The sequence below is a fragment of the Pseudomonas sp. LAMO17WK12:I5 genome, from assembly GCF_900215165.1.
Taxonomy (GTDB): Bacteria; Pseudomonadota; Gammaproteobacteria; order Pseudomonadales; family Pseudomonadaceae; genus Aquipseudomonas; species Aquipseudomonas putida_A.
Map to the genome: position 1 here is coordinate 341,042 of NZ_OBDS01000003.1, position 45,025 is coordinate 386,066.

Annotated in this window: 42 protein-coding genes; 21 read left to right on the forward strand and 21 right to left on the reverse strand. The window is 61.9% G+C overall.

The features are described from left to right. Positions 1–107: 107 nt before the first annotated feature. From CRO59_RS07045 to CRO59_RS07080, 8 genes are all read right to left on the reverse strand, one after another. A complete protein-coding gene (locus CRO59_RS07045) occupies positions 108–1,391 on the reverse strand; it encodes an FAD-binding oxidoreductase (RefSeq protein ID WP_097090369.1) in 1,284 nt (427 codons plus the stop codon). 147 nt (positions 1,392–1,538) lie between these two features. Next, on the reverse strand, positions 1,539–2,903 hold the full coding sequence (locus tag CRO59_RS07050) for a glutamine synthetase family protein (RefSeq protein WP_097090262.1): 1,365 nt from the start codon (positions 2,901–2,903) through the stop codon (positions 1,539–1,541). A 477-nt stretch (positions 2,904–3,380) separates the two neighbouring features. Continuing rightward, a complete protein-coding gene (chrA, locus tag CRO59_RS07055) occupies positions 3,381–4,724 on the reverse strand; it encodes a chromate efflux transporter (protein WP_097090263.1) in 1,344 nt (447 codons plus the stop codon). Between the two features lie 240 nt (positions 4,725–4,964). Further along, the gene (moaE, locus tag CRO59_RS07060; protein WP_047601716.1) at positions 4,965–5,426 is read right to left on the reverse strand and encodes a molybdopterin synthase catalytic subunit MoaE; all 462 of its coding nucleotides are present in this window, start codon (positions 5,424–5,426) and stop codon (positions 4,965–4,967) included. A gap of 2 nt (positions 5,427–5,428) precedes the next feature. Next, complete coding sequence (locus CRO59_RS07065; RefSeq protein WP_095136553.1) at positions 5,429–5,680, reverse strand: MoaD/ThiS family protein; 252 nt, start codon at positions 5,678–5,680, stop codon at positions 5,429–5,431. Beyond that, entirely contained in the window at positions 5,677–6,162 is a 486-nt protein-coding gene (gene moaC / locus CRO59_RS07070) for a cyclic pyranopterin monophosphate synthase MoaC (RefSeq protein ID WP_027611706.1), read from the reverse strand. Before moaC ends, CRO59_RS07065 begins: the two co-directional genes overlap by 4 nt. Then, positions 6,159–7,004, reverse strand: coding sequence for a formate dehydrogenase accessory sulfurtransferase FdhD (fdhD, locus tag CRO59_RS07075; protein ID WP_097090264.1), 846 nt, complete (start codon positions 7,002–7,004; stop codon positions 6,159–6,161). The genes moaC and fdhD overlap by 4 nt, the downstream gene beginning before the upstream one ends. Positions 7,005–7,248: 244 nt before the next feature. Continuing rightward, positions 7,249–8,148, reverse strand: a complete 900-nt coding sequence (locus tag CRO59_RS07080; RefSeq protein WP_097090265.1) for a LysR family transcriptional regulator — start codon at positions 8,146–8,148, stop codon at positions 7,249–7,251. Positions 8,149–8,433: 285 nt separating this feature from the next. Between CRO59_RS07080 and moaB the strand changes: the two genes are divergently transcribed. Both moaB and glp read left to right on the forward strand, forming a co-directional pair. Then, positions 8,434–8,973: a molybdenum cofactor biosynthesis protein B gene (moaB, locus tag CRO59_RS07085; protein WP_097090266.1), complete on the forward strand. Its 540-nt coding sequence runs from the start codon at positions 8,434–8,436 to the stop codon at positions 8,971–8,973. Then, positions 8,970–10,175 carry a gephyrin-like molybdotransferase Glp gene (gene glp / locus CRO59_RS07090; RefSeq protein ID WP_097090267.1) on the forward strand — a complete coding sequence of 402 codons (1,206 nt, stop codon included), beginning with the start codon at positions 8,970–8,972 and terminating at the stop codon, positions 10,173–10,175. The genes moaB and glp overlap by 4 nt, the downstream gene beginning before the upstream one ends. A 168-nt stretch (positions 10,176–10,343) precedes the next feature. On the opposite strand, the gene CRO59_RS07095 is transcribed toward glp, so the two are convergent. Further along, complete coding sequence (locus tag CRO59_RS07095; protein WP_097090268.1) at positions 10,344–11,243, reverse strand: bestrophin family protein; 900 nt, start codon at positions 11,241–11,243, stop codon at positions 10,344–10,346. 35 nt (positions 11,244–11,278) lie between these two features. Further along, positions 11,279–12,277, reverse strand: coding sequence for a GTP 3',8-cyclase MoaA (moaA, locus tag CRO59_RS07100; protein ID WP_096796449.1), 999 nt, complete (start codon positions 12,275–12,277; stop codon positions 11,279–11,281). A 357-nt stretch (positions 12,278–12,634) separates the two neighbouring features. Between moaA and CRO59_RS07105 the strand changes: the two genes are divergently transcribed. The 5 genes from CRO59_RS07105 to CRO59_RS07125 all read left to right on the forward strand — a co-directional run bounded on the left by CRO59_RS07105 (position 12,635) and on the right by CRO59_RS07125 (position 18,716). Continuing rightward, positions 12,635–14,959 (forward strand): FdhF/YdeP family oxidoreductase, encoded by a 2,325-nt coding sequence (locus tag CRO59_RS07105; RefSeq protein WP_096796448.1) that lies wholly within the window; start codon positions 12,635–12,637, stop codon positions 14,957–14,959. Positions 14,960–15,066: 107 nt separating this feature from the next. Further along, positions 15,067–16,470 (forward strand): cytochrome ubiquinol oxidase subunit I, encoded by a 1,404-nt coding sequence (locus tag CRO59_RS07110; protein ID WP_097090370.1) that lies wholly within the window; start codon positions 15,067–15,069, stop codon positions 16,468–16,470. A 3-nt stretch (positions 16,471–16,473) separates the two neighbouring features. Further along, complete coding sequence (cydB, locus tag CRO59_RS07115) at positions 16,474–17,490, forward strand: cytochrome d ubiquinol oxidase subunit II (RefSeq protein ID WP_097090269.1); 1,017 nt, start codon at positions 16,474–16,476, stop codon at positions 17,488–17,490. Then, positions 17,477–17,632 carry a DUF2474 family protein gene (locus CRO59_RS07120; RefSeq protein ID WP_081730198.1) on the forward strand — a complete coding sequence of 52 codons (156 nt, stop codon included), beginning with the start codon at positions 17,477–17,479 and terminating at the stop codon, positions 17,630–17,632. Before cydB ends, CRO59_RS07120 begins: the two co-directional genes overlap by 14 nt. Positions 17,633–18,257: 625 nt before the next feature. Beyond that, positions 18,258–18,716 (forward strand): transposase, encoded by a 459-nt coding sequence (locus tag CRO59_RS07125; protein ID WP_097090270.1) that lies wholly within the window; start codon positions 18,258–18,260, stop codon positions 18,714–18,716. A 754-nt stretch (positions 18,717–19,470) separates the two neighbouring features. On the opposite strand, the gene CRO59_RS07130 is transcribed toward CRO59_RS07125, so the two are convergent. Next, positions 19,471–20,322, reverse strand: coding sequence for a CAP domain-containing protein (locus CRO59_RS07130; protein ID WP_097090271.1), 852 nt, complete (start codon positions 20,320–20,322; stop codon positions 19,471–19,473). A 199-nt stretch (positions 20,323–20,521) separates the two neighbouring features. Between CRO59_RS07130 and CRO59_RS07135 the strand changes: the two genes are divergently transcribed. Then, entirely contained in the window at positions 20,522–21,142 is a 621-nt protein-coding gene (locus CRO59_RS07135) for a cell wall hydrolase (RefSeq protein ID WP_097090272.1), read from the forward strand. Here CRO59_RS07135 and CRO59_RS07140 read toward each other — a convergent pair. Continuing rightward, positions 21,139–22,026, reverse strand: a complete 888-nt coding sequence (locus CRO59_RS07140) for a LysR family transcriptional regulator (RefSeq protein ID WP_097090273.1) — start codon at positions 22,024–22,026, stop codon at positions 21,139–21,141. The two genes, CRO59_RS07135 and CRO59_RS07140, sit on opposite strands and share 4 nt — an antisense overlap. A 103-nt stretch (positions 22,027–22,129) precedes the next feature. On the opposite strand from CRO59_RS07140, the gene CRO59_RS07145 reads away from it, so the two are divergent. Then, positions 22,130–23,518 (forward strand): MFS transporter, encoded by a 1,389-nt coding sequence (locus CRO59_RS07145; RefSeq protein WP_097090274.1) that lies wholly within the window; start codon positions 22,130–22,132, stop codon positions 23,516–23,518. On the opposite strand, the gene CRO59_RS07150 is transcribed toward CRO59_RS07145, so the two are convergent. Continuing rightward, complete coding sequence (locus CRO59_RS07150) at positions 23,466–24,179, reverse strand: murein L,D-transpeptidase catalytic domain family protein (protein ID WP_097090275.1); 714 nt, start codon at positions 24,177–24,179, stop codon at positions 23,466–23,468. The genes CRO59_RS07145 and CRO59_RS07150 overlap by 53 nt on opposite strands. Before the next feature lie 150 nt (positions 24,180–24,329). On the opposite strand from CRO59_RS07150, the gene CRO59_RS07155 reads away from it, so the two are divergent. The 3 genes from CRO59_RS07155 to CRO59_RS07165 all read left to right on the forward strand — a co-directional run bounded on the left by CRO59_RS07155 (position 24,330) and on the right by CRO59_RS07165 (position 28,744). Next, on the forward strand, positions 24,330–25,946 hold the full coding sequence (locus tag CRO59_RS07155; protein WP_097090276.1) for a murein L,D-transpeptidase: 1,617 nt from the start codon (positions 24,330–24,332) through the stop codon (positions 25,944–25,946). 196 nt (positions 25,947–26,142) lie between these two features. Then, the gene (glsB, locus tag CRO59_RS07160) at positions 26,143–27,051 is read left to right on the forward strand and encodes a glutaminase B (protein WP_003226050.1); all 909 of its coding nucleotides are present in this window, start codon (positions 26,143–26,145) and stop codon (positions 27,049–27,051) included. Between the two features lie 190 nt (positions 27,052–27,241). After that, positions 27,242–28,744 (forward strand): aldehyde dehydrogenase family protein, encoded by a 1,503-nt coding sequence (locus CRO59_RS07165; protein ID WP_097090277.1) that lies wholly within the window; start codon positions 27,242–27,244, stop codon positions 28,742–28,744. Between the two features lie 155 nt (positions 28,745–28,899). On the opposite strand, the gene CRO59_RS07170 is transcribed toward CRO59_RS07165, so the two are convergent. The 3 genes from CRO59_RS07170 to cynS form a co-directional block, all read right to left on the reverse strand. Beyond that, the gene (locus CRO59_RS07170; RefSeq protein ID WP_097090278.1) at positions 28,900–29,559 is read right to left on the reverse strand and encodes a carbonic anhydrase; all 660 of its coding nucleotides are present in this window, start codon (positions 29,557–29,559) and stop codon (positions 28,900–28,902) included. Between the two features lie 12 nt (positions 29,560–29,571). Further along, positions 29,572–29,808: a DUF2790 domain-containing protein gene (locus CRO59_RS07175; protein WP_097090279.1), complete on the reverse strand. Its 237-nt coding sequence runs from the start codon at positions 29,806–29,808 to the stop codon at positions 29,572–29,574. An 83-nt stretch (positions 29,809–29,891) separates the two neighbouring features. Beyond that, positions 29,892–30,359: a cyanase gene (gene cynS, locus CRO59_RS07180; RefSeq protein ID WP_097090280.1), complete on the reverse strand. Its 468-nt coding sequence runs from the start codon at positions 30,357–30,359 to the stop codon at positions 29,892–29,894. A gap of 120 nt (positions 30,360–30,479) precedes the next feature. On the opposite strand from cynS, the gene cynR reads away from it, so the two are divergent. After that, positions 30,480–31,358 (forward strand): transcriptional regulator CynR, encoded by an 879-nt coding sequence (gene cynR / locus CRO59_RS07185; protein WP_097090281.1) that lies wholly within the window; start codon positions 30,480–30,482, stop codon positions 31,356–31,358. Positions 31,359–31,541: 183 nt separating this feature from the next. Here cynR and CRO59_RS07190 read toward each other — a convergent pair whose 3' ends face one another. The 3 genes from CRO59_RS07190 to CRO59_RS07200 form a co-directional block, all read right to left on the reverse strand. Next, positions 31,542–31,871, reverse strand: a complete 330-nt coding sequence (locus tag CRO59_RS07190) for a hypothetical protein (RefSeq protein ID WP_007966852.1) — start codon at positions 31,869–31,871, stop codon at positions 31,542–31,544. A 511-nt stretch (positions 31,872–32,382) separates the two neighbouring features. Next, complete coding sequence (locus tag CRO59_RS07195; RefSeq protein WP_097090282.1) at positions 32,383–32,886, reverse strand: GNAT family N-acetyltransferase; 504 nt, start codon at positions 32,884–32,886, stop codon at positions 32,383–32,385. Positions 32,887–33,004: 118 nt separating this feature from the next. Beyond that, positions 33,005–34,936 carry a DNA topoisomerase III gene (locus CRO59_RS07200; RefSeq protein ID WP_097090283.1) on the reverse strand — a complete coding sequence of 644 codons (1,932 nt, stop codon included), beginning with the start codon at positions 34,934–34,936 and terminating at the stop codon, positions 33,005–33,007. 279 nt (positions 34,937–35,215) lie between these two features. Between CRO59_RS07200 and CRO59_RS07205 the strand changes: the two genes are divergently transcribed. Beyond that, the gene (locus CRO59_RS07205; protein ID WP_097090284.1) at positions 35,216–36,622 is read left to right on the forward strand and encodes a serralysin family metalloprotease; all 1,407 of its coding nucleotides are present in this window, start codon (positions 35,216–35,218) and stop codon (positions 36,620–36,622) included. Between the two features lie 186 nt (positions 36,623–36,808). Next, on the forward strand, positions 36,809–37,177 hold the full coding sequence (locus CRO59_RS07210; RefSeq protein ID WP_027611734.1) for a DUF427 domain-containing protein: 369 nt from the start codon (positions 36,809–36,811) through the stop codon (positions 37,175–37,177). Positions 37,178–37,334: 157 nt separating this feature from the next. Here CRO59_RS07210 and CRO59_RS07215 read toward each other — a convergent pair whose 3' ends face one another. Both CRO59_RS07215 and CRO59_RS07220 read right to left on the reverse strand, forming a co-directional pair. After that, positions 37,335–38,957, reverse strand: a complete 1,623-nt coding sequence (locus tag CRO59_RS07215; RefSeq protein ID WP_097090285.1) for an MFS transporter — start codon at positions 38,955–38,957, stop codon at positions 37,335–37,337. Between the two features lie 136 nt (positions 38,958–39,093). After that, a complete protein-coding gene (locus CRO59_RS07220) occupies positions 39,094–40,746 on the reverse strand; it encodes a GMC family oxidoreductase (protein ID WP_097090286.1) in 1,653 nt (550 codons plus the stop codon). Between the two features lie 133 nt (positions 40,747–40,879). Here CRO59_RS07220 and CRO59_RS07225 point away from each other — a divergent pair, with 133 nt between their 5' ends. The 6 genes from CRO59_RS07225 to CRO59_RS07250 form a co-directional block, all read left to right on the forward strand. Next, positions 40,880–41,764, forward strand: coding sequence for a LysR family transcriptional regulator (locus tag CRO59_RS07225; protein WP_045122518.1), 885 nt, complete (start codon positions 40,880–40,882; stop codon positions 41,762–41,764). A 184-nt stretch (positions 41,765–41,948) separates the two neighbouring features. After that, on the forward strand, positions 41,949–42,296 hold the full coding sequence (locus tag CRO59_RS07230; RefSeq protein WP_097090287.1) for a metalloregulator ArsR/SmtB family transcription factor: 348 nt from the start codon (positions 41,949–41,951) through the stop codon (positions 42,294–42,296). A gap of 25 nt (positions 42,297–42,321) precedes the next feature. Further along, positions 42,322–42,792 (forward strand): arsenate reductase ArsC, encoded by a 471-nt coding sequence (locus CRO59_RS07235; protein ID WP_047597636.1) that lies wholly within the window; start codon positions 42,322–42,324, stop codon positions 42,790–42,792. Positions 42,793–42,804: 12 nt separating this feature from the next. Further along, positions 42,805–43,503: an arsenical resistance protein ArsH gene (gene arsH, locus CRO59_RS07240; protein WP_097090288.1), complete on the forward strand. Its 699-nt coding sequence runs from the start codon at positions 42,805–42,807 to the stop codon at positions 43,501–43,503. A gap of 72 nt (positions 43,504–43,575) precedes the next feature. Further along, complete coding sequence (locus CRO59_RS07245; protein WP_097090289.1) at positions 43,576–44,415, forward strand: AraC family transcriptional regulator; 840 nt, start codon at positions 43,576–43,578, stop codon at positions 44,413–44,415. 68 nt (positions 44,416–44,483) lie between these two features. Then, positions 44,484–45,025: LysE family translocator (locus CRO59_RS07250; protein WP_097093079.1), on the forward strand; the 542-nt coding region annotated here is incomplete at its 3' end.

The following is a 45,025-nucleotide window of genomic DNA, read 5'->3' on the forward strand; positions in this document are numbered from 1 at the left end:
TGAGATTTGTAGTGAGGCTGCTGGCCTCTTCGCGAGCAGGCTCGCTCTCACATTTGGAATGCAGTCAACCTGTGGGAGCGGGCTTGCTCGCGAAGGGGCCAGTCCGGTCAACGCAACTTTTCAAGCATCTGGTAATACCACATCCCCGCCGCCAGCAACGGATTGCCCAGCCAATCCCCCATCGGTACCCGGATGTGTTGGCACTGCGCGAAGGTGTCGAACTGCTCCATCTGCCCGGTGATCGCGCGGCTCATGATTTCACCCATGATGTGCGTGGTCGCGATGCCGTGGCCCGAGTAGCCCTGGCAATACCAGACGTTGTCCGAGAGTTTGCCCAGTTGCGGGATGCGGTTGATCACGATGCCCATCGCGCAGCTCCACTGGTAGTCGATCTGCACCCCTTTGAGCGCCGGGAAGGTCTGCTCGATACATGGGCGCAGTTCGGCGGCGATGTCCCGTGAATCCTTGCCGCTGTAGTTGGCGCCGCCACCGAACAGCAGGCGACCGTCAGCCGTGAGGCGGTAGTAGTCGAGAACGAAACGGCAGTCGTACACCGCGAGGTCTTCGGGGTTGATCTGCCGCGCCAGATCACCCAGCGGCGCGGTGGTGACGATGCCGCCCATGGCCGGGAAAATCTTGCCCTTGAGCTGACCCGGTTCGAGCTTGTGATAGACGTCACCGGCGAGCATCACTTGATTGGCGTCGATCTGGCCGTGGGCGGTGCGCACCCCTGGCGTCTTGCCGTGAATGATTTCCAGCACCTCACTGTTCTCGAAGATCAAGGCACCTAGACTTTCCGCCGCCCGCGCTTCGCCGATGCACAGGTTGAGCGGGTGCAGGTGCATGTTGCGGGTGTTCTTGATCGCGCCGTGGTAGAGGTCGCTTTGCAGCAGGTCGCGCACTTGGCTGCGGTCGAGCAGACTGACTTCATCACCCAGGCCGCGGCGCACGGCTTCGTCGTAATCCTTGCGCAAACCGTCCATGTGGCTTGGCTTGTAGGCGGCGTGCAGATGGCCGTGTTTGAGGTCGCACTGGATGCCGTACTTCTCGACCCGCTGCTGGATAATTTCATGCCCGCGCCAGCGCAGGTGCCAGATGAAATCGTCGACTTCATCGCCGAGCTTCGGGCGCATCTGTTTGCGCATCGCGCCGTCGCCGGAGAGGCTGCCGGTGACTTGTCCGCCATTGCGTCCGGTGGCGCCCCAGCCGATCTTGTGGCTCTCGACGATGGCGACTTTCAGGCCTTTTTCGGCGAGTTCGACGGCGGTGGCAACGCCAGTGAAACCGCCGCCGATGATCACCACATCAACCTGGTGCCGGCCCTGCAGGGTCGGGTAGTCGGTGTCCTGGTTGAGGGTGGCGGTGTAGTAGGAATTGCAGCGTTGGGTCATGTCGGTGTCCACACAAATTCTTCGGTTGTACGCGGTCCCCTGTAGGAGTGAGCCTGCTCGCGATGAGGCCATGTCAGACACATTATTGCTGAATGACACACCGCTATCGCGAGCAGGCTCACTCCTACAGGGGTTAGTGGTGAGGCTTCAAGCTTCGGTCAGATACCAGCGCCAATCCTGCTCACCCACCTCGGCCATGAACTGCCGGTATTCGGCGCGCTTCACCGCCAGGTACACCCCGAGAAACTCCTGGCCCAGGGCATCCCGTGCCCACGCTGAATTTTCCAGCGCCTGCAGCGACGTCAACCAGTCGGTCGGCAGCAGTTCCTTGGCCTGCGCATAGCCGTTGCCCTCGACCGGCGCACCAGGATCGAGGTTCTCGCGAATGCCACGATGGATCCCGGCAAGGATCGCTGCCGCCGCCAGATACGGGTTGGCGTCGGCGCCGCAGATGCGGTGTTCGATATGCCGGGTATTGGCCGGACCGCCCGGCACGCGCAGGCTGACGGTGCGGTTGTCGACGCCCCAGGTCGGCGCCAATGGCGCATAGCTGTTGGCCTGAAAGCGGCGGTAGGAGTTGGCATTGGGGCAGAACAGCAGCAGCGTATCGAGCAGCGAGGCGAGCATGCCGCCAATCGCGGTGCGCAGCAGCGGAGTGCCGGCCGGATCCTCGGCGGCGAACAGATTGCGCCCCTCGCCATCAGCAAGGCTGACGTGCATGTGCATGCCGGTGCCGGCCAGATCATCGAACGGCTTGGCCATGAACGTCGCTTGCATGCCGTGCTTGTGCGCCACCGCTTTGACCAGACGTTTGTAGCGCACCGCCTGATCCATCGCGAGCAACGCGTCGCCATGTTCGAGGGTGATTTCCACCTGGCCTGGCGCATATTCCGAGATCGCCGTGCGCGCCGGAATGCCGTGCAGTTTGCAGGCGCCGTAGAGGTCGGCGAGGAACGGTTCGATCTGCTCCAGTTCACGCAAACCGTAGACCTGAGTGTGTCGCGGTCGGCCCCCGTCGGCGTCCAGCGCCGGTTGCGGACGGCCGTTGTGATCGCGTTTGGCGTCGAGCAGGTAAAACTCCAGCTCGCACGCCATCACCGGGTGATAACCCTCGGCCTTGAGGCCGTCGATCACCTTGATCAGCAGATGCCGCGGGTCGGCGATGCTCGCCGGCAGGCCCTCGGTCGGGTGCATGCTGACCTGCACCGCTGCGGTCGGAATCTGCCGCCACGGCAGGCGCACCAGACTGCCTTCGAGCGGGTAGGCGCGGCAGTCGATGTCGCCGACGTCCCACACCAGACCCGAGTTTGCCACGTCTTCGCCCTGCACGGTCAGGCCCAGGATGGTGCTGGGCAGCGGGCGACCGCTTTCGTATACAGCGAGCAGTTCCTCGCGGTGCAACAGCTTGCCACGCGGCACGCCGTTGGCGTCGAGGATGAACAGCTCGATCATGTCGATATCGGGGTTCTGTTCCAGGAACAGGCGTGCGTCTTCGATGGCTGCGAATTTCATGGTCAATCACTCACGATGGCGCCGGACAGGCGCGCAGATTCGGGCCGGGCGCATTGAAGGCGTCCCGGCAGGGATATCAAATGGAGATCAGTCAGACGGGACACAGAACCTGTGAGGACTGCTGCGCAGTCCATCGGGGATAAATCCCCTCACTACAGTCATGCATCCATCGTTTTTGTTGACTGAGAGAGTCAGCAGGCGATATCCGGCGGGCGTGCGGAGTGACGCAGCTTGGAGCGGCGCAGGGCCATGGGGAGATTGACGATGCGATTCATGCGCGGCCCCTGTGACAGAGGGCGCACACAGCGGAGACGTTCAACCTTTCTGGTTGTTGTGGTGACGTGCTCATAACGCGTGTTTCCGTTGGCGGAAAACGTCGGTGGCGGGATGGCCCCGCCGACCGGTGTGCCCGGATAGTAAGGGGCAATCCGCGGGCGTGTAAACCGCTGATTGCGCCCTTGTACCGTTGGCCGCCGCTCAGCGCAGCAGGTGCAAGCCCAGCCCGGCAAGGGCGCAAACGATCAACACTTCGATCACTCCACGCTTGAAAATGAACAGCGCCAGTGCGGCCAGCAGTGCCAGCCCGATCGAAAACAGATTCGCGTGCCCGGCAAAACCGTTGGGCCAGAACACGTGATAAGCGAAGAAACACGCCAGGTTCAGAATCACCCCGACCACCGCTGCGGTGATCGCAGTCAACGGTGCGGTAAACTTCAGTTCGTTGTGCGTTGATTCCACCAGCGGCCCGCCGGCGAGGATGAACAGGAACGAGGGCAGGAAGGTGAACCAGGTCACCAGCGTCGCCGCCAGTGCGCCCGCGGCGAACGCATGTTCCGCGCCGAACGCCGGTTGCACGTAACCGCCGATGAAACCGACAAACGCCACCACCATGATCAACGGCCCGGGCGTGGTTTCGCCGAGAGCCAGGCCGTCGATCATCTGCGTCGGCGTCAGCCAGCCATAGTGCCCGACCGCGCCCTGATAGACGTATGGCAACACTGCGTAAGCGCCGCCGAAGGTCAGCAACGCGGCCTTGGTGAAGAACCAGCCCATTTGCGTGAACGTGCCGTCCCAGCCGAACAGCGCGGTCAGCAGGCCCATAGGCAAACACCACAGCGCCGCGCCAACCAACAGCAAACGCCAGAGCTTCGGCAAGCTGAATCGCGCATGGTCGGGTGTCGGCGTGTCGTCGTCGATCAGCGCCGGGCCGAAGGATTTGGCACTGCCGCGCTGCCCGCCATTGTCGAAGCGCTGCGGCGCCAGGCGTCCGCCGAAATAGCCGAGCAATGCCGCGCCGAGGACGATCAGCGGGAACGGCAGATTGAAGGCAAATATCGCCACAAATGACGACCCGGCGATCGCCCACAGCCAACTGTTTTTCAGCGCCCGCGAGCCGATGCGATGCGCCGCGTGCAAGATGATCGCGGTCACCGCCGGTTTGATTCCGTAGAAGATCCCGGCGACCACCGGCACATCGCCGAACGCGATGTACAGCCACGACAGCGCAATCAGGATGAACAGCGACGGCAGCACGAACAGCGCCCCGGCAATCACCCCGCCCCAGGTGCGATGCAGCAGCCAGCCAATGTAGGTCGCCAGTTGCTGCGCCTCGGGGCCGGGCAGCAACATGCAGTAGTTGAGCGCGTGCAGAAAGCGCCGCTCGGAGATCCAGCGCCGGCGCTCGACCAGTTCCTGATGCATGATCGCGATCTGTCCGGCCGGACCGCCGAAACCGATGCAGCCAAGCTTGAACCAGAAGCGCCAGGCCTGGCGCAGGGTGACGGGAGCGGGGCGGGGCAGGTTGTTGGGCGCTGTGCTCAAACGAAACTCCGGAGTTTAATCCTGGCGGAGTGGCTATCTAATCAGACTTTCAACCCTCACCCCAGCCCTCTCCCAGAGGGAGAGGGGGCCGACCGAGGTGTCTGGCGTTATCCATCGACCTGAGAGATCGAGTCGATTATGGATTCAGAACCAATCTTTCAATTCGGTGAATTTCTTCAATATCCCCCAATCAGTCCCCTCTCCCTCGGGGAGAGGGCTAGGGTGAGGGGCTCTTGATCTTCAGGCATGCGCCAGACTCCAGCGCAGCGCCGCATTCTGGTCACTCTCCCGCGCCTCGACCCAGTGCGAACCCTGCGCCGTGCTCTCGCGCTTCCAGAACGGCGCGCGGGTCTTGAGCACGTCCATGATAAACGCGCAGGCTTCGAACGCCATGTGCCGGTGCTTGCTGCTGACGCCAACAAACACGATCGGCTCGCTGACCGCCAGTGCGCCGACCCGATGCACAATCTCCACCCCCAGCAGCGGCCAGCGCTCGCGCGCCTCGTCGGCGATCTGTTCGAGGGCCTTTTCGGTCATGCCCGGATAGTGTTCGAGGAACAGCTCGTTCACGCTCTGCCCGATGTTCAGATCGCGCACATAGCCGATGAAATTCACCACCGCGCCGACTCGCGGATTGCGCGCATGCAGGTCGGCGGTCAACTGGCCGACGTCGAAACTCTTGTACTGGACTCGAACCGTCATGCTCAGCCCCCGGTGACCGGTGGGAAAAACGCGATCTCGTCGAAGTCTTCGATCGCCGCGCTCGGTTGGCACAGCTCCTGATTCAACGCACACATCAGGTTGCCGGCGCCAAGCACTTCGCGCCATTCCTCACCACGGGCCATGAGCATCTGCCGCACGTCCTCGATACAGGTCAGATCGTCGCTCAGGGGGATTTTTTCACCGCCCAGATTGAGGCGGTCACGGTAGCTGGCGAAGTAGTTGATCAGGATCATTGCGCGTCCTCCCATTGAAAGTGTCCGGAGCGGCCGCCCTGTTTGCTCAGCAGGCGGATGTCGCCGATGACCATGGCCCGGTCCACGGCTTTGCACATGTCGTAAATGGTCAGCGCCGCGACGCTGGCGGCGGTCAGGGCTTCAAGTTCGACGCCGGTCTGGCCGGTGAGGCGGCAGGTGCTGGTGATCTGCACGCGGTCCGGTTCGCAGGCCTTGAGTTCAACGTGAATCGAGCTGAGCAGCAGCGCATGGCACAGCGGGATCAGTTCGTGGGTGCGTTTGGCCGCCTGGATTCCGGCGATGCGCGCCACGGCGAAAACGTCGCCCTTGGGGTGACCGTTGGCCTGGATCATCTGCAGCGTTTCCGGGCGCATCTGCACCCAGGCCTGCGCCGTGGCTTCGCGGCGAGTCGCGGCTTTGTCGCTGACGTCGACCATGTTGGCGCGGCCCTGATCGTCGAGGTGGGTGAGGGTGTTGCTCATGGCGAAAGCTCCTGGATCGGGCTGTAGATTCGGGGGGCGTTGCGGTGCGGCACATGGATCAGATTGAGCCGATGCTTGAGCGCCCAGCGCACGGTCAACGCGGTGGGGGCGGACAGGCTGACAAGGGTGCCAAGTCGGGCGCGCACGGCTTTGTGGATCAGCTCCAGGCTGCAACGGCTGGTGACCACCACGAAGCCCTGGCGCGCATCGACGTCAGCGATTTGCATCGCGCCGATCAGCTTGTCGAGGGCGTTGTGCCGGCCAATGTCTTCGCGGCACAAAAGCGCCTCACCGCTGGCATCGAAGTACAGCGCCGCGTGCAGGGCGCCGCTGCTGCGGGCCAGTTGCTGAGCCTGTTCGATGCGTTGGCGGATACCGTCAAAATGCGCGGCCGGCGGCAGCGCGCAGGGTTGCAGAATCTGCAGTTGCGGCAACGCCTGCTCCAGCGCCTCGACGCCACAGATGCCGCAGCCGCTGGTGCCGGCCATCTGCCGACGATGATCTTTCAGCGCCCAGAACGCGCGACTGGATATCTGCACCTCGGCCTGACAGGCCTGATCGAAATGGCTCAGGCGGATGTCGTAGATCTCGTCGACGCTGTCGATGATCGCGTTGCTCAGGCTGAAGCCCCGGATGAAATCTTCAAGGTTGCCGGGCGAGACCATCATCACCGCCTGGCTCAGGCCGTTGAAGGTGATCGCCAGGGCGATTTCCGCGGCCAGGGCGACGTGCGAGAGCGGGGCGTGCGGCAGGTATTCGCGAAACGCGACCTGTGACGGTTGCGGTGCGGGGGCGTTGGGTTCGGTGTTTGGTTCGGTGTTGGATTCGACGTGGCAGAGCATCTTGAAAAGTCCCGAAGCGCTGAAGTGGGTTCAGGCTACGGGGGAGTCAAAAGTGCGTCCAATCGCTTGTTCTGATCTGGTGATCGGGCTGGTCGATGACCGATTCACCTCGGGGTTTTGTGTTGGTCGGGCGGGCCTCTTCGCGAGCAAGCCCGCTCCCACCTTTGAAATGCATTCAACCTGTGGGAGCGGGCTTGCTCGCGAAGACGGTCTGACAGCCAGCATCAATGTCTGGAGAGGTCACTCAAGCAACCGGCAACTCAACCCCGAACAACTTGCGCGCCTCGGCAAAACACTTCTCGGCTATCGCCGAGCGCGGCTCGGTCTTGCGCATCACCAGCCCCAGCGGCGCCAGCACGCTGGCATCCGGCAATTGCATGAACGACAGGTGTTCGATCGGCTCTTCCAGCCCGCTGTCCAGTGGCATGATCGAGCAGCAGAAACCCTGGTGAATCGCCTGCAGCAATTGATACGTCGAATCGCTTTCCAGGATCGGCTGCGGATTGAGCCCGCGACTGCGGAAGCTCAGGTCGATGGATTTGCGGTAATGCATGCCGGTGGTGATCATCCCCAGCGGCAGTTCGGCGGCGTCTTCCCAGCTCATTTCCGAGCCTTCGAAATGGTAGTGACGGTTGTCGTAAAGCAGACCGACGCGGGTTTCGCCGATCTCGAAAAAGTCGAAATAGTTCGGGTTGACGTGGTCCAGATAACACACGCCAAGGTCCAGTTGATTGTTGCCCAGGCCAGCGATGATCTCGTCGGAACTCCCCGACGACAGGCTGAATTTCAGCTCGGGGTAGGTCCCGGACAAACTCTGAATGTAATTGACCGGGTTGAAATTGCTCAGCGGCACCAGCCCCAGGCGCAAGCTACCGACCAGTTGCCCGCGGCACGCCGCCGCTTCCGCGAACAGACCGTCATGCGCGGCCAGCAGGGTGCGCGCCCAGGCCAGTACCCGTTCGCCGGCCTGGGTGAAACCCTCGAAGCGCTGACCACGATTGACCAGCACCAGATCCAGCTCATCTTCCAGATTGCGCAGACGCATCGACAGGGTCGGCTGGGTGATGTGGCAGCGGGCGGCGGCCTGGCCGAAGTGTCGGGTTTCGTCCAGTGCGATCAGGAACTTGAGTTGTTTGATGTCCACGCAGGCACCTGCTCGTTGAGAAATTGGATTGAGTATTGACGCAGATGCGCGCAGCGCACGAAAAACGCGAGGTGCGACGATCTCACCTGCCTGTATCTGCGTCCAATCGGAAGAATTGAAAAGCCTATCGATCAGCTCTATCGCCCATGGTTTCAAAGGCGTTGGCCAAGGTCAACGGCACCGATAGAGCAGCTCGATAATGTGGTTGGCCAGAGTGATTAGACAGTACTCATAAGTGGCACTTAGGCTGCTTGGCAATCTGATTGACTACTGCCGGAGATTCCCATGAGTGCGAAAGCGGATGCCCTGTTTGTCCCCCTGAACATAGCCGTACTGACGGTCAGCGATACTCGCGATTACGCGAGCGACACGTCCGGCCAACTGCTGGTCAGCCGTTTGCTGGAGGCCGGTCATACCCTGAGCGAGCGCAACTTGCTCAAGGATGACCTGTACAAGATCCGCGCCCAGGTCGCGCACTGGATTGCCGACGACAGCATTCAGGTGGTGCTGATCACCGGCGGCACCGGCTTCACCGGACGCGACAGCACGCCGGAAGCGGTGGCCTGTCTGCTCGACAAGCAGATCGACGGGTTTGGCGAGTTGTTCCGCGCCATTTCGATTCTCGATATCGGCACCTCCACCGTGCAAAGCCGCGCGCTGGCCGGGCTGTCCAACGGTACGCTGGTGTGCTGCCTGCCGGGTTCGACCGGTGCCTGTCGCACCGCGTGGGAAGGCATCCTCGCCGAGCAACTGGATAACCGCCATCGCCCATGCAACTTCGTACCGCACCTCAAACCAGTCGCCGCCTGCGGGCCGCGCGAATGAGCAAGGCAGCGTTGATGCCGGTCGAGGACGCCCTCGACCAATTGCTGGGTATGGCCAATGAGCAACGTCTGGCCGACAGCGAAACTCTGCCGCTCGACGAGGCACGTGGGCGGGTGCTGGGCAGTGATCTGGTCGCCTCGCTCGACTTGCCGCCATGGCCGAATAGCGCCATGGACGGTTATGCCTTGAATCTGGCCGATCTGCATCGCCAGCCGTTGAAGGTGTCGCAAAAGGTCTACGCCGGCCAGGCGCCGGACGCGCTGCTGCCCGGTACCTGTGCGCGGATCTTTACCGGCGCACCGTTGCCACCTGGCGCTACCTGCGTCGAGATGCAGGAGAACGTCGAAGTGCTGGAGGACGGCCGCGTGCGTTTTTTGCAGCCGTTGAAGGCGGGGCAGAACATCCGCGCGCAAGGACAGGAAAACCGCGTCGGCGACATCCTGCTGCGTGCCGGCAAACGCCTCGGGCCGTTCGAACTGGCGGTCGCCGCCGGGCAGGGGCTGGCACAGGTGCACGTGGTGCGACGCCCGCGCGTGGCGCTGCTGTCGACCGGTGACGAACTGGTCGAGCCGGGCCTGCCGCTGCGTCCCGGCAGCATCTACAACAGCAATCGTGTGCTGCTCGGCCACTGGCTGAAGGAACTGGGCTGCGAGGTGATCGACGCCGGGATCCTGCCGGATCGTCCGGCGCAGACGCGGCTCAAACTTGAGCAACTGCAAGTGGCGGCTGACCTGATCCTGACCACCGGCGGGGTGTCTGCCGGCGATGCCGATTGCCTTGGGCAGGTGCTGCGCGAGGACGGCAAACCGCTGCTGTGGAAGTTGGCGATCAAGCCTGGCAAACCGCTGACCGTGGGCCATTTCGGCACGGTGCCGGTGATTGGCCTGCCGGGCAATCCGACCTCGGCGCTGGTGACCTTCGGCCTGCTGGCGCGGCCGTACCTGCTGCGCATTCAGGGCGTGGAAGAGGTCATGCCGTTGAGCTTCACGGTGAATGCCGGGTTCGCCTGGAACAAGGCTGGCAGTCGTCGCGAGTACTTGCGGGTGCGGCTGGAGGCGGGGCGCGCGGTGTTGTATCCGAACCAGAGTTCCGGCGTTTTGCTCGGAGCGACCTGGGCCGATGGGCTGGTGGAGGTGCCGGAAAACAGCACTCTCGACATTGGCGATCCGCTGCGTTTCATTCCCTTCAGCGAACTGTTCTGACAAATCAAACCCGTGATGTTCATCCATTCTGCAGGTGTACTTCAAACCTGTAGGAGTGAGCCTGCTCGCGATGACGGCGGCACAGTCAACATCTTCACTGACTGGAAGACCGCTATCGCGAGCAGGCTCACTCCTACAGAGGGTATTTGTGTGGTCAGGAGAGCGAGCTCAGCTCAGCACATAGTCCACCGGCAGCAACATCGGCGGCAGGTCGGTTTCGCCCAGTTCGCTGAGAATGTCACGCTCGATGGTGCGCACCAGCGAGTCAGTCGCCAAATCGTTTTCGTCGCGGCCGAACGGGTCTTCCAGTTCATCGGCAATCGCATCCAGACCAAAGAACGTGTAGCTGACAATCGCCGTGAACAGCGGGGTCAGCCAGCCCAGCGGTTCGGCCATGGCGAACGGCAGCAGGATGCAGAACAGGTAGATCGTGCGGTGCAGCAGCAAGGTGTAGGGGAAGGGCAGCGGGGTGTTTTTGATCCGCTCGCACACCGCTTGTGCCTGAGTCAGGCTGGTCAGGTGATTGGCCAGCAGCATGTAGCGCCACTCGCTCAGTTCGCCGCTTTGATGCAGATCCGAACATTGCTGGCCGACCTGCCGCAGAATCCGTCCACTGTAGTCCGGCACCTGCGCATCGTGTTGCGGGGTGATCCACTTGCTGCTGGCCGCCGCTTCGCTTTCCCGGCGCAATCGCGCATTCAGCGCATGAGCAAACCCGCAGAGGTTGAGCAGCAACGGCTTGCGCTGCGCCGATTCGCGGATGACATGGGTTTCGCGAATCACCGAACGGATGTGCACCAGCACATCGCCCCAGGCCTTGCGCGCTTCATACCAGCGGTCGTAGCAGGCGTTGTTGCGAAAATTCATGAAGATCGACAGTGACAGCCCGAGCAGGGTGAACGGCGTGGCGTTGACCTTGGTGAAGTTGCTCGGGTGGAGCATTTCAATCAGCACGATGGCAGAAGCCAGCAGGGTGACCATCAGGGTGCGCAGGGCGATACGTTTGGCGATCGAACCCTTGAGGGTGAAGAGGATGGCGAATTGGTTGACCTTGGGTCTGATGATCATGCTGGGCGATCCCGGTTACGCAGGGTGAGGGCGGCTCAGCCGCCGGTCATGTTCATGAAGCGCACGACCTGAACGTCGTCGTTCACTTCGAAATTGTGCCGATACGGCTTGAGTTTCATCGCTTCGATGATGGCCTTCTCCAGCCGCTCTGGTTGCCCCGGATGAGCGCGCAGCACGGCTTTGAGATCCACCGAATGCTCGTTACCCAGACACAGTAGCAGGCGCCCCTCGACAGTCAGCCGCACCCGGTTGCAAGTACCGCAGAAATTGTGGCTGTGCGGCGAGATAAAGCCCAGACGAATGTCTGGCGCCTCGGCCAGCCGCCAGTAGCGCGACGGGCCCTGGGTCGACTCGGCGGAGTCGATCAGGGTGTAGCGCTCGGCGATTTTTTCGCGCACCTGGGCGCTGGAGAAAAACGACTCGGCGCGGCTGTGTTCGCTGATGATCCCCAGCGGCATTTCCTCGATGAAGGAGACGTCGAGCTGGCGGTCGATGGCAAAGCTCACCAGATCGTTGATCTCCTGATCGTTGCGCCCCTGCATCACCACCACGTTGAGTTTGGTTCGGGTGAAACCGGCCTTGCGTGCCGCATCGATGCCGCTGATCACCTGCGCCAGATCACCGGTACGGGTCATTTGCTTGAAACGATCCGGGTCGAGGCTGTCGAGGCTGATGTTCAGGCGCTTGACCCCGGCGTCGAACAGCGGCGCGGCGAGTTTGCCCAGCTGCGAGCCATTGGTGGTCATGCACAGTTCACGCAGGCCGGGCAGGGCGGCGATCTGCTCGCACAGCTTGACCACGCCCGGACGGATCAGCGGCTCGCCGCCGGTCAGGCGAATCTTGCGCGTGCCCAGCGCCACGAAGCTCTGCGCCAGTTGATAGATCTCCTCCAGCGTCAGCACTTGCTGGCGCGGCAGAAACTGCATGTCCTCGGCCATGCAATACACGCAGCGGAAGTCGCAGCGGTCGGTGACCGACATGCGCAGATAGTCGACGCGGCGGTTGTAACCATCGATCAGGACACGCTCTGACATGACAGCCTCGCAGGAGTGGAAAGTCCGCATTGACGGAACCGGTTAGCGCAGATTATGGGCAACTTCAGATCTCGTCCAATCACTGTTTATGACTGCTTGATTGAGCGCGTCGATGATCAATTATTTTCTCTGGAAAGTTACCGCTTTAGTTTCGCAACGTCCCGTAAGTAAAAGGTTTTTCGCCGTGATAGAGGGTTTCGATAATGTGGTCATAAATAGCGATTAGACAATGTTTTGTAACGGTTCATATCCTTGCTCCGGCAACTGAAACGACCGCTTTATTGCTGTGCAAAGTCGGCCGTCGCTGTTTAACCAAGATCAGGTTCATGCCTGTGTGCATCGTCATGGAGATGTCCCATGTCACAAGTCGACCGTTACAAACCTTACAAGGGCGCCGCTGCCGGTTGGGGGGCTGTGATCAGCCTGACCAAAAGCTGGCTGGGCAGTGAAAACGCCCTGAAAAACATCCGCGCCATGCTCAAGACCAACCAGAACGGCGGTTTCGACTGCCCGGGCTGTGCCTGGGGTGAAGCGCCCGGTGCGAGCATGCTCAAGTTCTGCGAGAACGGCGCCAAAGCGGTGAACTGGGAGGCCACCGGGCGCTTGGTCGATCCGGCGTTCTTCAACAAGTACACGGTATCGAGCCTGGCCGAGCAGAGCGACTACTGGCTGGAATATCAGGGCCGTCTGACCCACCCGATGCGTTACGACGCGCGGGTCGACCGCTATGTGGAAACCACCTGGGAAGACGCGTTCGCGTTGATCGCCGAACACCTCAAAGGTCTGAAATCGCCGCACGAGGCCGAGTTCTATACCTCGGGCCGGGCCAGCAACGAAGCGGCGTTTCTCTATCAGTTGTTCGTCCGCGCCTACGGCACCAACAACTTTCCCGATTGCTCGAACATGTGCCACGAAGCCAGTGCGGTGAGCATGGGCGAGACGCTGGGCGTGGGCAAGGGCACCGTGGTCTACGAGGATCTGCATCATGCCGACGCGATTTTCGTCATCGGCCAGAACCCCGGCACCAACCACCCACGCATGCTCGAACCGCTGCGTGAAGCGGTGAAACGCGGCGCGCAGGTGGTGTGCATCAACCCGCTGAAAGAACGTGGCCTGGAACGTTTCCAGAACCCGCAGAACCCGCTCGAGATGCTCAGCAACGGTTGGGAAGCGACCAACACCGCGTACTTCCGCCCGGCGCTGGGTGGCGACATGGCGATGATTCGCGGCATGGTCAAATTCCTTCTGCAGTGGGAGCGTGAAGCCCAGGCCAGCGGTGGCGAACCGGTGTTCGACCATGCGTTTATCGCCGAGCACACCTCGGGTCTGGACAGCTACCTGGCAGAAGTCGACGCCACGACTTGGGAGCACATCCTCGAGCAGTCCGGCGTGCCGTTGCACGACATCGAACTGGCGGCGCGCATGTATGGCCGCGCCAAAAGCGTGATCATGTGCTGGGCCATGGGCCTGACCCAACATGTGCACTCGGTGCCGACCCTGCAGGAAGTCATCAATCTGCAATTGCTGCGCGGCAACGTTGGCCGTCCGGGCGCCGGTCTGTCGCCGGTGCGCGGGCACAGCAACGTGCAGGGCGACCGCACCATGGGCATCAATGAACTGGCGCCGAAGGAGCTGATGGACGCCCTGGAAAAACGCTTCAACTTCAAAGTGCCGCGCATGCACGGGCACAACACGGTGATGGCGATCGGTGCGATGGAGCGTGGCGAAGCCAAAGTGTTTATCGGTCTGGGCGGCAACTTCGCTCAAGCCACGCCGGACACCCCGCGCACTCACGAAGCGATGCGCAAACTCGACCTGACCGTGCACATTTCGACCAAGCTCAACCGCAGCCATCTGGTCACCGGACGCGACGCATTGATCCTGCCGTGCCTCGGTCGCACCGACATCGACATTCAGGCCGAAGGCCCGCAAGGCGTGACCGTGGAAGACACCTTCAGCATGGTGCATTTGTCGTTCGGTCAGTTGAAACCGAAGTCGGCGCACTTGAAATCCGAGCCGGCAATCATTGCCGGAATCGCCGCCGCCACGTTAGGCAAACATCCAATCGACTGGGAGTGGGTCGTGGGCGACTACGGGCGCATTCGCAACCTGATCGGCGATGTGATTCCGGGCTTCGAGAACTTCAACGAAAAACTGCTGACCCCGGGTGGCTTCCACCTTGGCAACGACGCCTCGGATCGGGTCTGGAACACCGAGTCGGGCAAAGCCCAGTTCACCCCGTGCGTGCTGCCGGAACACCTGATCAGCGAAGGCGTGCGCAACCTGCCGGTCAAGCCGGATCTGATCCTGCAGACCATGCGCTCCCACGACCAGTACAACACCACGCTGTACGGGCTCGACGACCGTTATCGCGGGGTCTATGGCATGCGCGACGTGATCTTCGCCAACGAACAGGATATCCAGCGTCTCGGTTTCGAACCGGGGCAGAAGGTCGATCTGGTGGCGCTGTGGGATGACGAGCGCGAGCGTCGGGTCAGCGGGTTCACCCTGATCGCCTACGACATTCCGCCCGGTCAGGCGGCGGCGTACTACCCGGAAACCAACCCGCTGGTGCCGCTGGAAAGCTATGGCGACCGGACCTACACGCCGACCTCGAAATTCGTCGCGATTCGCCTCGAAGCGGCCAAGGTCAGCAACCTGATCCCGTCATCGCTGGCCTGACCCGCTACCTATAAAAATTCATAGCAATTTGACTGGCTGCAGGCGTTCGCGCCTGGCGGTGGCCCGGCGACGTGCTGCCGCTTTTCAGCCTGGATGAGGACATCATCATGCTCAACATGGAGGCACTGGACCTGGCGCGAATTCAATTCGCGTTCACGGTTTCGTTCCACATTATCTTCCCGGCGATCACCATCGGCCTGGCGAGTTTCCTCGCGGTACTCGAAGGCCTGTGGCTGAAAACCCGTGACGACACCTACCGCGATCTCTACCACTTTTGGTCGAAGATCTTTGCCGTCAACTTCGGCATGGGCGTGGTCTCGGGGCTGGTCATGGCGTACCAGTTCGGCACCAACTGGAGCGGCTTTTCCGACTTCGCCGGGAGCATCACCGGGCCGTTGCTGACCTATGAGGTGCTGACGGCGTTCTTCCTTGAGGCCGGTTTCCTCGGGGTCATGCTGTTCGGCTGGAACCGCGTCGGCCGTGGCTTGCACTTCTTTGCCACGGTGATGGTTGCCATTGGCACGCTGATTTCAACGTTCTGGATTCTCGCCTCCAACAGCTGGATGCAGACGCCGCAGGGCTTTGAAATCGTCGATGGGCGGGTGATGCCGCTGGACTGGCTGGCGATCGTGTTCAACCCGTCGTTTCCGTTCCGTCTGGCGCACATGGCGATCGCCGCGTTCGTCGCCACGGCCTTCTTCGTGGGCTCGTCGGCGGCCTGGCATTTGCTGCGCGGCAACAATACCGCGCCGGTGCGCAGGATGTTTTCCATGGCGTTGTGGATGGCGCTGATCGTGGCGCCGATTCAGGCAGTGGTCGGTGACGCCCATGGTTTGAACACCCTGGAGCATCAACCGGCAAAAATCGCCGCCATCGAAGGCCACTGGGAAAACGCCGACAACGGCCCGACGCCGCTGGTGCTGTTCGGCATCCCCGACATGCAGGCGGAGAAGACCAAATATGCGCTGGAAATCCCGTACCTCGGCAGCCTGATCCTGACCCACAGCCTCGACAAGCAGATCCCGGCGCTCAAGAGCTTCCCGAAAGAGGACCGGCCGAACTCGACCATCATCTTCTGGAGCTTCCGCGTCATGGCCGGGCTGGGCATGTTGATGATCCTCGTCGGTGTGCTCGGTCTGGCCCTGCGCCGTGGCGGCAGGCTCTATCAGCATCGCGGCTTCCAGCGTCTGGTGTTGCTGATGGGGCCGAGCGGGTTGATCGCGTTGCTGGCCGGCTGGATCACTACCGAAGTCGGGCGTCAGCCGTGGGTGGTTTACGGCTTGATGCGCACCCATGACGCCGCGTCGCACCACTCGGTGGCGCAGATGAGCACCTCGCTGTTGCTGTTCGTGGTGATCTACTGCTCGGTGTTCACCGTGGGCATCGGCTACATGATGAAACTGGTGAAGAAGGGCCCGCAGCCCCATCACGAACATCCGCCGGAGGGCGATCAGTTGCAAACCCCGCGCCGGCCTATTTCGGCGGCTACCGCCCCGATGAAGGAGCACTGAGTCATGGGTATTCAAGGTATCGATCTCTCGTTGATCTGGGGTGTGATCATCGCCTTCGGGGTGATGATGTACGTGATCATGGACGGCTTCGATCTGGGCCTGGGCATCCTGTTTCCGCTGATCCCGGATGAGCAGGAGCGCGACGTGATGATGAACACAGTCGCCCCAGTGTGGGACGGCAACGAAACCTGGCTGGTGCTCGGTGGTGCGGCGTTGTATGGCGCCTTTCCACTGGCCTACGGGGTGATTCTGGAGGCGCTGTACCTGCCGCTGATCCTGATGCTCTGCGGGCTGATTTTCCGTGGCGTGGCGTTCGAGTTTCGCTTCAAGTCGTCAGCGCAAAAGCGTCACTGGTGGGACAAGGCGTTCATCGGCGGTTCGCTGCTGGCGACGTTCTCCCAGGGTGTGGCGATCGGCGCCTACGTGTCGGGCATTCCCGTGGTGAATCGGCAGTTTGCCGGTGGCGGCCTGGACTGGCTGGCGCCGTTTCCGCTGGTGTGCGGCGTCGGTCTGGTGGTGGCTTATGCGCTGCTGGGCAGCACCTGGTTGCTGGTCAAGACCGAAGGCATGCTCGAGTCGCGGATGCGTCTGTTCACCCGGCCGCTGGCGTGGTTGCTGACGGCTATGGTGGTGGTGATTGGCACGTGGACACTGAAGTTGCACCCGGAATTGGGCACTCGCTGGTCGACCAGCGGGCACTTGATGGTGTTCGCCGGGTTGGTGGTGCTGGCACTGCTGGCGTTGTTCGGGCTGCTGCGCACCTTGCGTCAGCGTCACACCCACTGGCCGTTCGTGTTCACTCTGGTGTTGATGCTGCTCGGTTACATCGGCCTGGCGTTGAGCATCTGGCCAAACATCATCCCGCCATCGGTGAGCCTGTGGGCGGCGGCGTCTCCGCCTTCGAGCCAGTTGTTCGCCTTGATCGGCGCACTGTTCATCCTGCCGGTGATCCTGATGTACACCTTCTGGAGCTACTACGTATTCCGCGGCAAAGTGAGGATTGGCGATGGCTACCATTGATTCGCGTGAGGTCAAAACCAGCCGCTGGTACAAGCGCCTGGGCTGGTTGTTGCTGATCTGGTTCGGCAGTGTCGTGTCACTCGCCGTGGTGGCGAGTGTACTGAAACTGGCGATGTATGCAGCGGGGATGAGAACCCACTGACAATAAAAAAACCGGAGCCATGACTCCGGTTTTTTTGTGCCCGCAATTCTGAACATCACTGATGTCCCCTGTGGGAGCGGGCTTGCTCGCGAAGGCGTCCGCTCAGTCGACATCGATGCTGAATGTGCCGGCCCCTTCGTGAGCAAGCCCACTCCCACCCTAGATTGCGGCCAGCCCCCAATCCTTCATCCACCACCAATCCCACCCTGGATTTCGGCTAGCCGCAAATTCTTCATCCAGCAGCAATCCCCTGTGGGAGCGGGCTTGCTCGCGAAGGCGTCAGGTCAGCCGACATTGATGCTGAGTGTGCCGGCCTCTTCGTGAGCAAGCCCACTCCCACCCTGGATTGCGGCCAGCCCCGAATTCTTCATCCACCACCAATCCCACCTTGGATTTCGGCCAGCCGCAAATTCTTCATCCAGCAGCAATCCCCTGTGGGAGCGGGCTTGCTCGCGAAAGCGTCAGGTCAGCTGACACTGATGCTGAATGTGCTGGCCTCTTCGTGAGCAAGCCCACTCCCACCCTTTTTCTGGTGCACAGACACATCCTGCCAACAAACATGTTCGGCGCACTGTGATGGCTGATCTAGCCTTTTTTTGAATTCAACCATGAACAAGGCAAAGGAATGCCCAAGCGTTACTCATCACATCGCCTGCGAACCGGCCGTCATTGCGAAGAAAATCAGATCTACCTACTAACCGCCAATACTTTGGGGCGTGAGCCGGTGTTCACGGATTACAGGCTCGGCCGGTTGGTTGTGCATCAGTTCAGGCAGGCGCAGGAAGAGGGATTTGCCGACACATTGGCATGGGTGGTTATGCCCGATCATTTTCATTGGCTGATCCAATTGCAAAAAGGAACACTTGGCCAATTGATGTGCCAGGTCAAATCCCTGAGTACTCGTTCAGTCAACACAGCGAGCGGTAGATCCGGAGGCCTTTGGCAGCAAGGTTTTCATGATCATGCATTACGTCGAGAGGAGGATCTGGTGAAACTGGCCCGCTATGTAGTGGCTAATCCACTGCGGGCCGGACTGGTGGAAAAACTCGGTGACTACCCGCTATGGGACGCGGTCTGGGTTTGAACTCAGGATGCGCATTCACCGCATTACTTCAGAATAAGTGCGATCCCAGTGGGAGCGGGCTTGCTCGCGAAAGCGTCAGGTCAGTCGCCACCGATGCTGAATGTGCCGGCCCCTTCGTGAGCAAGCCCACTCCCACCCTTGATCGCGGCCAGCGCCGAAATCTTCATTCAGCGACAATCCCCTGTGGGAGCGGGCTTGCTCGCGAAGGCGTCCGCTCAGTCGATACCGATGCTGAATGTGCCGGCCCCTTCGTGAGCAAGCCCACTCCCACCCTTGATAGCGGCCAGCCCCGAAATCTTCATTCAGCGACAATCCCCAGTGGGAGCGGGCTTGCTCGCGAAGGCGTCAGGTCAGCCAACATTGATGCTGAATGTGCTGGCCTCTTCGTGAGTAAGCCCACTCCCACCCTTGATCGCGGCCAGCCCCGAAATCTTCATTCAGCGACAATCCCCTGTGGGAGCGGGCTTGCTCGCGAAGGCGTCCGCTCAGTCGACACCGATGCTGAATGTGCCGGCCCCTTCGTGAGCAAGCCCACTCCCACCCTTGATCGCGGCCAGCCGCAAATCCTTCATTCACCGACGATCCCCAGTGGGAGCGGGCTTGCTCGCGAAGGCGTCCGCTCAGTCGACACCGATGTTGAATGTGCCGGCCCCTTCGTGAGCAAGCCCACTCCCACCCTTGATAGCGGCCAGCCCCGAATCCTTCATCCACCACCAATCCCCACATCGGATCTTCGGTGTTTTCTGAAGAGGAGTTACTGCGCCCCAAACATCGCGGTCCAGTAAATCCCGGCGCTGCTCTTTGGGTCGGTCGCGTAGGCGGCGCCGAGTTCTTTGTATTGCGGGTTCATCAGGTTAGCGCAGTGGCCGGGGCTGGCGAGCCAGCCGTCGACGACCTTGCGCACGGTGTCTTGCCCGGCGGCGATGTTTTCGCCGACCAGTTGCCCGCTGTAGCCGGCCAGTTCGGCGCGGTCTCCGGGTGTGCGGCCGTCGCGGTCCTTGTGGTCGAAATAGTTGTTGTTGGCCATGTCGCGGCTGTGATCCTGGGAGATCGTGCCCAGGCTCGCGTTCCAGGCCAGTGGCCCGGCCGCGGCAAAGGCCTGGCCGCCGCATTGGCGCGGCTGGGCGCGAGCGGCGTTGAGTTGTTCGAGCAACTTCTGGCCTTCGCTTTGCGCATCGCCGAGCTTCGCCGACAGTAGAGGTCGCGCCAGCACAATACGCCAGTCACGATCAGCACGGCTGACACCGACATCGACGAACTGCGGATCCAGCACCACCTGGCAGAAACTTTCCTCAATCGCCTTCATCGCCGACGCTGCATCCCGTGGGCCGTTGAGGGTGATCGCCTGCACGTTGACCATCGGGTAGCTGGCGCTGGCCATGGCCTGTTGCAGATCGACCGCACCGGCGGCCGGCAGTCTCAGCCGTGGATCGGCCGACAGCGGTGGCAGTTCACTGGACGCCTGGCTGCCGCAACGCTGCGGTTGGCTGCGGTAGGCATTGATCGACTCGATCAGTTGCGACTCGTCGGCAGCCATGGCCGAGGCGGCAAAGGCCAAGCCCACGGACAGCGCGGCAAAACGCAAGACGGATGGCATGAAGCGCATGGAAATCTCCCTTGAGCTGAGTGCGCTCATGATGCGCGAAAGGCCCCCGGTCAGTGCAATGTCTTTTTCTTCATCGAGCGGTTTTTTCTGCGGAACGTTACGTCGGTATTCGCCGTCTACACTCTCCGAAGGCCCCAGGAACCGGGCGTCTCCCCCACGAAACACCTTGCCCGGAACGGGCGCTGCCGGAAGAACAGACATGGGATTGAAATGGTTGGCTGGCTGTTTCGCATTAACCCTTATGGCCGGCGTTGTGAGCGCCACCGAACAGGCGCCGATCAAGGCCAAGGCCGAAGAGAAAGCCCAGGTGCTGGAAGAGAAGGCCGCCGACAAAGTCAGCGCGGCGCCAGCACCCAAATCCGAAGCGATCACCCCCACTGAAGTGCAGGCGGTTGACCCCGCCGGCACCGCGCCGCTGGACGATCCGATCACCTGCCTGGCGCGCAGTATCTACTGGGAAGCCAAGGGCCGCGACACGCTGGAAATGGAGGCGGTGGCCAACGTGGTGATGAACCGCCTCGGCCATGACGGCTTCCCCGACACCGTGTGTGCAGTCGTCAAGCAAGGTTCGGAAACCAAGAGCTGCCAGTTTTCCTGGTGGTGCGATGGCAAGGCCGATCAGGTCAAGGAAGACGCCGAATACACCCTGGCCAAGGACATCGCCGGCAAGGCCCTCAACCGCCAGTTGCCGGATCGCACCCATGGCGCACTGTACTTCCATGATCGCCAGGTGCATCCGAGCTGGGCCAGGGAGTACAAAAAGACCGCCGCGGTCGGCAAATTCCTGTTCTACAAACCGTCTGGGGGCGATGCGCGTTAAACGCAGACTTCTCGTACACAATTGCGCAACCAGCGGTGCGCCGGGTCGGCGTCCATGCGCGGGTGCCAGAGCATCGATACGCTGATCGGCGGCATCCTGAAGGGCAGGGCGAAGCTGTGCAGGCCCATGCGCAGCTTGCTGGTGTGACGCTCCGGAACCGTGGCGATCAGGTCCGATTCGCGGACCAGCGTCAGCGCCGCCGAAAAGCCGCCGAATGAAGTAACGATATCCCGCCTCAGACCTGCGGCGAGCAGCGCTTCGTCAACCGGGCCGCTGCTGCGCCCGCGCCGTGAGATCAGAATGTGCTGGCCGCCGGCAAAGCGTTTGCTGCTGATCTTGCCCGAGCTCAACGGATGGCCCTCACGAACCACACCGATCCAGTGATCCTCAAACAGAATGCGGCTGTGCAGCGTCGGGTCGGTGCTGTCGTCGACCACGCCGGTCTCCAGATCGACCCGGCCTTCGCGCAGCGGCGTGCTGTCCTTGTCGGCTTTCTGCACAAAGCGCAGGCGCACGCCGGGTGCTTCTTCAGCGATGCGCGCGAGCAGCGCGGCGGCGAAGGTTTCGACAAAACCGTCGGTGTTGCGCAGGGTGAAGGTGCGCTGCAATTGGCCGGGATCGAGCACTTCGGCGGGACGCAACACCGCCTCGGCTTCCTGCACCAGAGCGCTGACCCGCTCACGCAATTCCAGCGCACGCGGGGTCGGCACCAGACCTCGGCCGGCGCGCACCAGCAACGGATCGCCAGTGGTTTCGCGCAGCCGGGCCAGGGCGCGGCTCATCGCTGACGGGCTCAGCCGCAGAATGTGCGCGGCGCGGGCGACGCTGCCTTCGCGCAACAACACGTCGAGGGTGATCAACAGGTTCAGATCCGGTGTGCTCATGACATGGCGTTCCGTGCAGGTATCAAGTGCAAAGCATGCGTCTTGCGCCTTGCCTTGTCGAGACGCAGGCTATGCCGTCTGACCTTTGCACCAGGAGCGCCCGATGCCCGGATCCCCCTTGCCCCCTCAAGCCCGCTGGGCGCTGACCAGTCTGGCGCTGTCGATGTTGATGCCGTCGCTGGACACCAGCATCGCCAATGCCGGATTACCGACCTTGGCTGCAGCGTTCGATGCGACGTTTCAACAGGTGCAGTGGATCGTGCTGGCGTACCTGCTGGCGGTCACCACGTTGATTGTCAGCGTCGGGCGTCTGGGCGATGTGTTCGGGCGGCGGCGCCTGCTGCTGATCGGCATCGGCATTTTCACCAGTGCTTCGTCGTGCTGTGCGCTGGCTCCGGGGTTGGGCTGGTTGATCGGCGCACGCGCAGTGCAAGGCCTTGGCGCGGCGATCATGTTCGCCTTGACGGTGGCGCTGGTGGCGGATGCGGTGCCCAAGGCGCGAGCGGGCAGCGCGATGGGTTTGCTGGCAACCATGTCGGCCACCGGCACCAGCCTCGGGCCATCGCTGGGTGGTCTGCTGATCGCGCATGTCGGCTGGCCGTCGATCTTTGTCCTCAACGTGCCATTGGGCCTGCTCAATGCGTGGCTGGTTTATCGTTATCTACCGGCCGATCGCCCGGCCAAATCGGCAGTCGCGTTTGATTACCTCGGCACCGTGGTGCTGGTATTGACGCTGGCCGCCTACGCGCTGGCGATGACGCTCGATGGCTACACGCTGATGTTGCTGCTGGTCAGCCTGTGCGGGGCAGGGGTGTTTGTTGCGGTCGAGATGAACGCCAGGGCGCCGCTGATTCGCCTGTCATTGTTTGCCGACGCACGTCTGAGCAGCAGCCTGGCGCTAACGTTGCTGGTAACGACGGTGATGATGACCACGCTGGTGGTCGGGCCGTTTTACCTGAGCCGGGGCCTGGGACTGGGCAGCACCGTGGTCGGCCTGGCATTGTCGGTCGGGCCGCTGCTGGCGGCGTGTGGCGGGGTGCCGGCGGGGCGTCTGGTGGATCGCTTCGGTACGCGGCGGGTGGTGCCGGGGGCGTTGTTCGGGTTGGCCGGTGGTTGCAGTTTGTTGGCGTTGTTGCCGATGAGTCTCGGTCTGGCGGCGTATCTGCTGCCGATGGCGGTCATTGCCAGCAATTACGCGTTGTTTCAGGCGGCCAACAATAGCGGGTTGATGGCCATGGTCAGTCAGGATCAGCGCGGCGTGGTGTCGGCCCTGCTCGGGCTGTCACGCAATCTCGGACTGATCACCGGCGCGGCGGTCATGGGCGCGGTGTTCGCCTTCGCTACGGGTGACCCGACGCAAGCCCCGGCCGAGGTCATCGGCAGTGGCTTGCACTACACGTTCGGGGTTGCGGCGGCGCTGATGGTCGTCGCCCTGATCGTCAGCTGGCGTGGGTACTCAAGATGCTCGCCACTTGCTGCGGCTGGCAGTTGAGGTACGGCGAGGACTTCAGCCAGAGCTGGTCCGGGTACCAGGAGAACATGAACTGGCCGTCCTTGAGTTTATCGATCACCTGCTTCGCCACTTGCGGGCGCACCGCCGGGCAACCCTGGCTGCGACCGATACGGCCCTGACGCTTGCTCCACAACGGATTCACGTAGTCGGCGGCGTGGATCACGATGGCGCGGTCGCGGGCCAGGTCATTGAAGCCCGGTTCCAGACCGTCCATGCGCAGCGAATAACCATGGGTCCCCTCGTAACTTTCCTGGGTGCGGAACAGACCGAGGCTGGATTGGTAACTGCCTTCGCGGTTGGAGAACTGGGTAGCGAAATTTTCCCCGGAATTTGAACCGTGGGCGACCAGATCGCGCAGCACCAGTTTCTTTCTGTTCAGATCGAAGATCCACAGCCGGCGGGCGGTGGAGGGCTGCGAATAGTCGATGATCGCCAGGTGGCGTGAGGGTCTCGCGCCATTGTTGACTGCGCATTGCATGGCGCTCAAGGCACCTTTCAGCGCTTGGGGATTGAGTTCCGGCGCGGCGTGGGCGAGGCTGGTGAAGAGAACCGGCGATGGTTTGCCGGCGGCGAAAGCTGGGCTGCTCACGACGACGAGGGTCGCGGTGGTCAGCAGAAGTCGGCGCAAATACGTCAACATTTATAAAGTGTCCTCACTTGCTACTTATTTGGCACTTTGGCTCCTGACTCCCAGTCATACCCGACAGACCCCTGTTTCGAGCCTGACTGTTCAGCGCACCTGATGTAAGGTTGACCGTCATTCAGACGGCCACGGATTGGAGTAAAGCAGTTGTTCAAAAAGTACGCATGCTACTTGAGCATTTGTTTGCTCGCTGCGCCGTTTGTCGCTTGCGCCGATGAGCCGCTGCCACCGTTGCAGACCCTGCCGACGCTGCCGGCGGAAATGCCGGTCGAGCCACAAAGTCCGCTGCAAGCGGTGCTGATCGGTTTGCCCCAGGCGTGCCCGGCGATTGCCGCGCACCTGAGCGGCGCGGCGCTGACGCAATTGCAGGCGTTTTATCAGCAGCAGGACTGGCTGCCGGTGTGGGCCAGCGAGTCCGGGCGATTGCCGGCCTTGCGCGCGCAGTTGCAGCTGTTGGCCGATGATGGCCTCAATCCCAAGCGCTACCCGGTGGCGGCCAATCCGCCGCAGGACGGCGAGTTGTGTGCCGATATCGATATCAGCCGCTCGTATCTGCAAGCGCTGCAGGACCTGCATTACGGTCGTCTGCTGCAATCGCATTTCGAGCCGCTGTGGCATTCCGATGACACCCCGCGTGATCGTCAGGCGGAATTGCTGGCGATCGCCGTGCCCGGTCTGCACGACATCAAGACCGCGTTCGATCTGGCGCGTCCGCGTCTGGCGCAATACCAGAGCCTGCGCCACCTCTACGCCAGCCAGCGGCTGCAGGCCTTGCCGCACTGGCAGTCGGTGGGCAACGGCCCGTTGCTGCGCCCGGCGATGGAAGACAAACGCGTGCCGGAACTGGCCCAACGCCTGTTCAACGAAGGCTATCTGACCCACGCCATCGGCACGCCCGGCAATGCCTATGAGGGCGTGCTGGTGGAAGCGGTGAAGAGCTTTCAGGCCAACCATTCGTTGCAGGCCGACGGGGTAGTCGGGCCGGGGACGATTGCCGAGCTCAACATCAGCCCGCTGACGCGCCGCGAACAATTGCGCGTCAACCTTGAACGTTTCCGCTGGCTGGCGCAGGACATGGAGCCCGACGGTTTGCTGGTCAACGTCGCTGCCGCCGAGTTGACCCTGTATCAGGCCGGCGTGCCGGTCTGGCAGACCCGTACCCAGGTCGGTCGCGCCGAACGGCAGACCCCGCTGCTGAAATCCCGGGTCACGCGCCTGACCCTGAACCCGACCTGGACCGTGCCGCCGACCATCTGGAAAGAAGACAAGCTGCCGGCGATCCGCAAGGATCAGACCTTCCTCAGCCGGCAGAATCTGCAGGTGCTCGACGCCCATGGCCAGCCGTTGGCCGCAGCGGATATCGACTGGGACAACCCCGGCAACATCATGCTGCGCCAGGAGGCCGGGCCGCGTAATCCGCTGGGGCAACTGGTGATCCGCTTCCCCAACCCATTCGCGGTGTACCTGCACGATACGCCGAGCAAGGCCCTGTTCGACAAAGGCCCGCGCGCCTTCAGCTCCGGCTGTGTGCGGGTCGAGCACCCGATGCAACTGCGCGACCTGTTGCTGACCCCGGCGGAACGTACGCGCACCGACACCTTGCTCGCTACCGGCAGCACCCACGAATTCCGTCTGTCGGCACCGGTGCCGATCCTCATGACCTACTGGACGGCGCAGGTCGGCAAGGATGGGCAGGTGCGTTATGCGCCGGATATCTACAGCCGCGACAGCGCACTGCTCGCCGGTCTCGACGGCGCACACTGAATCGCAGTCATACATACAACCCTGTAGGAGTGAGCCTGCTCGCGATAGCGGTGTATCAGAAAGATCAACTTCACAAATACACCGCTATCGCGAGCAGGCTCACTCCTACAAAGGGGTTTGTGTGATTCCGCAAGCTTGCGCAGCGTCTAGCCCCAGTGTCCCCGCAATCCCATGGGGCGAGACTTCGGAACCCGGCATGCAAGCGCTGTTGAACGAGATTCTTGACGCTGTCCGGCCCCTGATCGGGCAGGGCAAAGTGGCTGACTACATTCCCGCCCTCGGCACCGTGCCGGCCAATCAGCTGGGCATCGCCGTGTATGGCAACGACGGCGAAATGTATTGCGCCGGCGACGCCGAGACGCCGTTCTCGGTGCAGAGTATTTCCAAGGTGTTCAGCCTGGTGCAGGCAATCGAGCATTCCGGCGAGGCGATCTGGGAGCGCCTGGGGCACGAGCCGTCCGGCCAGCCGTTCAACTCGCTGGTGCAACTGGAGTTCGAACGCGGGCGTCCGCGCAATCCGTTCATCAACGCCGGGGCGCTGGTGATCTGCGACATCAACCAGTCGCGATTCGCCGCGCCAGCCCTGTCGATGCGCGACTTCGTGCGGCGCCTGTCGGGCAATCCGCAGGTGATCGTCGATGGCAAGGTCGCCGAATCCGAGTACCAGCATCGCGCCCGCAATGCGGCCATGGCGTACCTGATGCAATCGTTCGGCAACTTCCACAACGACGTCGAAGCGGTGCTGCGCAGCTACTTCAGCCACTGCGCGCTGCGCATGAACTGCATCGATCTGGCCCGCGCATTCTGCTTCCTCGCCAACGACGGTTTCTGCAAACACAGCGGCGAACAGATCCTCACTCGGCGCCAGACTCAGCAGGTCAACTCGATCATGGCCACCAGCGGCCTGTACGACGAGGCCGGCAACTTCGCTTATCGCGTCGGCCTGCCGGGCAAGAGCGGGGTAGGCGGCGGGATCGTCGCGGTGGTGCCGGGGCAGTTCACGGTGTGCGTGTGGTCGCCGGAACTCAACGCTGCCGGCAACTCGCTGGCGGGGATGGCGGCGCTGGAGATGCTCAGTTCGCGGATTGGCTGGTCGGTGTTCTGACCCAATCTTCCAAACACTGCAAAACCCGGTGGGAGCGAGCCTGCTCGCGAAAGCGTCGTGCCTGTCGATGCATCTCTCGCTGACCCACCGCATTCGCGAGCAGGCTCGCTCCCACAAGGGTTTTGTGTTGCCTCGGAGAGCGCAGTTCCTATACATTTTCCGGCCGCCCCTCATATGGTGAATCCGCTTCATGTCTCTTGCGCTCGAACGTCTAGTCGCTGGCACGCCGATCCCTTTCGCTGGTAACCGCGTGACCGTGGTCAGCCCCGAACTGGCGGCGCGGTTTCAGCCCGGTGACCACCTGCTGGTCGAGCAGGTGAGTGGCGAGCTGTTGCTGATTCCGGTGGTCGATCAACAAGCGGCTGCGGTGGCAATCGAGCGTGCTGAAGCGGCATTCACTGCATTGTCGGCAGTCTCCGACGAAGCCATCAGCCACTTCTTCGATCTGTTCGCGCAACGCCTGGAAACCGCGGAGTGCTGGAACCTGATCGAAGCCGCCAACCTGGCCGACATCGAACGCGCCAAGGCCCGTGGCCGCTCGACCACCCGACTGTTCGCCGACGAACGCATGCGCCGCGACATGATCGCCGGTCTGCGCGCCTGGCGGGATGCGCCGGCCACGCGCGGCAAGGTCATCAGCAGCGTCGAACACGACGGCTGGAAGGTCGAGCAAGTGGTGTCGCCGCTGGGCATCGTGGCTTTCGTGTTCGAAGGACGGCCGAACGTGTTCGCCGATGCCGCCGGTGTACTGCGCACCGGCAACACCGCGGTGCTGCGCATCGGCAGCGATGCATTGGGCACCGCGCAAGCAATCGTCACTCACGCGCTGAATCCGGCGCTGGCCGATGCCGGTTTGCCGGCGGGTGCGGTGTCGCTGGTGGAAAGTGTCAATCACGCGGCCGGGTGGGCGATGTTCGCCGACCGGCGTCTGTCGCTGGCGGTGGCCCGGGGTTCGGGGCGTGCGGTCAGCCAGTTGGGCAGCATCGCCCAGCAGGCGGGCACGGCCGTCAGCCTGCATGGCACCGGCGGCGCCTGGTTGATTGCCGACCGTGATGCCGATGCCACACGTTTTGCCGCCGTGGTGCGCAATTCGCTGGATCGCAAAGTCTGCAACACCCTGAACGTCTGCCTGATTCACCACGAGCGTGCTGCCGAACTGGTGCCGCTGTTCCTCGATGCGCTAAAGCAGGCCGGCAGCGCACGCGGGCAGGGCTGCAAATTGCACATCGTCGCCGGCAGCGAAAGTTACCTGCCGGCTGAGTGGCAGAACGCGACGGTCGAGGTCTATCGCGCCGAGGGTTATCAGACCGAAGCCCTGGCCGAAGCGCTGGCGGAATCAGAGCTGGGCCGCGAGTGGGAATGGGAAGAAACCCCGGAAGTCAGCCTGATGATTGTCGACGATCTGGATCAGGCGATCGCGCTGTTCAACCGCTACAGCCCACAGTTCACGGTGTCGCTGATCAGCGAGGATGCTGCTGCGCAAGAGCGTTTTTACAACGCGGTGAACGCACCGTTTGTGGGTAACGGGATTACCCGTTGGGTCGATGGCCAGTACGCGCTGAACAAGCCGGAACTGGGGCTTTCGAACTGGGAGAGCGGGCGCTTGTTTGCGCGCAGTGCGATTCTTTCGGGGGATGGGGTGTTTACGGTTCGTAGCCGTATGACCCAGATCGACCTCAGCGTAAAACGCTGAAAACGCCTTATCCCGATTGATGCACACCGGCCCTGTGGCGAGGGGATTTATCCCCGATGGGGCGCGAAGCGGCCCCAAGAGATCGGGCCTGCTGCGCAGTCCATCGGGGATAAATCCCCTCGCCACAAGTTCCTCTTCACCTCAGCGGACTTGTATCAGGCGGCTGCGCTGGCGTTTGCCTGAACGGCGCACGTCGCCGGCTGCTCAGCCAACGGCACAAACGTGCGCCGATCCGCCGCCAGCGCATCGATTGAGCCTGTCTCGATGTCATACACCCAGCCATGCAGGTTCAGCAGGCCCTTCTCCTGGGCCAGACGTACGCTCGGGTGGGTCTGAATATTCGCCAGTTGCGCGATCACATTTTCCCGCACCATCGAACTCAATTTCGCCGCGTCATTGGCATGCGGCCGCGCCTCGTTCACCACTTTCGCCGACTCGGCATGTTGCAGCCAGCCGCTGACGGCGGGCAGGTGATCCATGCATTTGCATTGGGCAATCGCGGTCATCGCGCCGCAATCGGAGTGGCCGCAGATCACGATGTCCGTCACCCCAAGCACCGCCACCGCATATTCCACCGTCGCCGACACCCCGCCCGGATGCGGGCTGTAGGACGGCACGATATTGCCCGCGTTGCGGATCACGAACAGCTCGCCGGGTTCTTGCTGGGTCAGCAGTTCCGGCACCACGCGGCTGTCGGAACAGGTGATGAACAAGGTGCCCGGGGTTTGAGTGGTCGCCAAGTGCTTGAACAGCGCGGTGCGTTGCGGAAACGCCTCGTTCTGGAACTTCAGGAAGCCTTCGATCAGGTTTTTCATGGTGTTGTCCTCTCAGTTCGAACAGCCGGTGCCGAATTCGCTGTATTGAAGAATGTGTTTTGCGCCGTGGCTGTCGAGGTAGGTCATCTCGACCGGTACAACGCCGCAGACGTCGGCGACCGGGGTGATGTTCACGATTTCAGCAATATCCAGAGTCATGCCGTATCGATAGGCAATCGCCTCTTCATCCGCCTGGGCCTGGGCGGCAAGGCCGGCGAGCAGGGTCAGGGTCAACAGAATTTTGTGCATGGGGCAGCCTCCAGGCAGATGTGGTGACGACTTGGCAATTGAGGTTTGGATGGGCCCGCACACGGGGTGCGGGCCGGGGTGGATCAGAACGGACGCAGCGGCAGGAACTTGCCGTCGAGGGTGACCACGGCGCGGGAGCCGCCTTCCGGGTCTTCGACTTTCTTGATGTCGAGCTTGAAGTTGATGGCGCTGATGATGCCGTCGCCGAACTGCTCGTGGACCAGGGCTTTGAGGGTGGTGCCGTAGATCTGGATCATCTCGTGGAAGCGGTAGATGGTCGGGTCGGTCGGCACGCCGCTGAGGCTGCCGCGTAGCGGGATGATCTGCAGGGCGGCAACGGCGTCGGCGTCCAGCTCGAGTTTGTCGCCGACCACTTGCGCGGCGTCTTGCGGCAACGGGTGCTGGCCGAGCAGTGCAGCGGTGACGTAGGCCAGGCTCAGGCCGGTGCCATCGGCCAGATCCTGCCATGACAAATTCTTGCGGGCCTTGATGTCGAGAATGCGGGTGGTCAGGGCCAGGCTGGCATCGTTGTAGGCGTGGGACTGTTGCATGGTGTCACTCCTTTCAAGGTTGGCTTGCGGTGTGGGAGCCATCTTCTGCCGATTGGTCCATAGCGTCCAAGATCGATATACAATGCTTCGCATAAGCCCTGCCTATAGATGGTGAGTTCAATGCTGCTGCGACATTTGCGATATCTGCTGGCCGTGGCCGATCACGGCGGCTTCACCCGGGCGGCGGAGGCGTTGCATGTGTCGCAGCCGACTCTGTCGCAACAGATCCGCCAACTGGAGGAAAGCCTCGGGGTGAACCTGTTCGATCGCACCTCACGCACCGTTAAACCCACCGATGCCGGTGAGGCTTACATTGAGTGTGCGCGGCGCGTGCTGGTGGAACTGGAGGCGGGCAAGCGGGCGTTGCATGACGTTAAGGATCTGTCGCGTGGGCGCTTGCGGCTGGCCATGACGCCGACGTTCATGGCCTATCTGGTCGGGCCGTTGGTTCGCGATTTTGCGGCGCGCTATCCGGGTATCCATCTGCAGATTTTCGAGCTGTCGATGGACGACATCGAGGCGGGGCTGGCGGACGATTCGCTGGACATCGCGATTGCCTTTACCCCGGTGCGCCACCCGGACATCGAGTGCATCCCGGCGTTTACCGAAACCCTGGGAATCATGGTCGGGCGCGAGCATCCGCTGTACGACAGCAGCGCGGTGCTGACATCGAGTGATCTTGCGCAACTGGATTTCGCCTTGCTGGCGCCAGATTTCATCACACGGTTATCGATCGATGAGTATTTCCGTCAGCAGGGGATCACGCCACAGGTGCGGATCGAGGTGAACTCGGTGAGTACGTTGCTGGAGGTGGTGCGGCATTCGCCGATGGCGACGATGTTGCCCGAAGCGATTGCCAGCGAAGACCGGGCGTTGCGTCGCTTGAGCGTCGAGAACGAAGCGCCGCAGCGTGGGGCGGCGTTGTTGCGGCGGCGGAATAATTACCACAGTGCGGCGGCGCTGGCGTTTATGAATCTGGTCCTGCAAACGAAAATCTGACCAACAACACAGCCCCCCTGTGGGAGCGGGCTTGCTCGCGAAAGCGGTTTATCAGTTGAATAGATGTCGACTGACACGGCCCATTCGCGAGCAAGCTCGCTCCCACAGGGTTACATGACTCGCAGATGTAAAAAGGGCCTGCTTCCTTTGGAAGCAGGCCCTTTTATTTATTGAAGTTGTAAATCAGTAGAACCGGTCAATCACCCGAACTTCATTCTTGTTCTGCATCGAATCCCACGCCTGTTTCAGCGTCTGCAGCACATTGCCGATGAAGTCCTTGTCGGCCGCAGCTTTCTTGCCGACATAACCGTGGCCGCGGCGGTACATCTTCAGGCGGGCCAGCAGGTTCTGGTTGCTGCGGTCGAATTCTTCTTCACCAGCGTGGGGCGACAGGCAGTCGATATGCACCTGACCCGACTTGCTGATCCAGAGAATGTGGCTGTCGTGGCTGTCTTTTTGTGCAGCGAACATACGAGCCAGTTCTTCGATAGTAGGTTGATTGTTCAGATTCATGATGTTTGCCCCTTGACCAGTCTGGTGATCTTTCAAAGTTGATTCGCTAATACAGGTAGCCCATCGGTTAGTTGATCCCTGGCACCGAAACCAGGACGTCAGCGGTCGCCCGTGTGAAGTACGGGGTCATGCGTCTGTTGCATGTAGTCGTGTTGAATAACTGCTACGCAATAGCGTCACAACGAGGAGAAGCAGCGAAAACCGGGAGGCTCCTTGACGACGTTTTCAGGGTCGGCCACAAGCGTCTTGAGAATTTTCGCCAGCGCTTCTCGTCCTTGTACTGGACGTTCAGGCCAGGTCAGCTTCTTCAATCTGCCTTGTGGGCAGCGTGTATCCGGAAAAAACAACTCGGCGGTCAGACGAGTTTGCTCAAGCGTGTTACCGATGTTCCCGATCGGGGAACGTCTTCATCATGCAAAAGCAAAACGGTGCCGTCAACGGTTTTGTAGTGATTATTTTTGCTCACTACATATTGTCGGACAAAGCGGTTTTGGAATGAGAAAAGATCCGTTCAGGCAACGGATGCGGGGGCGCGCAGGACGTAGAAGGTGCAGGGGTAACCGTCCACGGCGCGCTGTTGGCGGGTAAATACGCCGCCAGTCAATTCGGGGATCAACCTGGCCCAGAAGCGCTGCGCAGGCAGGTTGGCGTCGATGTGGAAAATCTGCCATTGACCGGGCAGGCGGCTCAAGAGGACAGAGACGACAAACTGCGCGACGCCTTGGCCACGAAAACGCCGGGTGAGGAAGAAGTAGCCGATGTTGTGTTCGGCGCCGTCGATGTGGGTGTCGTTATCCACGGTCACGAAGCCGGCCAGTTCACCGTCGACGCGGATCAGGAACGGTTGGGTAGCGGGATTGCGCCAGTAATCGTCTTTCTGCTGAATGCTGAAGAAGCCATGTTCGCCGAGTTTCAGTGGTAGCCATTGGCTGAAGTCGTACATGTAGAACTGCATGAGGTTTTCGATGGTTTGCAGTTCGTCGCGGTGGGCGGGGTGCAGTTCGATAGTGGGCATTGGGGGAATTCCTGAAGATTGCGACTTCAGTATTGTCGACTCATACCTTGTGGTGAGGGGATAAATCCCCTCACCACAGAGTCCCTCTCCACAGAATCCCCCACCACAGGACTGATCATTACTTCGCTGTGCGCTTGGCTGCGCTGGCAGTTTTGCTTCGGGTCGATTTACGCTTTTTCTTCCACGGCGCAGCAGCCTTGCCGGCCGGTGGCGGGCCGCTGATGGTCAGGCTCAGCGCAGAACACCGGGTGACCTGCTTGCTCATCCACGCCGCCTGTTTGGTGACGAACTCCTCCAGGCTCATTTCGCCACTCTGCACCATGTCCAGCGCTTGTTCCCAGATGGCGGTGGTGCCGGGATCGGCAATTGCCCGGGGCACGGCGTCGATCAGGCTGAAGGCCGCCGGCGTCGCGGCCAGTGCCTTGCCGTTCTTCACCAGATAACCGCGATCCAGCAGACCCTGAATGATCGAAGCGCGGGTCGCTTCGGTGCCGATGCCGGTGGTGTCCTTGAGTTTCTGTTTGAGCAACGGATCTTCCACCAGTCTGGCGACGTTTTTCATCGCCTTGATCAGGTCGCCCTCGGTGTAGGGTTTGGGCGGTTGCGTCCACAGATCCTTGAGGTTCACGCCGGCCACGGCGCAATCGATACCCTGGCTCAGCGCCGGCAGGGTTTGCGGGGCTGGCGCTTCACGGCCCTTGGCCGGGGCGAGGGCTTCGGGCAGGGCGCGCTTCCAGCCCGGTTCGATGATCTGCTTGCCGACGGCGCGCAAGGCTTCACCGGCACAATCGAAGTCGGCCTGGGTGCGATCGTATTCATGGTTGGGCAGAAATTGCGCCAGATAACGCGCGCGAATCAGGGTGTAGACCGCCCGGTGTTTGCCGCTCAGGCGTTCGAGATTTTTCGCCGCGGCGGTGGGGATGATGCCGTGGTGGGCGCTGACCTTGGCGTCGTTCCACGCCCGCGAGCGGCGCTGCGGGTCGAGGTGACCGTTCAACACGTCAAGGCTCGGGTCGGCCTGACGCAGTGCGGCGAGTATCCCCGGTGCCTCGCTGTGCTGGCTCAGCGGCAGGAAACCGCAATCGCTGCGCGGGTAGGTGATGACTTTGTAGGTTTCGTAAAGGGCCTGGGCGATGTCGAGAGTCTCCTGGGCGCCGAGACCGAGTTTCTTCGAGCAGACCTCCTGCAGGGTGCCCAGATCGAATGGCAGCGGTGCCACTTCACGCATGCGTTCAGTGCGCAGTTTGACCACCCGCGCACTGGCGGCGCTGTCCAGAGCGGCGGCTGCCTGCTGGGCCAGTGCCTGATTCAGGCAGCGATCCTGATCGTCGCAAACGTCCGAGGGCGCACGCCATTGCGCGGTGAACGGCGTGCCGTCGTGCAGCAGTTGCACATCGATCGCCCAATACGGCACCGGCACGAAATCGGCGATGCTGCGGTCGCGATCCACCACCAGCCGCAGTGTCGGCGTCTGTACCCGGCCGACGGGCAGCACACCCTGATAGCCGGACTGCCGGCCCAATAGCGTAAACAGGCGACTCATGTTCATGCCGATCAGCCAGTCGGCCCGCGAGCGCCCCAGCGCCGAGTGATACAGGCTGAAGGTTTCCGCCCCTGGCTTCAGCGCGGCCAGAGCCTTGCGGATCGATGCTTCATCCAGCGCCGACAGCCACAAGCGGCGGATCGGCCCGCGATAGCGGCAGTGCTCGACCAGTTCCCGGGCGATCATTTCGCCCTCACGGTCGGCGTCGGTGGCGATGATCAGTTCGCTGGCCTCGCCGAGCAGGCGCTTGACCGCTTTGTACTGGCTGGCGGTGCGCGGCTTGACGGTCATTTTCCATTTGTCGGGAATGATCGGCAGATCCGCCAGCACCCAGCGCTTGTAGCGCGCGTCGTAGGCATCCGGCGGCGCGGTTTCCAGCAGATGGCCAATGCACCAGGTCACTGTGACGTCCGTTCCCAGCCAGCAGCCGTCGCCCCGACGCCTGGCGCCCAGCACGGCCGCGATGTCTTTGGCCTGGGAAGGTTTTTCACAGAGGTACAGCCGCATAACCACCGTCGTCGATCAGTTCACTGGAGGTGCACAGGATGGCCGCAGTTGGCGCCCGGAGCAACTTTTATCTGTATGGATATACAGATCAAAACGTTGCCGGGGATGACCGGTATTACCGGGACGTCGCGAGCGGCTATCGAGAAATCGATTGGCAAGGCAGTTGACGCCCGTGTCAGGTTCAACGGGCTTCTCAGAAACGCGAGTGACCGGACGATCTCGCTAGTGGATCGCCGTGCTCGACGCGTACTGCCAACTCTGAAACAAGGAAGTCCCACCATGGCTCAAGCCAAAGCAAAATCCAGCAGCGCCTATGACGAAGTGAACGCCTTCAGCCACCTGTACGACCGTGGCGTCGGCCTGGTGAACGGCAAACCGTCGTTCACCGCCGATCAGGCAGCCGACGAAATCCTGCGCAAAAACCTGTCGTGGCACGACAAGAACGGCGACGGCAAAATCTCCCTGACCTACACCTTCCTTACCGAGAAACCGGCAAACTACAACCCGAACCTCGGCAACTTCAGCCAGTTCAGCGCTCAGCAAAAGGCTCAAGCCATACTGGCCATGCAATCCTGGGCCGACGTGGCCAAGGTCACGTTCACTGAAGGCAAGGGCGGCGACGGCCACATGACCTTCGGCAACTACGACGTCAGCACCGGCGGCGCAGCGTTCGCCTACCTGCCGAGCGGCGGCAGCTATGACGGTCAGTCGTGGTACCTGATCAACAATCAATATCAGGTCAACAAGACCCCGGACACCAACAACTACGGGCGTCAGACCCTGACCCACGAAATCGGCCACACCCTTGGCCTGTCGCACCCGGGCGCCTACAACGCCGGCAACGGCAGCCCGACCTACAACGACGCCAAGTACGCCGAAGACACCCGTGGCTACAGCCTGATGAGCTACTGGAGCGAAGCCAACACCGACCAGAACTTCAGCAAGGACGGCAGCGGCGCCTACGCCTCGGCGCCGTTGCTCGACGATATCGTGGCGGTGCAGAAACTCTACGGCGCCAACTATGCAACCCGCGCCGATGACACCACCTACGGTTTCGGCTCCAACGCCGGCCGCGATTTCTACAGCGCAACATCGGCGGCGTCGAAAGTTGTGTTCTCAGTGTGGGACGGTGGCGGTAACGATACGCTGAACTTCTCCGGCTTCACCCAGAACCAGAAGATCAACCTCAATGAGGGTTCGTTCTCTGACGTTGGCGGGCTGGTCGGCAACGTATCGATTGCCTATGGCGTGACCGTGGAGAATGCGGTTGGCGGTTCGGGCAATGACCTGCTGATCGGCAACTCGGCCGTCAACCATCTGTTCGGCGGAGCCGGCAACGACATCCTTTACGGCGGTGGCGGCGCGGATGTGCTGTGGGGCGGCGAGGGCGCAGACACCTTCGTGTTCGGCGCAGCCAGCGATTCGACCGACAACCAGCCGGACTGGATCATGGATTTCAAGAGCGGCGTGGACAAGATCGACCTCTCGGGCATCGCCGCGTTTGCCACGGGGGCGGCGTCACTGAACTTCGTCAGCAGTTTCACCGGCCACGCGGGCGATGCGATCCTGACTTACTACGCGCAGAACGGTCAGACCGGGCTGCTGGTCGATCTGACCGGGCAGGGGCAGGTTGACTTTGCCGTGGGTGTGGTGGGGCAGGCGGTGGCGACTGATATCGTGGTTTGATGTGAAATGACAGGGCCAACCTGACGCTTGTGGCGAGGGAGCTTGCTCCCGCTCGGCGGCGAAGCCGTCGCAAAACCTGAAATCGCGTTATACCTGATGCAGCGCGATTTCCGGATTTGGGTCTGCTATGCAGCCCAGCGGGAGCAAGCTCCCTCGCCACTGTTCATTTGTCCCTGGAGAACCCCCATGAGCACCACCGGCCTCAATCCCGTCATCACCCTCGAAGAACTCCCCGGTTGCCTGCTGGTGAAATTCCACGGCATCCAGGTCGCGGCGTCCTCGCATGTGCTGGTGCTCCATGAGGCCAACTACCCGCCGGTGTACTACGTGCCCCGCGAAGACATCGACGAGAAATACTTCGCCCGCACCGACCACACCAGTTACTGCCCGTACAAGGGCGATGCCAATTACTTCAGCCTGCAAGTGCCGGGGCATGAGGGGGCGAATGCGGTGTGGACGTACGAGAAACCGAAAATCTCGGTGGAGCAGATCAAGAACTATGTGGCGTTTTATCCCGATCAGGTGAAGTTTGAAGTGATCAAGGCTGACGCTTAGTTCCTGGATGAAGAGATTTAATTGTGGCGAGGGGATTTATCCCCGATGGACTACGTAGTAGTCCCATTTTTCACGGGGGGCGCTACGCACCCCATCGGGGATAAATCCCCTCGCCACAGGTTTTTTTCACCAAAGGATCATGTGTGCAGGTTCAGATTCAGTTCTTGTCCAGATCGATATTCTTGGTCTCACGCAGACAGATCATCCCCACCACCAGGCTGACCCCGGTAATCAGCACCGGGTACCACAGCCCATAGAAAATATCCCCGGTGTACACCACCAGCGCGAACGACACCGTTGGCAGGAATCCGCCGAACCAGCCATTGCCGATGTGATACGGCAGGGACATCGAGGTGTAGCGGATGCGGGTCGGGAACAGTTCGACCATCAGCGCAGCCAGCGGGCCGTAGCACATGGCCGAGATGATGATCAGCGCGACGATCAGCGCCACGATCATCGGTTTGTTGATCTGTTGCAGGTCGGCCTGTTGCGGGTAGCCGGCGAGGGTCACCGCGCCGCGCAGGGCCGATTCGTCGTAGCCGTCGATCTTCACGTCGCCGATGCTCACCTGCACGCCACTGCCGGCCGGAGCGGCGACACTGGAGTAGGGCAGGCCCTGCTTGACCAGGAAGGTCTTGACCTTGTCGCACGGGCTGTCGAATTTGGCCTTGCCCACCGGGTCGAACTGGAAGGTGCAGGTCGCCGGATCGGCCAGCACGGTGATCGGCGCCTGACGGCTGGCCTGATCGATAGCCGGGTTGGCGTAATGCGCCAGGGATTTGAAGATCGGGAAGTACAGCGCGGTCGCCAATAGCAGGCCGAGCATCAGCACTGGTTTGCGTCCGACCTTGTCCGAGAGCCAGCCGAAAATGATGAAGAACGGCGCGCCGATCACCACGCTGATGATCAGCAGACTGTTGGCCACCGCCGGGTCCATTTTCAGGAACTGGGTGAGGAAGAACAGCACGTAAAATTGCGCAGCGTAAAAGGTCACCGCTTGCCCGGCGTTGATGCTGAACAGCGCGATCAGCACGACCTTGAGGTTCTCCCATTTGCCGAAGGATTCGCGGATCGGCGCTTTCGAGGCTTTGCCTTCCTCTTTCATTTTCAGGTACGCCGGCGACTCGTGCAGGCTCAGGCGGATCCAGGTGGAAATGCCCAGCAGCACGATCGACAGCAGGAACGGAATACGCCAGCCCCAGACTTCAAACTGATCGCCAGTGAAGTAGCGGCAACCGAGCACCACCAGCAGCGACAGCAGCAGGCCGAGGGTGGCGGTGGACTGGATCCAGCTGGTGTGGAAGCCGCGTTTGCCGATTGGCGCGTGTTCCGCCACATAGGTCGCAGCACCGCCGTATTCACCGCCCAGGGCCAGACCCTGAAGCATGCGCAGCACCACCAGAATGATCGGCGCGGCGATGCCGATGCTGGCGTAGGTTGGCAGCAGGCCGACGCAGAACGTGGCGATGCCCATCAGGATGATCGTCGCGAGGAAGGTGTATTTGCGCCCGATCATGTCCCCCAACCGACCGAACACCAGCGCCCCGAACGGCCGCACGATAAACCCGGCGGCAAAGGCCATCAGCGCGAAGATGAACGCCGTGGTGTCGTTGACCCCGGCGAAAAACTGCTTGCTGATCACCGCCGCGAGGGCGCCGTAGAGGAAGAAGTCATACCACTCGAACACCGTCCCCAAGGACGAGGCGAAGATGACTTTCTGCGTGGCATTGCTGGTGCTGGCGCCGCTCGCGGCGTCCAGCGGCTGAGCGTGTTCTGACATGTCGGTATCCCTCACAGTGATTGTTTTTGTTGTTCCACTGGTGTTGCGTGTCCGGGTGAGTCTTGAATTGACGCAGTTCTTGTAGGAGTGAGCCTGCTCGCGATGGCGGTGTATCAGCCAACGGAAATGTTGAACGTTATTCCGTCATCGCGAGCAGGCTCGCTCCTACAAGGGTGGAGTTCGGAGCGGTTGGGTTGAGGATCAACTGCGCCGCCTTCTCGGCAATCATCAGCGTAGGCGAACAGGTGTTGCCCGAGGTGATGCGCGGCATGATCGAGGCGTCGGCGATGCGCAGGCCGGGCACGCCATGCACGCGCAATTGCGCATCGACCACCGCTTCAGCGTCATTGCCCATGCGGCAGGTGCCGACCGGGTGGAAAATCGTCGTGCCGATGCGCGCCGCCGCTTCGTGCAGTTGTTCTTCGCTTTGCAGGCTGTCGCCGGGCAAATATTCCACCGGTTTGAACGCTTGCAGGGCCGGGGCGCTGACGATGCGTCGGGTCAGGCGGATCGCGTCGGCGGCCACGCGCAGGTCTTCAGGATGGCTGAGGTAGTTCGGTTGAATCAGCGGTGCTTCCTGCGGGTCTGCCGAACGGATGTCGATGCGGCCACGGCTCTGCGGACGCAGATCACACACCGACGCGGTGAACGCCGGAAAGCTGTGCAGCGGCTCGCCAAAACGCTCCAGCGACAGCGGCTGCACGTGATACTCAAGGTTGGCGGAAGTCTGCTCCGGCCCGGATCGGGCAAATGCTCCGAGCTGACTCGGCGCCATCGACAGCGGCCCGCTGCGGTCATACAGATAACGCAGGCCCATGCCCATCTTGCCCCACACGCTGCCGGCGATCTGATTCAGGGTCCGAGCGTTCTGCAGTTTGTAGATCAGGCGCAGTTGCAGGTGATCCTGCAGGTTGCCGCCGACCCCCGGCAGCTCATGAATCACCCCGATGCCGAGGCGCTCGAGCAGCGGACGCGGGCCGATCCCGGAGCGTTGCAGAATGCTCGGCGAACCCACGGCGCCAGCGCAGAGGACGATTTCCTTGCGCGCCTTGAAGCTTTTCACCTGACCTTCGTGACGCGCGCTGACTTTTGAAGCACGGCCGTTTTCCAGCAGCACCCGATCCACTTCAACCCCGGTCAGCACCGTCAGATTGGCCCGCTCGCGAACCGGTTTGAGAAAGGCCTTGGCCGCGTTCCAGCGCACCCCGGCCTTCTGGTTGACCTGAAAGTAGCCGCAACCCTCGTTGTCGCCCTGGTTGAAGTCGTCGATGCTGGCGATGCCGCTCTGTTCGGCGGCACTGCGAAACGCGTCGAGAATCGGCCATGACAGCCGCTGTTGCTCGACCCGCCATTCACCCTTGGCACCGTGAAATTCAGCGGCGCCGGCAAAGTGGTTTTCGCTCTGCTTGAACAGCGGCAGCACGTCGTTCCATGCCCAGCCCGGATTGCCCTCGGCGGCCCAGCCGTCATAGTCGCCAGCCTGGCCGCGCATGTAGATCATGCCGTTGATCGAGGAGCAGCCACCGAGCACTTTGCCGCGTGGGTAGCTCAGGCTGCGACCTTGCAGGCCGGGTTGCGCTTCGGTCTTGAAGCACCAGTCAGTGCGCGGGTTGCCGATGCAGAACAGGTAACCCACGGGGATGTGAATCCATGCGTAGTTGTCGCGCCCGCCGGCTTCGAGCAGCAACACCCGCTGCTGCTTGTCTGCCGACAGTCGATTGGCCAGCAGGCACCCGGCGGGGCCGGCGCCGACCACGATGTAGTCGTATTCTTCAAGGGAAGTCTGCATTCCCTGACCTCGCTTTTTGTTTTTATTGTCGGACACTCTAGTTGTTAGCTTTCGTTAAAAGAATGTTAGTTTTTGCGCAGCCGCTGTGCGTTTTCAAACAGCCCGGATTGACCATAGCTGACAAGGACACCCCATGTTCGACTGGAATGACCTGCGGTTCTTTCTTGAGTTGCAACGCAGCGGCCGCCTGCTCACCGCTGCCCGGCGCTTGAACACTACTCACGCCACCGTGGCCCGACACATCGAGGCCATCGAAAAAAGCCTCGGCACCGCGCTGTTCGTCCAGCACGCCCAGGGCTATGAAATGACCCCGGCAGGCGAGGCGCTGCTCAAGCACGCCGAAGCCATGGAGAACGTCGCGCTGCTGGCCCAGGAAGAAATCACCCAGTCCACCGCGCCGCTGGGCAAGATCCGCGTCGGCGTCACTGAGGGGCTGGGCATCAAGTTTCTAGCCAGCCGTATGATCGGCCTGTTCGAACGTTATCCGGGGCTGGAAGTGGAACTGGTCGCCGTGCCGCGCTTCGTCAGCATCCTCAACCGCGAGGCGGAAATCAGCATTCATCTGGAGCGCCCGGCGGCCGACATGCTGGTCACGCGCAAGCTCACCGACTATCGGTTGGCGCTCTACGCCAGCCAACGCTACCTCGACAACGCACCGCCGTTGCGCAGCCGCGAAGACCTCGCGCGGCATGCGTGGATCGGTTATGTCGATGATTTGCTGTTCAGTCAGGAACTGATGTTCCTCAACAGCTTCTGCCGCAGTCCGCGCGTGGTGTTCCATAGCACCAGCGTCATCGCCCAGCAGGAAGCGGCGCGCTCGGGATTGGGCATTGCCGTGCTGCCTTGCTACATGGCCGCGTCGGATCCGGATCTGGTGGCGTTATTGCCGGATGACAGCATCGAGCGCAGCTACTGGATCAGCACCCGGCGCGAGCTGCACAAGTCGGTGCGGCTGCGGGTGGTCTGGGACTATGTCGTCGGCCTCTGTGAGGCGGAGCAAGGCCTGTTACGCGGCTGATCCTGCCCACACAAATCCCTTGTAGGAGTGAGCCTGCTCGCGATAGCGGTGTATCAGGCGACTTCTGCTTCACAGACATACCGCTATCGCGAGCAGGCTCACTCCTACAAGGGATCGCATCTGGGGTTGAATAATATATGGATATCCGTATATTCGGTTTTCCATATGTTCGAGCCCGCACCCCATGCTCACCCCCACCGAACTGTTCAAAAGCCTGGCCGACGAAACCCGCGTCCGCGCCACCTTGCTGATTGCCGAGCAGGGTGAGCTGTGTGTCTGCGAGCTGATGTGCGCCCTCGACGACAGCCAGCCAAAAATCAGCCGCCACCTCGCGCAACTGCGCAGCAACGGGTTGTTGCTCGATCGCCGTCAGGGCCAGTGGGTCTATTACCGGCTCAACCCGGATCTGCCGGATTGGGTTCACCAGATCCTCAAGATTACCGCGACGGCCAACGCCGATTGGCTCAAGGACAATGCCTGTCGCCTGCACAACATGGACGGCCGTCCTGCCCGCGAAACCGCGTGCTGCTGAATTTCAAATATCCCCGGAGCTATCCATGCGTGTCCTGTTCATGTGCACGGCCAACAGTTGCCGCAGCATCCTTTCCGAAGCCATGTTCAATCACCTGGCGCGCGAGGGCTTCGAGGCGGTGAGCGCCGGCAGTTTCCCCAAGGGCCAGGTGTTGCCGCGCAGCCTGACGACGCTGCAACAGGCCGGCATCGCTATCGACGGTTTGTACAGCAAAGGCAACGACGCCTTTGAAGGCAACCCGCCGGACATCGTCATCACCGTCTGCGACAAGGCAGCGGGCGAAACCTGCCCGGTGTATTTCGGCCCGGCGATCAAATGCCATTGGGGGCTGGAAGATCCCTCCGATGTGACGGGTGACGAGGCCGCAGTGGATGCCGCGTTCCGTGCCACGCTGGCGATCATCGAGCGCCGCTGCGCAACCTTCCTCGGTCTTCCTTTCAAATCACTCAGCCGCGTTGAGCTTCAGCGCGAACTGGATCGCATCGGCTCCCTCTGAGCCGGAGGACGTATGTCAGAGCACCTGCCCAATCTTGATCACAGCCTGTTCGAAGGCCGGAGCACATCACCTTCGCACGAACAAAAACCGCGCATCCTGCTGCTCTACGGCTCGACCCGTGAACGCTCCTTCAGCCGTCTGCTGGTGGAGGAGGCCGCACGCTTGCTGGAGCACTTCGGTGCCGAGACGCGCATCTTCAATCCGTCCGGTCTGCCGTTGCCTGACGACGCCCCGGTCGACCATCCCAAAGTCCAGGAACTGCGCGAGCTGGTGCTGTGGTCGGAAGGTCAGGTCTGGTGTTCGCCGGAACGCCACGGCGCGATGTCGGCGGTGTTCAAGGCGCAGATCGACTGGATTCCGCTGGAGCTCGGCGCGGTGCGTCCGACCCAGGGCAAAACTCTTGCGGTGATGCAGGTCTGCGGCGGTTCGCAGTCGTTCAACGTGGTCAATCAACTGCGCGTGCTGGGGCGCTGGATGCGCATGTTCACCATCCCCAATCAGTCTTCGGTGCCCAAGGCGTTCACGGAATTCGACGAGGCGGGGCGGATGAAACCGTCAGCGTTTTATGACCGCGTGGTTGATGTGATGGAAGAGCTGGTGAAGTTCACCGTGCTGCTGCGCGAGCGCCAGGATTTTCTGGTGGATCGCTATTCCGAACGCAAGGAAAGCGCCGAGCAGTTGATGGCGCGGGTCAATCAACGCTCGATCTGAAATGCACAAACCTTCTAGCCTCAACCCGCAAATTGTGGATTACTGGCCCCAGCCCACCACTGTACGCACGCCATGAGCAACTGGATCGACCTTGCCCGCGACCGGGAAACCGGCATCGAAACCCTGCACGCGCATTTCGCCGGGCACGCGCACGCCTACGATCCGCACTGGCACGAAACCTACCTGATCGGCTTCACCGAGCAAGGCGTGCAGCGCTTCAACAGCCGTCGGGCGCGGCACGACAGCACACCGGGCAAGGTTTTCATGCTGGAACCCGGCGACATCCATGACGGCGATGCGCCGAGCCCGGACGGCTTCACCTATCGCATGCTGTATCTGCAACCGGCATGGCTGGAGCAGGCGCTGGACGGTTTGCATCTGGGCAGTTATGGCAGCGGCTTGCCGGGGATCGGCAGTGTGCTCAACGATGATCCCGAACTGGCTCGCGCCACCTTGTTTGCCTTCAATGCGCTGCATAAGCAGGACGTGCGCATGGTGCGCGATGTAGCGCTGGATGCCTTGCTCGAACGACTGGCGATTCATCTGTACCGGCGACCGCAACCGACCGCTGCCAACCGCGCGCCACTGATCGCCCGGCAGGCACGCGATTACCTGGTGGCCTACCACGAGCAGGACATCAGCCTGCAAACCCTGGCCGACGCCTGCGGCACCGACCGTTTCCGCCTGACCCGCGCATTCAAGGCTGCTTATGGACTCGCTCCACACGCGTGGCTGATCCAGCTGCGTCTGAGCCGTGGCCGGCAGATGCTCGCCGCCGGCATGCAGCCAGTGGAAGTCGCCAGCCGCCTCGGCTTCGCCGACCAGAGTCATCTGGGTCGCTGGTTCGTGCGTGCCTACGGCATCACGCCGGGCGCCTATCAGCAGCGCGCCATCGGCACATTGCGCCGCTGAACAAACGTTCAAGACCAACACGCTGCTAAGCCATCACAGTAGGCCCAGACTTTCTACAGGGCCGTGCCATGCTTGCGTTCATCCTCTTTGCTTTCGTTGCCTCGATCACCCCGGGGCCGACCAATCTCATTGTCCTCAGCACCAGCGCCCGACGCGGCTGGCGACCGTGCCTGCCGATCATTCTCGGCGCGGGGGCGGGCGCCGCGTCGTTGGTGTGGGTCGCCGGTGCGGGCGCCAGTACGCTGATGCTGCCCGGCGTGCGCCCGGTGATCAGTGCGCTGGGGATGGGCTGGATGCTGTGGCTGGCGTGGCAGATTTTCACCGCGCCGGCCACCGCCATCGATCCCGCCGCCGGCGAGGAAAAAGCCGAACTGGGCCTGCTCGGCGCCGCGCTGTTGCAATGGGTCAACCCCAAGTCGTGGATGATGGCGATTGCCGTGATCAGCGTATTTACCGCGCAAGGGCAGGGCTTGAACGCGTTGTGCCTGGCGTTCTTTCTGGTGTCGTTGCCGTGTCTGGCGCTGTGGGCGCTGCTCGGTCGCGGTGCTGCGCGCTGGTTGAGCAATCCGGCGCAGTTGCAGTGGCTGAACCGGATTCTGGCGGTGTTGCT

Coding starts and splice junctions, on each gene's coding strand:
- CRO59_RS07190 (WP_007966852.1), bottom strand. CDS start 31,871: ATGAATCTGAACAATCAACCTACTATCGAAGAACTGGCTCGTATGTTC.
- CRO59_RS07245 (WP_097090289.1), top strand. CDS start 43,576: ATGAGCAACTGGATCGACCTTGCCCGCGACCGGGAAACCGGCATCGAA.
- cydB (WP_097090269.1), top strand. CDS start 16,474: ATGGGTATTCAAGGTATCGATCTCTCGTTGATCTGGGGTGTGATCATC.
- cynS (WP_097090280.1), bottom strand. CDS start 30,359: ATGCAACAGTCCCACGCCTACAACGATGCCAGCCTGGCCCTGACCACC.
- CRO59_RS07065 (WP_095136553.1), bottom strand. CDS start 5,680: ATGATCCTGATCAACTACTTCGCCAGCTACCGTGACCGCCTCAATCTG.
- CRO59_RS07170 (WP_097090278.1), bottom strand. CDS start 29,559: ATGAAAAACCTGATCGAAGGCTTCCTGAAGTTCCAGAACGAGGCGTTT.
- CRO59_RS07120 (WP_081730198.1), top strand. CDS start 17,477: ATGGCTACCATTGATTCGCGTGAGGTCAAAACCAGCCGCTGGTACAAG.
- CRO59_RS07230 (WP_097090287.1), top strand. CDS start 41,949: ATGCTCACCCCCACCGAACTGTTCAAAAGCCTGGCCGACGAAACCCGC.
- moaB (WP_097090266.1), top strand. CDS start 8,434: ATGAGTGCGAAAGCGGATGCCCTGTTTGTCCCCCTGAACATAGCCGTA.
- CRO59_RS07145 (WP_097090274.1), top strand. CDS start 22,130: ATGCCCGGATCCCCCTTGCCCCCTCAAGCCCGCTGGGCGCTGACCAGT.
- CRO59_RS07050 (WP_097090262.1), bottom strand. CDS start 2,903: ATGAAATTCGCAGCCATCGAAGACGCACGCCTGTTCCTGGAACAGAAC.
- CRO59_RS07235 (WP_047597636.1), top strand. CDS start 42,322: ATGCGTGTCCTGTTCATGTGCACGGCCAACAGTTGCCGCAGCATCCTT.
- CRO59_RS07045 (WP_097090369.1), bottom strand. CDS start 1,391: ATGACCCAACGCTGCAATTCCTACTACACCGCCACCCTCAACCAGGAC.
- CRO59_RS07125 (WP_097090270.1), top strand. CDS start 18,258: ATGCCCAAGCGTTACTCATCACATCGCCTGCGAACCGGCCGTCATTGC.
- CRO59_RS07095 (WP_097090268.1), bottom strand. CDS start 11,243: ATGATCATCAGACCCAAGGTCAACCAATTCGCCATCCTCTTCACCCTC.
- cynR (WP_097090281.1), top strand. CDS start 30,480: ATGCTGCTGCGACATTTGCGATATCTGCTGGCCGTGGCCGATCACGGC.
- CRO59_RS07165 (WP_097090277.1), top strand. CDS start 27,242: ATGTCTCTTGCGCTCGAACGTCTAGTCGCTGGCACGCCGATCCCTTTC.
- CRO59_RS07215 (WP_097090285.1), bottom strand. CDS start 38,957: ATGTCAGAACACGCTCAGCCGCTGGACGCCGCGAGCGGCGCCAGCACC.
- glsB (WP_003226050.1), top strand. CDS start 26,143: ATGCAAGCGCTGTTGAACGAGATTCTTGACGCTGTCCGGCCCCTGATC.
- arsH (WP_097090288.1), top strand. CDS start 42,805: ATGTCAGAGCACCTGCCCAATCTTGATCACAGCCTGTTCGAAGGCCGG.
- CRO59_RS07150 (WP_097090275.1), bottom strand. CDS start 24,179: ATGTTGACGTATTTGCGCCGACTTCTGCTGACCACCGCGACCCTCGTC.
- CRO59_RS07130 (WP_097090271.1), bottom strand. CDS start 20,322: ATGCGCTTCATGCCATCCGTCTTGCGTTTTGCCGCGCTGTCCGTGGGC.
- CRO59_RS07225 (WP_045122518.1), top strand. CDS start 40,880: ATGTTCGACTGGAATGACCTGCGGTTCTTTCTTGAGTTGCAACGCAGC.
- CRO59_RS07205 (WP_097090284.1), top strand. CDS start 35,216: ATGGCTCAAGCCAAAGCAAAATCCAGCAGCGCCTATGACGAAGTGAAC.
- CRO59_RS07105 (WP_096796448.1), top strand. CDS start 12,635: ATGTCACAAGTCGACCGTTACAAACCTTACAAGGGCGCCGCTGCCGGT.
- CRO59_RS07210 (WP_027611734.1), top strand. CDS start 36,809: ATGAGCACCACCGGCCTCAATCCCGTCATCACCCTCGAAGAACTCCCC.
- CRO59_RS07135 (WP_097090272.1), top strand. CDS start 20,522: ATGGGATTGAAATGGTTGGCTGGCTGTTTCGCATTAACCCTTATGGCC.
- CRO59_RS07140 (WP_097090273.1), bottom strand. CDS start 22,026: ATGAGCACACCGGATCTGAACCTGTTGATCACCCTCGACGTGTTGTTG.
- moaE (WP_047601716.1), bottom strand. CDS start 5,426: ATGACGGTTCGAGTCCAGTACAAGAGTTTCGACGTCGGCCAGTTGACC.
- CRO59_RS07200 (WP_097090283.1), bottom strand. CDS start 34,936: ATGCGGCTGTACCTCTGTGAAAAACCTTCCCAGGCCAAAGACATCGCG.
- glp (WP_097090267.1), top strand. CDS start 8,970: ATGAGCAAGGCAGCGTTGATGCCGGTCGAGGACGCCCTCGACCAATTG.
- CRO59_RS07110 (WP_097090370.1), top strand. CDS start 15,067: ATGCTCAACATGGAGGCACTGGACCTGGCGCGAATTCAATTCGCGTTC.
- moaC (WP_027611706.1), bottom strand. CDS start 6,162: ATGAGCAACACCCTCACCCACCTCGACGATCAGGGCCGCGCCAACATG.
- CRO59_RS07175 (WP_097090279.1), bottom strand. CDS start 29,808: ATGCACAAAATTCTGTTGACCCTGACCCTGCTCGCCGGCCTTGCCGCC.
- CRO59_RS07195 (WP_097090282.1), bottom strand. CDS start 32,886: ATGCCCACTATCGAACTGCACCCCGCCCACCGCGACGAACTGCAAACC.
- fdhD (WP_097090264.1), bottom strand. CDS start 7,004: ATGCTCTGCCACGTCGAATCCAACACCGAACCAAACACCGAACCCAAC.
- moaA (WP_096796449.1), bottom strand. CDS start 12,277: ATGTCAGAGCGTGTCCTGATCGATGGTTACAACCGCCGCGTCGACTAT.
- CRO59_RS07220 (WP_097090286.1), bottom strand. CDS start 40,746: ATGCAGACTTCCCTTGAAGAATACGACTACATCGTGGTCGGCGCCGGC.